The sequence below is a fragment of the Virgibacillus senegalensis genome, assembly GCF_000821245.2.
In the GTDB taxonomy this organism is placed as follows: domain Bacteria; phylum Bacillota; class Bacilli; order Bacillales; family Amphibacillaceae; genus Sediminibacillus; species Sediminibacillus senegalensis.
Map to the genome: position 1 here is coordinate 113,372 of NZ_LN611423.1, position 57,671 is coordinate 171,042.

The 57,671-nt window shown below is 42.1% G+C and carries 59 protein-coding genes and 2 pseudogenes (2 of these 61 running past the window's edge); 14 read left to right on the plus strand and 47 right to left on the minus strand.

All coding sequences use genetic code 11. The features are described 5' to 3' along the window. On the minus strand, positions 1-548 hold the 5' portion of the coding sequence (locus BN1067_RS01950) for an SDR family oxidoreductase (protein WP_053217248.1). 214 nt of this gene lie to the left of the window's left edge; 548 of the gene's 762 nt are visible here — the first part of the coding sequence; its start codon is at positions 546-548; its stop codon lies beyond the left edge, outside the window. 188 nt (positions 549-736) lie between these two features. On the opposite strand from BN1067_RS01950, the gene BN1067_RS01955 reads away from it, so the two are divergent. After that, positions 737-1,336: a TetR/AcrR family transcriptional regulator gene (locus BN1067_RS01955; protein ID WP_053217249.1), complete on the plus strand. Its 600-nt coding sequence runs from the start codon at positions 737-739 to the stop codon at positions 1,334-1,336. 74 nt (positions 1,337-1,410) lie between these two features. Here BN1067_RS01955 and BN1067_RS01960 read toward each other — a convergent pair whose 3' ends face one another. Beyond that, positions 1,411-2,529 (minus strand): YheC/YheD family endospore coat-associated protein, encoded by a 1,119-nt coding sequence (locus tag BN1067_RS01960; RefSeq protein ID WP_053217250.1) that lies wholly within the window; start codon positions 2,527-2,529, stop codon positions 1,411-1,413. A gap of 256 nt (positions 2,530-2,785) precedes the next feature. Between BN1067_RS01960 and BN1067_RS01965 the strand changes: the two genes are divergently transcribed. Both BN1067_RS01965 and BN1067_RS01975 read left to right on the plus strand, forming a co-directional pair. After that, complete coding sequence (locus BN1067_RS01965) at positions 2,786-3,913, plus strand: YheC/YheD family protein (RefSeq protein WP_053217251.1); 1,128 nt, start codon at positions 2,786-2,788, stop codon at positions 3,911-3,913. A 561-nt stretch (positions 3,914-4,474) separates the two neighbouring features. Next, positions 4,475-5,143: an Ltp family lipoprotein gene (locus tag BN1067_RS01975; protein WP_234400603.1), complete on the plus strand. Its 669-nt coding sequence runs from the start codon at positions 4,475-4,477 to the stop codon at positions 5,141-5,143. A gap of 141 nt (positions 5,144-5,284) precedes the next feature. On the opposite strand, the gene rlmD (BN1067_RS01980) is transcribed toward BN1067_RS01975, so the two are convergent. Beyond that, positions 5,285-6,694, minus strand: coding sequence for a 23S rRNA (uracil(1939)-C(5))-methyltransferase RlmD (rlmD, locus tag BN1067_RS01980; protein WP_053217253.1), 1,410 nt, complete (start codon positions 6,692-6,694; stop codon positions 5,285-5,287). Positions 6,695-7,100: 406 nt separating this feature from the next. Here rlmD (BN1067_RS01980) and BN1067_RS01985 point away from each other — a divergent pair, with 406 nt between their 5' ends. Both BN1067_RS01985 and panF read left to right on the plus strand, forming a co-directional pair. After that, positions 7,101-7,385: a YhdT family protein gene (locus tag BN1067_RS01985; protein WP_053217254.1), complete on the plus strand. Its 285-nt coding sequence runs from the start codon at positions 7,101-7,103 to the stop codon at positions 7,383-7,385. Further along, the gene (gene panF, locus BN1067_RS01990) at positions 7,385-8,818 is read left to right on the plus strand and encodes a sodium/pantothenate symporter (protein ID WP_053217255.1); all 1,434 of its coding nucleotides are present in this window, start codon (positions 7,385-7,387) and stop codon (positions 8,816-8,818) included. Before BN1067_RS01985 ends, panF begins: the two co-directional genes overlap by 1 nt. Before the next feature lie 53 nt (positions 8,819-8,871). Here the strand turns inward: panF and BN1067_RS01995 are convergent, their stop codons facing one another. Together BN1067_RS01995 and BN1067_RS02000 are read right to left on the minus strand one after the other, a co-directional pair. Next, the gene (locus BN1067_RS01995; protein ID WP_053217256.1) at positions 8,872-9,378 is read right to left on the minus strand and encodes a hypothetical protein; all 507 of its coding nucleotides are present in this window, start codon (positions 9,376-9,378) and stop codon (positions 8,872-8,874) included. Between the two features lie 102 nt (positions 9,379-9,480). Continuing rightward, the gene (locus BN1067_RS02000) at positions 9,481-10,002 is read right to left on the minus strand and encodes a GNAT family N-acetyltransferase (protein WP_053217257.1); all 522 of its coding nucleotides are present in this window, start codon (positions 10,000-10,002) and stop codon (positions 9,481-9,483) included. 523 nt (positions 10,003-10,525) lie between these two features. Between BN1067_RS02000 and BN1067_RS02005 the strand changes: the two genes are divergently transcribed. Next, positions 10,526-11,443 carry a class I SAM-dependent methyltransferase gene (locus BN1067_RS02005; protein WP_053217258.1) on the plus strand — a complete coding sequence of 306 codons (918 nt, stop codon included), beginning with the start codon at positions 10,526-10,528 and terminating at the stop codon, positions 11,441-11,443. Between the two features lie 77 nt (positions 11,444-11,520). On the opposite strand, the gene BN1067_RS02010 is transcribed toward BN1067_RS02005, so the two are convergent. The 5 genes from BN1067_RS02010 to BN1067_RS02025 all read right to left on the minus strand — a co-directional run bounded on the left by BN1067_RS02010 (position 11,521) and on the right by BN1067_RS02025 (position 13,891). Then, positions 11,521-11,700 (minus strand): hypothetical protein, encoded by a 180-nt coding sequence (locus BN1067_RS02010; protein WP_053217259.1) that lies wholly within the window; start codon positions 11,698-11,700, stop codon positions 11,521-11,523. A 38-nt stretch (positions 11,701-11,738) separates the two neighbouring features. Then, positions 11,739-12,572 carry a M3 family metallopeptidase gene (locus BN1067_RS19725; RefSeq protein WP_053217260.1) on the minus strand — a complete coding sequence of 278 codons (834 nt, stop codon included), beginning with the start codon at positions 12,570-12,572 and terminating at the stop codon, positions 11,739-11,741. A 323-nt stretch (positions 12,573-12,895) separates the two neighbouring features. Beyond that, complete coding sequence (locus BN1067_RS19730) at positions 12,896-13,057, minus strand: hypothetical protein (RefSeq protein WP_199868452.1); 162 nt, start codon at positions 13,055-13,057, stop codon at positions 12,896-12,898. Positions 13,058-13,097: 40 nt separating this feature from the next. After that, positions 13,098-13,427, minus strand: coding sequence for an HIT domain-containing protein (locus BN1067_RS02020; RefSeq protein ID WP_053217262.1), 330 nt, complete (start codon positions 13,425-13,427; stop codon positions 13,098-13,100). 26 nt (positions 13,428-13,453) lie between these two features. Next, positions 13,454-13,891 carry an RDD family protein gene (locus BN1067_RS02025; RefSeq protein ID WP_053217263.1) on the minus strand — a complete coding sequence of 146 codons (438 nt, stop codon included), beginning with the start codon at positions 13,889-13,891 and terminating at the stop codon, positions 13,454-13,456. A 170-nt stretch (positions 13,892-14,061) separates the two neighbouring features. Here BN1067_RS02025 and BN1067_RS02030 point away from each other — a divergent pair, with 170 nt between their 5' ends. Beyond that, positions 14,062-14,583: a hypothetical protein gene (locus tag BN1067_RS02030; RefSeq protein ID WP_053217264.1), complete on the plus strand. Its 522-nt coding sequence runs from the start codon at positions 14,062-14,064 to the stop codon at positions 14,581-14,583. A gap of 131 nt (positions 14,584-14,714) precedes the next feature. Here BN1067_RS02030 and BN1067_RS02035 read toward each other — a convergent pair whose 3' ends face one another. The 6 genes from BN1067_RS02035 to BN1067_RS02060 form a co-directional block, all read right to left on the minus strand. Then, positions 14,715-15,269: a cysteine hydrolase family protein gene (locus BN1067_RS02035; protein WP_053217265.1), complete on the minus strand. Its 555-nt coding sequence runs from the start codon at positions 15,267-15,269 to the stop codon at positions 14,715-14,717. A gap of 160 nt (positions 15,270-15,429) precedes the next feature. After that, a complete protein-coding gene (locus tag BN1067_RS02040; RefSeq protein WP_053217266.1) occupies positions 15,430-16,119 on the minus strand; it encodes an aspartate/glutamate racemase family protein in 690 nt (229 codons plus the stop codon). A 308-nt stretch (positions 16,120-16,427) separates the two neighbouring features. After that, on the minus strand, positions 16,428-16,901 hold the full coding sequence (locus BN1067_RS02045; protein WP_053217267.1) for an 8-oxo-dGTP diphosphatase: 474 nt from the start codon (positions 16,899-16,901) through the stop codon (positions 16,428-16,430). A 237-nt stretch (positions 16,902-17,138) separates the two neighbouring features. Further along, the gene (locus BN1067_RS02050; RefSeq protein ID WP_234400604.1) at positions 17,139-18,023 is read right to left on the minus strand and encodes an ion transporter; all 885 of its coding nucleotides are present in this window, start codon (positions 18,021-18,023) and stop codon (positions 17,139-17,141) included. Positions 18,024-18,169: 146 nt separating this feature from the next. Continuing rightward, positions 18,170-18,490: a hypothetical protein gene (locus BN1067_RS02055; protein ID WP_110943264.1), complete on the minus strand. Its 321-nt coding sequence runs from the start codon at positions 18,488-18,490 to the stop codon at positions 18,170-18,172. A gap of 30 nt (positions 18,491-18,520) precedes the next feature. Next, positions 18,521-19,915, minus strand: a complete 1,395-nt coding sequence (locus BN1067_RS02060) for an alpha/beta fold hydrolase (RefSeq protein WP_053217269.1) — start codon at positions 19,913-19,915, stop codon at positions 18,521-18,523. Positions 19,916-20,024: 109 nt separating this feature from the next. Here BN1067_RS02060 and BN1067_RS02065 point away from each other — a divergent pair, with 109 nt between their 5' ends. The 3 genes from BN1067_RS02065 to BN1067_RS02075 are packed head-to-tail and all read left to right on the plus strand — an operon-like array spanning position 20,025 to position 21,019. Continuing rightward, positions 20,025-20,303, plus strand: a complete 279-nt coding sequence (locus tag BN1067_RS02065) for a DUF1433 domain-containing protein (protein WP_175486824.1) — start codon at positions 20,025-20,027, stop codon at positions 20,301-20,303. An 18-nt stretch (positions 20,304-20,321) separates the two neighbouring features. Continuing rightward, complete coding sequence (locus BN1067_RS02070; RefSeq protein ID WP_053217271.1) at positions 20,322-20,663, plus strand: DUF1433 domain-containing protein; 342 nt, start codon at positions 20,322-20,324, stop codon at positions 20,661-20,663. 23 nt (positions 20,664-20,686) lie between these two features. Then, on the plus strand, positions 20,687-21,019 hold the full coding sequence (locus BN1067_RS02075) for a DUF1433 domain-containing protein (RefSeq protein ID WP_053217272.1): 333 nt from the start codon (positions 20,687-20,689) through the stop codon (positions 21,017-21,019). 149 nt (positions 21,020-21,168) lie between these two features. Here BN1067_RS02075 and BN1067_RS02080 read toward each other — a convergent pair. The 3 genes and pseudogenes from BN1067_RS02080 to BN1067_RS02090 form a co-directional block, all read right to left on the minus strand. Next, positions 21,169-22,254 (minus strand): annotated as a pseudogene (locus BN1067_RS02080) (ISL3 family transposase); the annotation flags it as partial. Positions 22,255-22,283: 29 nt separating this feature from the next. Beyond that, positions 22,284-23,333, minus strand: a pseudogene (locus BN1067_RS02085) (ISL3 family transposase); the annotation flags it as partial. 264 nt (positions 23,334-23,597) lie between these two features. Beyond that, positions 23,598-24,593 carry a tRNA dihydrouridine synthase gene (locus tag BN1067_RS02090; protein ID WP_110943302.1) on the minus strand — a complete coding sequence of 332 codons (996 nt, stop codon included), beginning with the start codon at positions 24,591-24,593 and terminating at the stop codon, positions 23,598-23,600. Positions 24,594-25,329: 736 nt separating this feature from the next. On the opposite strand from BN1067_RS02090, the gene BN1067_RS02095 reads away from it, so the two are divergent. After that, positions 25,330-25,671: a hypothetical protein gene (locus tag BN1067_RS02095; protein ID WP_053217275.1), complete on the plus strand. Its 342-nt coding sequence runs from the start codon at positions 25,330-25,332 to the stop codon at positions 25,669-25,671. Between the two features lie 721 nt (positions 25,672-26,392). On the opposite strand, the gene BN1067_RS02105 is transcribed toward BN1067_RS02095, so the two are convergent. After that, on the minus strand, positions 26,393-26,962 hold the full coding sequence (locus BN1067_RS02105; RefSeq protein ID WP_053217277.1) for a dihydrofolate reductase family protein: 570 nt from the start codon (positions 26,960-26,962) through the stop codon (positions 26,393-26,395). A gap of 118 nt (positions 26,963-27,080) precedes the next feature. Between BN1067_RS02105 and BN1067_RS02110 the strand changes: the two genes are divergently transcribed. Next, positions 27,081-28,016 carry a helix-turn-helix transcriptional regulator gene (locus tag BN1067_RS02110; RefSeq protein ID WP_053217278.1) on the plus strand — a complete coding sequence of 312 codons (936 nt, stop codon included), beginning with the start codon at positions 27,081-27,083 and terminating at the stop codon, positions 28,014-28,016. Positions 28,017-28,371: 355 nt separating this feature from the next. On the opposite strand, the gene rlmD (BN1067_RS02115) is transcribed toward BN1067_RS02110, so the two are convergent. The 5 genes from rlmD (BN1067_RS02115) to gatC all read right to left on the minus strand — a co-directional run bounded on the left by rlmD (BN1067_RS02115) (position 28,372) and on the right by gatC (position 34,394). Continuing rightward, positions 28,372-29,751: a 23S rRNA (uracil(1939)-C(5))-methyltransferase RlmD gene (rlmD, locus tag BN1067_RS02115; RefSeq protein WP_053217279.1), complete on the minus strand. Its 1,380-nt coding sequence runs from the start codon at positions 29,749-29,751 to the stop codon at positions 28,372-28,374. A gap of 247 nt (positions 29,752-29,998) precedes the next feature. Next, positions 29,999-30,934, minus strand: coding sequence for a diacylglycerol kinase (locus tag BN1067_RS02120; protein ID WP_053217280.1), 936 nt, complete (start codon positions 30,932-30,934; stop codon positions 29,999-30,001). Positions 30,935-31,188: 254 nt separating this feature from the next. After that, the gene (gatB, locus tag BN1067_RS02125; protein WP_053217281.1) at positions 31,189-32,619 is read right to left on the minus strand and encodes an Asp-tRNA(Asn)/Glu-tRNA(Gln) amidotransferase subunit GatB; all 1,431 of its coding nucleotides are present in this window, start codon (positions 32,617-32,619) and stop codon (positions 31,189-31,191) included. After that, entirely contained in the window at positions 32,619-34,088 is a 1,470-nt protein-coding gene (gatA, locus tag BN1067_RS02130) for an Asp-tRNA(Asn)/Glu-tRNA(Gln) amidotransferase subunit GatA (RefSeq protein ID WP_053217282.1), read from the minus strand. Before gatA ends, gatB begins: the two co-directional genes overlap by 1 nt. A 15-nt stretch (positions 34,089-34,103) precedes the next feature. Further along, positions 34,104-34,394: an Asp-tRNA(Asn)/Glu-tRNA(Gln) amidotransferase subunit GatC gene (gene gatC, locus BN1067_RS02135; RefSeq protein WP_053217283.1), complete on the minus strand. Its 291-nt coding sequence runs from the start codon at positions 34,392-34,394 to the stop codon at positions 34,104-34,106. 93 nt (positions 34,395-34,487) lie between these two features. Between gatC and BN1067_RS20370 the strand changes: the two genes are divergently transcribed. Next, a complete protein-coding gene (locus tag BN1067_RS20370) occupies positions 34,488-34,619 on the plus strand; it encodes a hypothetical protein (RefSeq protein ID WP_267893594.1) in 132 nt (43 codons plus the stop codon). 124 nt (positions 34,620-34,743) lie between these two features. Here BN1067_RS20370 and putP read toward each other — a convergent pair whose 3' ends face one another. The 8 genes from putP to pcrB form a co-directional block, all read right to left on the minus strand. Then, positions 34,744-36,258, minus strand: a complete 1,515-nt coding sequence (putP, locus tag BN1067_RS02140; RefSeq protein ID WP_053217284.1) for a sodium/proline symporter PutP — start codon at positions 36,256-36,258, stop codon at positions 34,744-34,746. Between the two features lie 526 nt (positions 36,259-36,784). Next, a complete protein-coding gene (locus BN1067_RS02145; RefSeq protein ID WP_053217285.1) occupies positions 36,785-37,111 on the minus strand; it encodes a hypothetical protein in 327 nt (108 codons plus the stop codon). Positions 37,112-37,123: 12 nt separating this feature from the next. Beyond that, positions 37,124-38,389, minus strand: coding sequence for a helix-turn-helix domain-containing protein (locus tag BN1067_RS02150; protein ID WP_053217286.1), 1,266 nt, complete (start codon positions 38,387-38,389; stop codon positions 37,124-37,126). 243 nt (positions 38,390-38,632) lie between these two features. Beyond that, entirely contained in the window at positions 38,633-40,180 is a 1,548-nt protein-coding gene (gene pruA / locus BN1067_RS02155) for an L-glutamate gamma-semialdehyde dehydrogenase (RefSeq protein ID WP_053217287.1), read from the minus strand. Positions 40,181-40,300: 120 nt separating this feature from the next. Then, entirely contained in the window at positions 40,301-41,416 is a 1,116-nt protein-coding gene (locus tag BN1067_RS02160) for a CamS family sex pheromone protein (RefSeq protein ID WP_053217362.1), read from the minus strand. Positions 41,417-41,427: 11 nt separating this feature from the next. After that, the gene (gene ligA, locus BN1067_RS02165; RefSeq protein WP_053217288.1) at positions 41,428-43,431 is read right to left on the minus strand and encodes an NAD-dependent DNA ligase LigA; all 2,004 of its coding nucleotides are present in this window, start codon (positions 43,429-43,431) and stop codon (positions 41,428-41,430) included. Positions 43,432-43,446: 15 nt separating this feature from the next. After that, entirely contained in the window at positions 43,447-45,660 is a 2,214-nt protein-coding gene (pcrA, locus tag BN1067_RS02170) for a DNA helicase PcrA (RefSeq protein ID WP_407701345.1), read from the minus strand. Between the two features lie 26 nt (positions 45,661-45,686). After that, on the minus strand, positions 45,687-46,376 hold the full coding sequence (gene pcrB, locus BN1067_RS02175; protein ID WP_053217290.1) for a heptaprenylglyceryl phosphate synthase: 690 nt from the start codon (positions 46,374-46,376) through the stop codon (positions 45,687-45,689). Between the two features lie 350 nt (positions 46,377-46,726). Here pcrB and BN1067_RS02180 point away from each other — a divergent pair, with 350 nt between their 5' ends. Then, the gene (locus tag BN1067_RS02180; protein ID WP_199868453.1) at positions 46,727-47,575 is read left to right on the plus strand and encodes a DinB family protein; all 849 of its coding nucleotides are present in this window, start codon (positions 46,727-46,729) and stop codon (positions 47,573-47,575) included. A gap of 105 nt (positions 47,576-47,680) precedes the next feature. Here BN1067_RS02180 and BN1067_RS02185 read toward each other — a convergent pair whose 3' ends face one another. The 14 genes from BN1067_RS02185 to BN1067_RS02250 form a co-directional block, all read right to left on the minus strand. Then, positions 47,681-48,268 carry a class I SAM-dependent methyltransferase gene (locus tag BN1067_RS02185; RefSeq protein WP_053217292.1) on the minus strand — a complete coding sequence of 196 codons (588 nt, stop codon included), beginning with the start codon at positions 48,266-48,268 and terminating at the stop codon, positions 47,681-47,683. A 40-nt stretch (positions 48,269-48,308) separates the two neighbouring features. Beyond that, the gene (locus BN1067_RS02190; protein ID WP_053217293.1) at positions 48,309-49,208 is read right to left on the minus strand and encodes an NAD(P)/FAD-dependent oxidoreductase; all 900 of its coding nucleotides are present in this window, start codon (positions 49,206-49,208) and stop codon (positions 48,309-48,311) included. Between the two features lie 64 nt (positions 49,209-49,272). Continuing rightward, complete coding sequence (locus BN1067_RS02195; protein WP_053217294.1) at positions 49,273-49,716, minus strand: RrF2 family transcriptional regulator; 444 nt, start codon at positions 49,714-49,716, stop codon at positions 49,273-49,275. Between the two features lie 121 nt (positions 49,717-49,837). Beyond that, entirely contained in the window at positions 49,838-50,266 is a 429-nt protein-coding gene (locus BN1067_RS02200) for an RDD family protein (protein ID WP_110943265.1), read from the minus strand. Further along, positions 50,267-50,698, minus strand: a complete 432-nt coding sequence (locus BN1067_RS02205; protein WP_053217296.1) for an NUDIX hydrolase — start codon at positions 50,696-50,698, stop codon at positions 50,267-50,269. Positions 50,699-51,181: 483 nt separating this feature from the next. Then, positions 51,182-51,433 (minus strand): hypothetical protein, encoded by a 252-nt coding sequence (locus BN1067_RS02210; protein WP_053217297.1) that lies wholly within the window; start codon positions 51,431-51,433, stop codon positions 51,182-51,184. 81 nt (positions 51,434-51,514) lie between these two features. Beyond that, the gene (locus BN1067_RS02215; RefSeq protein WP_053217298.1) at positions 51,515-52,129 is read right to left on the minus strand and encodes an HAD-IA family hydrolase; all 615 of its coding nucleotides are present in this window, start codon (positions 52,127-52,129) and stop codon (positions 51,515-51,517) included. Between the two features lie 53 nt (positions 52,130-52,182). Next, entirely contained in the window at positions 52,183-53,025 is an 843-nt protein-coding gene (locus BN1067_RS02220; RefSeq protein ID WP_053217299.1) for a DUF4037 domain-containing protein, read from the minus strand. 31 nt (positions 53,026-53,056) lie between these two features. Further along, positions 53,057-53,740 (minus strand): VOC family protein, encoded by a 684-nt coding sequence (locus BN1067_RS02225; protein WP_053217300.1) that lies wholly within the window; start codon positions 53,738-53,740, stop codon positions 53,057-53,059. 12 nt (positions 53,741-53,752) lie between these two features. After that, a complete protein-coding gene (locus tag BN1067_RS02230) occupies positions 53,753-54,157 on the minus strand; it encodes a VOC family protein (protein ID WP_053217301.1) in 405 nt (134 codons plus the stop codon). Between the two features lie 214 nt (positions 54,158-54,371). Further along, positions 54,372-55,358 carry a Gfo/Idh/MocA family protein gene (locus BN1067_RS02235; protein WP_053217302.1) on the minus strand — a complete coding sequence of 329 codons (987 nt, stop codon included), beginning with the start codon at positions 55,356-55,358 and terminating at the stop codon, positions 54,372-54,374. A 71-nt stretch (positions 55,359-55,429) separates the two neighbouring features. Beyond that, positions 55,430-55,744 (minus strand): YerC/YecD family TrpR-related protein, encoded by a 315-nt coding sequence (locus tag BN1067_RS02240; RefSeq protein WP_053217303.1) that lies wholly within the window; start codon positions 55,742-55,744, stop codon positions 55,430-55,432. Between the two features lie 40 nt (positions 55,745-55,784). Beyond that, the gene (locus BN1067_RS02245; protein ID WP_053217304.1) at positions 55,785-56,852 is read right to left on the minus strand and encodes a DUF3048 domain-containing protein; all 1,068 of its coding nucleotides are present in this window, start codon (positions 56,850-56,852) and stop codon (positions 55,785-55,787) included. A 47-nt stretch (positions 56,853-56,899) separates the two neighbouring features. After that, on the minus strand, positions 56,900-57,671 hold the 3' portion of the coding sequence (locus BN1067_RS02250; RefSeq protein ID WP_053217305.1) for an adenine deaminase C-terminal domain-containing protein. The gene runs 971 nt beyond the window's last position; 772 of the gene's 1,743 nt are visible here — the last part of the coding sequence; its start codon lies off the right edge, out of view; its stop codon occupies positions 56,900-56,902.

A 57,671-nucleotide genomic window follows, 5' to 3' on the forward strand; every position in this document is an offset into this window, starting at 1 on the left:
ATGGCATTACAACGGATGCCTTTTTCCGCATACATGAAACCAGTATTTTTGGTCAGCCCGATTACTGCATGCTTCGAAGCACCGTAAGCAGCCCCAGCATGAGCACCATTCAGCCCTCCAGTAGAAGCGGTATTGATAATAACACCTGCTTGCTTTTCCAGGAAAATCGGAATCGCTTTGCGTATTGCCCTCATGACACCTTTTGAATTGACATCGAAAATGAGATCCCACTGATTATCTTCAATATCACCGACAGGTTGAAATCCGTCCATGATACCTGCGTTGTTCACCAGGATATCCAGTGTACCGAATTCACTTACTGCTGTATCGATCATGTTGTCTACATCTTCTTGTTTGATTACATTCACGGAAATGGCTTTTGCTGTGCCGCCATTGCGGGTGATTTCCTCTACTACAGCTTCTGCACCATCCAGATTGATGTCAGCGACCACCACTTTGGCCCCCTCCGCTGCATACAATTGGGCAATGGCTTTTCCCATCCCTGACGCTGCGCCTGTTACAATTGCAACTTTGTCTTTCAGTTTCATGCTTACCTCTCCTTTAATCGCTTACATCCTACTTTATTAAACAGGTGTTCACTAACGAACATCTATCTATAGTATAATAAGTAGGAATCAAGAAACCAATAACCAATGGCTCCTGCTAATGTTAACTAAGCAACAAATATCTTTATTTTGTTGAAAAAACCATCAAAAATACACATAGGAGGGTCACATTGTCTTCTAACCAAAAGATTGATAAACGAATCAAACGAACAAAAAAAGCGCTGCAAAACGCGCTGATTATCCTGATGCAGAATCAGGACTTTAAAGCTATCACCAACACGGATATTGTCGGGCTTGCTGATTATAATCGGGGCACGTTTTACAAGCATTATAAATTTAAGGAAGAGTTGTTGGAAGAAATCATCGAGGAAGTCATCGCCGACTTGATAGAATCCTATCGCCAGCCTTATCAACATACCGATTCCTTCACATTCAACAGCTTAACAGCTTCTGCTGTGAAGATTTTTGAGCATGTTTACGCTCATGCCAATTTTTATCAATTGATTATCCAGTCCAATGCACTGCCCGGGTTTCATAAACGAATCACCAATGAATTAAAAAAACTGCAACTGCATGATTTGGCTGATAAAGAACCAAGCCCCGACATTGATCCGGAATTACACGCCAGCTACCAAGCCTATGCAATTTTCGGCATGATCATGGAATGGGTGGAAGGCGGTTTTAAATTGACTCCAACTTATATGGCAGATCAGTTATTGAAAATGTTGAAGTTCAGTTCAGAAAATAGGAAGGTTAATATTAAAAAATAGACGAATTGCTAAGATTCTGTAGAGATGATGATATTCAAGGAATCAGGAAGTAACGGTAGGATGAAAGAAAAGAATTAATTCCTTGATTTTAATAGATACTTCGCGTATTCTAATGGATTTAAATAGGCTCGATTAATCGTTTTCTTATCATATACCCACATGGAATTCTTCCCTGGCTTCATGTTACATTCAATAAGCCATAAATGTTGGTTTTTATCTATACCGATATCAATGCCAATTTCCCCGAAACTACCATGAGTGATTTCAACTTTTTCAAAAACATCGCATAGCAGTTTTTCTAACCTGGCTTTTAATTTGTTAAATTCTTCAGGTGTGTATCCTAAATTTTTTTGAAAGAACGCTTCAAACCGATGGATCTCGGGCTTTGATCTTGTATTGGTAATATGCGAATTAGCCGCGCCGACACGAACTGAATGAGCGACACACTCTAATTCACCTTTACCATTTCGTTGGACATCACACCTTAAATCCAACGGTTTATTATTATACTGTAATAAGTCTATAGACTTTTGAATGATAAATCCTTTCCCTTGATAGAATAAACGAATAACCGTCAACAACTCTTCAAAAGTGTCTAAGCTGCCTGTTTCGATCTTTTTGTTTTTATAATACTTATATTCATATCCAGCTTCTTTCTTTGTTACGCGCATTATCCCTGCGCCATTATTTTGTCTGAACGATTTTAAATAAAGGGTTGAACTATCCCTAAACATATCTTGCAAGTTCTTTGCCTTCCTAAAATATACGGTTTGGGGAAGATGAGGTCGTAACTCTTCAAACTTATTTAGTTGTTCATATGAGTGCCATTTATGGTAATACCGTTCCGAATTTATTTTCGGAATATCCATTTCATCTATCAAACTCTTCACTCTCTGCGCACTCTTATTAGCCTTCTTTTCACCCCTCCGGCTATAATAAACATCGGGTAAAGGAAAAGTTTCAGCGCTCCATTTTTTTGTATTTCCATTATAAAACATTCCATTAATCAATTTCTTTTTAAAATCGACATCTCTTTCTGAAAAATAAAAGATTTTTACTTTGGCAATTTTACTCATCTTTTGCAATCTATTTATTTTTTTCCCTGCTTTTTGATTTGTTAATTTATCTATCCTTTTCGGACTTACATGTACACCTATATAAGGTTCATTTGGTTCACCCGTGTTAAAATCCACCCTTCATCCTCCTAAAATAATTTTCTGTTCATTTTATGCTCTTCCCAATAAACAGAGAACGGCATATATCTAAAAATCTTTTAAACTTATTCGTTTATACCTCGACCCCAAGGCATGATTTTCTTCCTTCGGCACGATCATGCTTCTTTTCAAACGGGACAATAGCACTTTTCCGGAACAACTACACAAATACCGTTTCCATCTAATCACTACAACATATTATGGGTAACAACTTTCAAAAGGAGATGACATAACCTTGACAGATTCAACACAAGAATATTCTCCGAATTCATGGATCGGGATACTCAGTTCACCTGTTCAAATTAAGAAATACAAGTCGAAACAATTGTTAAGATCATTTTCTGAGGCAAATAAGGACATTAATGCCCCTATCTTTTTTTTCACTTTAAATGATGTCGATATAGAAAATAAATCTATCAAAGGATATCACTTTGACACAGACAAAGGATTGTCTAAAAAGACATTTCCTTACCCTGCTGTCCTCTACAACAGAGTAATAAATTTATTCATGAAAAAACGTTATAAGCCTATTCTTGAAAGCTTTCGAAATGAAAAGGTGATATTGTTCAATCCAGTTGGGCGGTTTAATAAATGGAGGCTTAATATACTGCTAAGCGAAAATGAGTATATTAAGGAATTCATACCGCACACCGTCTACTTTACAGAAAACAAGTTAATAAAGATGTTAAATTTATATCAGAAAGTTTATATAAAAGGAACGTTAAGCGGACAAGGTAAACATGTTGTCCAAGTGGTTAGAACACCGAAAAATGAATATATATGTCGTTATTACAAAAATGAACTTGTTGAGTTTAAGACTAAATCTTTTAAACAGTTATATCGAAAATTAAGGCAATTATTACGCCGTCAAAAAGCAGTAATTCAGCAAATGATTGACTCAACAGACAAAAAAATAGATTTAAGAGTGGAGGCACAAAGAAATAAATTTAATGAAATAGAGATTGTTGGCAGAATTATCCGTGTTGGAGACAAAGAGACTCCTATTCTAAACACCAGGTCTAATCCTAAGTTTTATGATCTAGACGAGTTCTTTTTAAATCAAGTAGGCTACACTGAGAGTGAATTATATAGTTATAAAGAGAAACTAAGTACGTTGGTTGAAGAAATATATACAACGATTGAGGGAGAGTATGGAACCTTTGCTCAAATGGGAATAGATTTTATTCTCGATGAAAATTATAACTTTTGGCTAATTGAAAGTAATGCTACACCTGGACGGAAATCATTAAGAGCAGCAAGTGAACGGGAAGCTTATTTAAAGGCCTATATTAATGTACTGGAATTTGCAAAATGGATGATCGATAATAATAAAACGGTTAATGATCAATCGCTTGAGTTATAAACTATATGATTATTGTTCATAAATGCCAACTTTCGATTTTATTACTGGAAGCAATATAGCAATGTTAAATAAGAATTCATGTATTTTTTCTTAGATCACTTTCGGATAGCTGCACTATCCTTTAACCAAATAATATCCATCAATATTAAAGCCCTTTCGACACTACGACAGGGCTTTAATCAGTTAACTTATATACCACGATTAATTTTTTCTACAAGTGGTTTCACCAAATATAACAGGTCCCGCTTGCCAGCACCTCCCCCTCATAACTTCAAATAAGAAGAAAGTTTTGTTGATTGTTCTCTTCCTTTCAAGTTCCTTCATCTCTTTTCCGCCTAACCTATAGTCATACTTCACCATACTAATCACTTTTACTATGAAAGGCAGCTGCTGTTTATAAGCATAGTTGTAACCAATAACCAAACAATTCCCTGCATTCAGCTATTTGGAAATGCCTTCGATCTTTTTTGTAACTTTTTTGTAATTTATTAGAGCATTTTTGTAAATTATTTGCTATACTGGTAAATGCTTTTTAAATTTATAAATCAAGGAGATATTTAATTGGATATATTATCATTTTTAGGTCTTATCGTTTTCTTGGTCATGGGCATTGTTTCATTGTTCAGAAAGTCTGGCAAAGCAAAGAGGAATTTTGGTATTGCAGGAGTACTGTTCGTCGTATGGATGGTCTTGGTTGTAAACTCCTCTCCGGATGTAACAGAAAAAGCCGAAGCCGAAGATGAAAACAGGACTGAAGAAGTTGTTTCGGATGAAGAGGAGAAAGAGAAAAAATCAGATGAAGAAGCGTCAGCCAAGGAAGATAACGTAGAGGAAGAGCCTAAAGAAGTTTCGACTAAGGAAGAAGATGTCATAGAGGAAGAACCAGAAGATGAACCGGCTGAGGAAAAGAAAGAAGAGCCGAAAGAAGAAGAACCAGAATTGACTCTATCTCAAGAAAATGTATTGCGACAAGCTGATAGTTACCTTGCATATACGGCTTTTTCGAAACAGGGACTTATTGAGCAATTAGAGTATGAAGGTTTCAGCAATGAGGATGCAACTTTTGCAGTTGAGAACATTGAAGTTGATTGGAATGAGCAGGCTGTTCTAGCTGGAGAAAATTATCTTGATTATACTGGATTTTCAAGAACCGGATTAATCGAGCAATTAGAATATGAAGGTTTCAGTACAGAACAAGCGACATATGCAGTCGACCAAATTGGGTTGTAAGCTATAAAGTGAGAGTAGTAGAATTCGCCACTTATTTTACACTGTTAAAAAGAAGAGTAGTCTTAAAACTACTCTTCTTTTTTTGATGCTTTGAGCTAATGTTCAATATAGCTCTCTTAATCCAATAAAAAAGGCAACTACCTAGGGGGTCGTTGCCTTTTTTCTAACCAGCACCGATACACATTCCACGTGCACCGTATGCGGAAACAAGTCGACTGGCTGTACTTCCTTCAATGTATAACCGAATTGTTCCAGTTCCTTCACGTCAACTGCAAAAGACTCTGGATTGCAGGAAACATAAATGATTCGCTGCGGTTGTGCCCTGCCGATTTTGCGCATCACTTTACCTCCCGCACCTGCACGCGGAGGATCCAACAGCAGGATATCCGGAGTTCCTAGTCTCTCAAGCACCTGGTCGATTCCTTTTCTGGCATTCTCCGCTAAGAATTCCGTGTTGGAGAGGCCGTTATCGTCTGCGTTACGTTTTGCCGATTCGATTGAACTTTCTACGATTTCTATCCCGGCAAGTTTACCTACTTTGCTTGCGAACGGAAGGGAGAAAGTTCCGACTCCACAAAAAAGCTCCAGCATTTTTTCTGTTTCCTTAGGCTGCCCCATTTCCAGGGCTAGGTCGATCAGCTTCTGTGCCTGCACCGGATTGGTTTGGAAAAAGGTGTCGAACCAAAGCCGGTAGCGATAACCTCCAATTTCATCATAAATGAAATCCCGGCCCGATAGAAGATGGGTTTCCTCTGCTTGTGTACGGTCGGCCCAATCGGTATTTACAAGCCATAACAAGCTTTTAACCTGTGGATAACTCTGTTCAATTCGCGCTTTTAATTGCTCTGCAGCTTCTGCCAGATGACCGTCAGGTGCTTCCGTGGCAAACAGGCCGAGCATGATTTCTCCTGTCACAAACGACTGTCTTACCATCAAATGACGGAGCAGCCCCTGGTGTGTTTCCTTTTCATAACCGCTCAACGCATGCTCTTTCACCCAATCGGCAACTTCCATGACAGCCGCTGCCATCTCTTCACCAGCAATCAGGCATGTTTCCAGCGGAATGATATTGCGGAAGTTTCCTTGCTCGTGCAAGCCCATTGATCCGTCCGGAGCAAAAGTGAATTCCATTTTATTGCGGTAATGCCAGGGCTCGTCCATGCCAATGGTGTCCCGGACCAATTCCGGATCGAATCCCTGGGATACTAAAGCATCTTTTACGTGGGCAGTTTTCTGCTTTAGTTGTCCTTCATATTGCCAATGCTGCCATACGCACCCGCCACATTTGTCAAAATGCGGGCATGGCGCCGTAGTTCTTTCTGGATGGACTTCCAGTAATTCTTCCAATGTACCCTTTGTCCGCTTTGCTTCCGGCTTCTCAACAGAAACGCGGACCCTTTCTCCCGGTAGTGTTCGGGGTATCATCAATTTCAGTTTTCTCGGATTTTCTTGTCCGGTATCCCGCCAGACGACCGCACGGCCGGATCCTTTTTTATCTAAATGGTTGATTTCCGTATCCATGATTTCCGCTTTTAAATTTGAATTCGGCATCTATTTTTCCTCCCTCCTTGTACGGAATCTATTATTCTATCACTTCTATAAGGATCATTTTCAAATCGATTCCTATCCTTTTTTAACATGTTTTTGTTCTTCGTGCCAGTTTAATTTTTAAAGAGATTACAGACTTCTAATCTAAACGAGAGCGAAAGCATTTGCACTCCATTACCGTTCAACATTTTTCTTGCTTTTCCACCTTTACTCCACAACCTTAACCTAGACTCCTCTTTCTGTGAAGCTAGTTAGTTGAATTAAACAGAAATTCGAGCTAAGGTCTATAATGGTAAAAAAGACTTAACAAGATTCTCGCAATTAAGTAGCAAGAAGCATTAAAATAGAAGAGAACAAGTAAAAATTTTTCTTTTAAATATAGTAAAAAGAATTCGAGGAGTGATGAACCTTGAACAAAAAAACTTCGGCAGAGAAAGATGTACGATTCAAAATCGCTAACAGGGAAGCACTCATTGGAATTGGTTTGGCTTTATTCAATTTCATCTGGTGGTTTGCCTTTGCCTACGGACTAGGAGGTAAAGATCCTTCTGACTATACATATGTTTTCGGATTGCCAGCATGGTTTTTCTACAGCTGTGTGGTAGGAGTCGTAGTGATGGCGGTACTGGTGTTTGTAGTCGTAAAGCGTTTCTTTACGGATGTATCCTTTGATGATGAGGTGTTTAAAGACTAATGAACTGGGAAGCAGCAATTACGTTATTTGGCTCCGTTGCCCTGATCTTTTTTATCGGGCTGACGGCGAGCCGAAAAGATGCAGTCGGTAAATCATTTGTTCAGGATTATTATCTGGGAGGTCGGAGTTTGGGTGGTTTCGTCCTTGCCATGACCATGACAGCTACCTACGGCAGTGCAAGCAGCTTCATTGGCGGCCCCGGCGTGGCTTATAACGAGGGATTGGGCTGGGTATTGTTGTCTGTTACCCAGGTGGCAACCGGATATTTCACGTTAATGATCTTAGGGAAGAAGTTTGCGATTGTTACACGCCAATACAAAGCGACGACCTTAGTTGACTTTTTAAAGGAGCGCTATCAGTCAAAAGTTGTTGTCATCCTGTCCGCTGTCAGTATCGTCGTTTTCCTATTTTCGGCAATGGCAGCACAGTGGATCGGCGGCGGACGCCTTATTGAATCCCTGACAGGTCTGTCTTATACATCGGCTTTATTCATTTTTGTCGTGACCGTTTTGATTTATGTGACATTCGGCGGTTTTCGTGCCGTCACGTTGACCGATGCCATCCAGGGAAGCATCATGTTTATCGGAACGCTGGTGCTATTAATAGCCGTTATCATTGCCGGCGGCGGCATTTCGGAAATCATGGCAGACCTGCAGGCGGAAAATCCCAATTTGGTTACTCCATTTGGTTCTGATGGGACATTAACCGCTCCTTACGTTTCCTCTTATTGGATTTTGGTCGGAGTCGGAGTGGTTGCTTTGCCGCAGATTGCCGTCCGGGCCATGTCTTACAAAAATACGAGGTCGTACCATCTGGCCTTGATGATCGGGACAATCGTCGTCGGGGTCATCATGCTGAACATGCACTTGATCGGAGTATTTGCCAGACCTATTTTGCCTGGCATTGAAGTTGGCGACAGAGTCATGCCGCTCATTGCCCTGGAAGTACTGCCTCCTTGGCTGGCAGGTATCGTCCTGGCCGCACCGTTGGCAGCAATCATGTCGACCGTAGACTCGCTGCTGTTGATTGTCAGCTCCACGATTGTCAAGGACGTCTATATCAATTACATAAAACCGGAAGCGTCCAGAAAAAAAGTACAACGAATGAGCATGGGCATTACTGCTTTGCTTGGCATCCTGGTTTTCCTGATGGCGGTAAATCCACCAGATTTGATCATTTGGCTGAACCTGTTTGCCATCGGCGGATTGGAAGCAGCATTCATTTGGCCAATCGTGATGGGGCTGTATTGGGAAAAGGGAAACAAATATGGGGCCATTGCTTCGATGCTGGCCGGTATCATTTCTTATATATTATTCCAGTCTTTTTATCCCGAGCCATTCGGAATGCATGCGGTGGTGACATCGATTTTACTGGCACTACTGGCCTATGTCGGATTTAGCTTGAGTATGAGACAGAGGCTTCTGGAACAATAAGTTTCACACATTTAGCCCCGGGTTACTCGACATTCCCCGGGGCTTTTTCTCTGTCATTCGATTTCCGATACGATGATGCCTGTGACCACTTTATCGATTGTAAATTCGATATTTGTTTTATTCTGCTTGTCAAAATAGCCAATCACATCGGCACCTGTATCGGTCCGTTCGTAATAATCACTCCCGAACATCTGAAAAACAGCTTGTTTAGACTTTCCAATCAAATCTCCAAGTTCTGAATGAAAATTGTTATTCGCCAGGAAAAACCGTTTTACTTTTCCATCAACCAGCTTGATATCCAAATCATAAAATTTCTCGTCTTCCCCGTATATGTAGTACGTGGATGGAGGCTCCTCCACTGTTTCTGTAAAATCAGGCTCTCCAAATACCTCTTCCACCTGCTTATCCGTCGAATTCAAAGTCAGTGAATGGATGGTGACGTCTGATAAATCGGTGCTTTTTGTTTCCTCGTAAAAATCCTTTTTCTCATTTGAGCCACATCCACTAACCAGGATGGAGCCGATCATTATAATCAATAAGAGCATGTTTACTTTTCGCATCTGTATGGCCTCTCGCTTTCGTCCTATTTATTTGACTCGTCAATCTTTTACTTCAAAAGAGATGCTGAGCTGACAAAAAAATCAGTTGTTTTCCTCCTCAAGTCACACTCCCCACCCTAAAGCAAAAACCCGGTGATCCGCTGTATCTAAGTCTGGCCTTCGCATTAACCCGCTTCTTTCTGCGACTTTTTGAGAAGCAGTATTAATCGGGCGAATTCTTGCCAGTACAGGTATGTCTGAAAGCTTCGTACGAGCCATATCCACTGCACACGCCGCTGTTTCTGACGCATAGCCTTTGCCCCATGCTTTAGGAGAAAAACGATAGTACAGATTTATAACATCCTCTCCCCGCCAGCTAATCCGTCGAACACCTGCGATGCCAATGACTTCCTTTTCATCTGGTAAAACCACTATCCAATAACCATAGCCATCTTCCAACCAATTACCCCGCCACTCTTCTATCATTTTAATTGCTTCTTTCTTTGACTTCATCGGCCCGGCTGGTCTATAGCGATTGGTTTCCGGATCACTTTCAATCGCGAATACATCCTCGGCATCTTCCAATCTTGGCTTTCGGAGCAGTAAGCGGTCTGTTTTCACCTGTTCTGGGAATGCGTATTTCACTCTATTTCTCCTCCCCTGTTTAGTGGATAAAACAATGTTGAACCCCAGCTTTTTTTATACAAAGGCATACCTTGTTGGGATGCTCCCAAGATACAACGACTATTGGACTTTTCCGTCATTCTGGTGAGCTAGTGAGAACAAAGCATTTTTGTCAGACTTTTTCTTGATAATGGGGATTTTGGAAGCTATAAATATATTATCAAGACAGCAGAGATTTCTTCCTTCCAGAAACGAAACCCTCCCGCGTCCCACCATTTGACCTTTTGATATAAGACATTGTACTCGTGTCCAGCCACTCTCCCCGTCCGCAAAGTCTTTATCAATATTTTATCTACAAGAAAAGCAGAGGACAAGAAGAGGCAATTCAAACGGTGGCGGAAAAGCTTCTGTGTAAAAAACGGCAAACCAAATATTTGACAAAAAATTCTATTTATGCTATAATTTACTTCTATATGACTTGAATGTATAATAAGATTCTCCTGGCCAGGGGAATCTTATTTTGTTTAAGGGAGACGGTCAATAAATGAACAAAGAAAAGTCCAGTCTAACTTCTCTTGTTTCTACATTCGCCCGTGTTTATCACAGTGAATACGACCAGCCAAAAGTATTTGATGACTTTGTCGCAAAGAACCTGATCACCCAAAAAGAATTCGCCGACATCCGGGAAAACATGATCAACGGGGTTCCTTTTTTCAATGAAAAAATAGCCCGACAGTTTCAAGACCAACCAGATGAAATATTAAAATGGATTACGCAAGTTCAACTTTCCCCTACTCCGCTCGCACGTGCAGCATATTGTGAAAGTGTATTGCTTCATGAAATCCGCTTAGGTGTTAAGCAGTATGTCATTCTTGGCGCCGGCATGGATACCTTTAGTTTACGACATCCCGAATTAAGGGAGCAGTTAAAAATATTCGAAGTGGACCACCCAGCAACACAAGCATTCAAAAGGGAACGGATGACACAGTCGGACGATGAAGTGCCGGCCAACCTTTCTTTTATCCCGATGGATTTCACCAGAGGATTTACGGAGCAGCCGCTAGTGGAAGCAGGTTTTTCTCCCAGCAACAAAACATTCTTCAGTCTTTTAGGTGTGTCCTATTATTTGACGAAAGAAGAAAATGCCAATTTATTGAAGAAACTTTTTGCCAAAGTGCCTTCGGGCAGTTCGATTGTTTTTGATTACCCAGACGATACACTTTTTGATGAAAAAGGAATATCGAACAGGGTGCAACATATGGTGCAAATGGCAGCAGCAAGCGGTGAACCAATGAAATCCAGTTTCTCTTTTAACGAAATGGAGAAAATGTTAGAGGATGCAGGATTACTTATTTATGAACATTTATCACCGGAGACAATCCAGAAGCGATTTTTCTTGAACCGTTCCGACTATTTAACTGCGTTTGAGACGGTACACTACATTCATGCGGTCAAAAAATAAGCAATTCTGTCAAACGAACATCCCGAGGGGGGGATGTTCGTTTTCTTGGTTGGTTAGGTACTCCAGGCAGTATTACATCACCAAAATATGGAAGCCTTTGTAAGTGGTTTTTCATTTCCTCTATAGGAAACAACAGCAGGAAGAAAAAACGCTATACCTGCAGCAATCATTTGGATTGGTCCGCCGAAAAAGAAAATGGTATGAACGTCGAATACATCCAAGAGCCAGCCGCTCAGCGCCTGCGTCAATGGCGTCACGCCTTGGGCAACCACCAAGATGATGCTATATACTCTGCCTAGAAGAGCAGTGCCGACAAGCGGGAAAATTCCTCCACATCTTTCCTGCACATTTCCAGTCCTTTTTCCCAAAAAGTCTCAGATGTAATATCTTCTCCAAGATGTTTCGCTGCTAATTGTTCTGCAGACATTTTGCCTGAATCGCGCAATAATGCTAGATAAGCTTGCTCGAATGCCTCCCCATTTTCCTTTGCTTTAGCATAGATGCCAAGGGAAAACAAATAACCGAATGTATATGGAAAGTTATAAAACGGCGAATTCGTAATATAAAAATGCGGTGTCCAAATCCATGAATGGACAGAACCGCCTTCAAGAGAGCCCTGATAGCCTTTATCCATCGCTTCTTCCATCAGCTCATTTAGACGGCTAGCTGGAACGGTCCCCTTTTTTCGCTCTTGATAGAATTTTTTCTCAAATAAAAAACGGGAATGAACATTCATAAAGTTCATGGCACTTCGTTTTAACTTTTCATCTAGTAAAAATAGCTTCTCTTCTCTTGAATCAGCAGCTTCAATGGCTGCATCCAATATAACCATTTCGGCAAAAGTCGAAGCAGTTTCCGCAACACTCATCGGGTATTGTTTATTCATCCCTTGAACCTGTTTCATGGCATGGTTATGGAAAGCATGACCTAATTCATGGGTGAGTGTCAAAACATCCTTGAAGGTTCCACCATAAGTCATGAAGACTCTGGATTCTCCTGTAAGCGGGAAGCCGGCACAAAATACAACAATGGACTTGCTTGGACGGTTTTCTGCTTCTACCCACCCTTTTTCAAATGCTCCGTGTACAAAGCGTTCTAATTCAGGGCCGGATTTTCCAAAATGCTTCATAATAAAATCAACGGCCTCTTGATAGGAGACCTTCTTCTTGCTTTCTGATATAGGAGCCCAGAAATCAGATACTTCTAGTTGCTAAGCTCTTTTTGATGTATGATTTTCAGCCAAAATTTATCCTCTATTGCTGCCAGGTTATTTTGCATCTTTAGCTTGATAGATTCGAAACGTACGTTTTATGTACTCTATATCCCCTTGAAGAGAATTGGCGGTCTGTTCTTTCGGATTTTGAGCCAATATGCATGTGATAAAGGATTTGGCTTGTGACAAATATTCCCATACATGACTAACCTGATCCATCAGCTCTAGAATCCGGCCACTCATGTATCTGGTTCTGAAGGAGTGAAACCCTCCAAGTCGTTTTCAAGTATCGCTAGTTTATTTCTTAACTTTTCTATGTGATCTTGAAACGGACGTGAATGACTTCCGCCCTTGAACAGGGTATCTATGTTCCATACTTCCCGGTACTTCACGTCTTCCATTTCTCCACCTCCTACTTATTTTTTATCCAGAATAAAATCCCTACCGGAATGCTTCTCCTGAAACGATATGCCAATGAAGGTGTTTGGAATCCTGGTATTCTCCCAAATTGGTAATTACTCTACAGGCACCATGTTCTTCTGTCACTATCGCAGCTACTTTCCTGATGACATGAAGGAGTTCCAGCAATAATTCATTATCCTCTTCCTCCAAGGTAATCAATGAGGAAACATGTTTCTTCGGTATGGCAACAATATGTACTGGCCAAAATGGCTTGGTATGATAATAAGCTAACACGTTATTCGTTTCCAGCACCTTTTCAACTTCTGTTTTTCCACTTAGAACCTCGTCACAATAAAAATCCTCTGTCATGGCATCCCTCTCCTTTTCGCTTCGATTTAAGAAACGTCCTCGTCTTTCTCAGGTGGCCGTTTTGTCACATAGGTTCCAGCTATAAAATCATGAATCGCACGTTTGTCCTCCCTAATCCCCACCATAAAGACACTGACAATCAATCCAATTCCAAATGTCAGCGCATAGAAAACACCAGCAACGATATCACGTAATAACATGGTGCCGATTCCGATTTTTCTTTCATCGATTCTTACAATACGGTTTCCTGTCATCCTTCTTCCCAAGGTGTATCCATGCCAGACCACAGGTAAGATCAAACCATAAAAAAGTCCTGCTAAATCAATAAGCTGTATTCCATTCCCATTGATAAATTCTCCGTACAAGAGATAGAAGATAAGCCCGGTCCCTAAGGAAATAATAACGGAATCCAATATTCTTGCTAAAATTCTATTTCCCAGTCCTGCTGGTTCTCTGATGTCCATAAGAAATTCTCCCTTTTTAATACAAAAGTCTTCTTCCTTTCCTTATTTTATCATTTTCCAAACATTTCTAAAATTCTCTTTTTTGATTGGAAGGAACATGATACTTTTATAGCAGAGAGAATTATAACCAAAATATGTTAAAATGGTTAAAAGTTAAAGGAGGGTACTAGATGAAAAAAATAGTTGCACTTTTTATTTTGATAGCAGTCCTGTCTACTGTAGTTCTTTCCTGGCCCACGATAAGAAAAAATTACTTTCCCGAAAAAGAAGCAGAACATATGATAAATAAATACTATCAATCCCTTATCAACGAAGAATATAAAGAAGCATTTGATGTTTTATTTTTATACGATGGCGAAAATAACCATAACGAAAATTTTTCGTTTGAGACAACGTTAACTAAGTCGCAAGCAAAAGAGTTTTACATGGAAAAGATAGCGTTTTTAAAAGACCAGGATTACACGATAAAGGATTATGATATTACAGATGTAGAGTATTCAGATGGGCATACGTTTTGGCACCATTTGATGTTGGAAGTAGAGGTGAATGGAGCGAAGCAGAAATTTCACGAAACCGCTCACTTACGGGAAGAAAAGTTATTGATTGGAGAAAAGGAGGATCCATACGCTCAGTTTAGAAACGGGAAGATGAAAGTAAGGCTCGAAAAGCCTGAAGAATATGCAGGATTTTAATTCCCAAAAAACCCTTATCTTCTAGCGGAAGAGGACTAGACGTCCCTCGCTTATCGGCTTTCATCCTAATTAATTATCAACATACTCTTTTCCTTCCACTGTCTGGGGTTGCAAATTAAGGATTACAATCCCTATTTGATTTTATCCAGGAGCTGTGCTGTTGAAAGGACTGTTGCAAATTCATTATGTAAGGTAGCAAGCGAGACATTGTAAATAGTCTCCGCATCATAATAGACATTATTTTGATCTGTTAACCCAAAGGCTGCTGTTGCATCTGAGACAAGGTAGGTATCGAAACCTAAATTACCACTCATCCTTGTAGTAGTGGAAACACAATGCGGAGTGGTAAGTCCTGTTATGATAACGGTAGAAATGTCATTCCGTTTCAGCGTCTCTTCCAGATCCGTACCAATAAAGCTGCTGTTTACTTTCTTTGTGATGACCTTTTCCCCATTCTCCGGCTGCACGGACTCTTTTATGGCAAACCCTTTGTTGCCAGGATAAAATAGCGAATCGGGATTATCTGAGGTGTGTTGAACGTGGATGACCTTCCATCCCTTTTCTCTCCATACACTTAGGATTCTGCGAATATTTTCTTCGGCTTGCGGATTGTTCCTCACTCCCCATTTTTTATCTTCAAATGCTTCTTGAACATCTATGATGATTAATGCTGTGTTTTTATTCATCTGTTTTTCCTTTACTCCCTTTTTTGTCCAGGTACACTTTTGCTATGCCAATGAACAAAAAGCACACTATAGACATCATTAAAAACGTTGTTGTCAAAAAACCTGATAGATCCACGGCACCCGCCCCCTTTCATTGATCTTCGCCGGTTCACTAGTCTGGTCAGTCCAAAGCCTTCCTTACCGCTTCCCTTGCATGAATAATTGTCGTGTCAAATAACGGAACATCTGCATCTTCGGGTTTAACTAATAAGCCTATTTCGGTACATCCTAAAATGATTCCTTCTGCGCCATTTTTCACTAAATGGCGAATAACCTGTTTGTAATATTCCTTTGAGGAAGAGGCAATCTCACCCAAACATAACTCTTCATATATAATACTGTTCACCTTAGTCCGTTCGTCTTCATCCGGAACTACAACGTTGATACCGTTCGATTCCAATCTCGCCTTATAAAAATCCTGTTCCATCGTATACTTTGTTCCGAGCAGTCCGACTGTTTTCATACGGGCAGTGTGAATTTGGGCTGCCGTGGCATCAGCGATATGCAAAATAGGTATTTCCACTTTGTCTTCTATGTAATCAATCACTTTGTGCATCGTGTTGGTGCAAATCACGATAAAGTCCGTGCCCGCTTTCTCAAGAGAAAATCCGACTTCACCTAAATGCTTTCCAGCACTTTCCCAATCGCCTTCCGCTTGATAACGTTCAATCTCCTCAAAGTCCACACTATACAACAGACATTTAGCCGAATGTAAACCGCCTAACTTGTTTTTCACTTCTTCATTGATAATTCGGTAATACTCTACGGAAGATTCCCAGCTCATGCCACCTATAAGTCCGATCGTTTTCAAATTTTATCCCTCCATGTCTGGATTGCGATTTTACAAATCCCTCTTTTTAAGCAGGGAAATAATTTCTTCATTTTGTTTAACTTGAATATCACTATTTACTTTTATCAGGCGTACCCATCTAATTAAAAAGGCTAATATGATAATCGGTAAAAATGTAAATAATCCAGAGAGAAACAGTTCCATTATTACTCACCCCAATATCCTTGATATTTTGGCTAAATATTCTTTTAGCAAGTAAGCTTTTTATGTATAGCAACAACTCTAGTAATGAAACTACTACTTCACTGTGTGGATTTTTCAAATGAATGTCAAGTCCGTTTAACAATTACTTCTCCTTCTCGGTCTTGTTCATTATCCCAATGGATTTGCATTTCAAAAGTACCTTCTTCAAACAGATAAGGAAAACTCAACTTCGTTGCGACCTGCATGGGAAGTTTCAGGGCCTTGTCTATTTGTATCCAAGTCGGTTCTCCCTCTGGTGGATTTTCTAACAGTTCGCCGCTGAAGTCTTCCGTTATGTAATTAAAAATAATATAACGATCGCTATTTTCTTCATTCACAAATTCATAGAGACCTTTGTAGACCAGATTTCTCACCGTTAGTCCAGTCTCCTCCTTCACCTCACGAATGGCGCCTTCCACAAAACTTTCCGGAAACTCCACTTTTCCACCAGGAGGAATATATCCTTTTAATTCATCATGCTGCCTATTTAGCAGCAATACTCTGTTTTTATCTTTTATCAAACAGGTGGTCCAAAATTTATAATTAATATTTCCGTTCACTTATTATCCCCTCCCCCTTTAGATGGTCAGATACTTCTATCATTTATTATTCTATTTATCGTTTTCTATTATTTTACATATCCACTAGTCTAATCATTGCAAAATCATCAACTTTTGGCAATACTTTTATGAGAAGTAGCAGAACCGACTTCAATAGTTCCTTTAAATTTAATCATTCCTAATTAAAAACCACTAACTTGCCAGTATGTTAGTGGTTTTGTTGTATATTCTTTTTTCCTATTCCTTACTATTCCCGCTCTTCTTCCCAGTCGGCCTCTGGGTTCTTTCGCTTAGAAGCAGTTGCTTGATCTCCCGCATTTCCGCTTTCAGTTCCTGGTTATCTTTCGATAGCATTGCCAGCTGATCCTGATGCAAATTCTCACCTTCCTGACTGAGGAAGTCTACAATCACTGCTACTACCAGGTTGAGGATTACCAAGGCGCCAATCACGATAAAGGATATAAAGTAGACCCAGGCCCAGGGGATTTCGTTGATTACCGGCCGTGCAACCTGGCTTGCCCACGATTCAAATGTGACCACTTGCGTCAGGGTGAACAGGGAAGCATGGAAACTGCCAAAGTATTCAGCCGGCAAGACATCCCTGAAACAGGTGGTTCCGATAATCGCGTAGATGGAAAAAATCAATACCGTCAAACCCAGTATTCCTGTTAAAGCGGGGATTGACCGCATCAAAGAGTCGACGATTTTTCGTAACGCAGGAACGGCCGGTATCATTCTTAACAGACGCAGGACTCGTACCAGCCGTACAACCGTGACAAACGGGGCTGTATAAAAAATCAAGCTTGCAGCCACGATTAAAAAGTCGAAGACATTCCAATTATCCGAGAAATATCTTTTAACACCGAGTCCAACCAATTTGATCACCATTTCCGCCACAAATATCCAAATAATAATCCGATCCAACAGTTGGAGCATTCGATTGCCCACAAAGTAGGTTTCGCCAATGATTACCAATCCATTTAATACGATGATCGCAATGATAATTGCTTGAAAATATTTATTTTCTACTATCTCCCCGAGTTTATTTCGGGGAATGTGCTGCTGATCTGTGTTTGCTGACATGCTGCCTCCCTCACATACCTCTGTTTTTGTCTTGTTCATCGGTTGTTTCTTCTTCGCATTATATCAGAATTGTGTGTTCCATATTACCTGGAAGGGCTTGAGCTGATGAATTTTATGGAATCAGCAGAAAAGAGACGCTCCATCAGAATTCCATTGAATTACGGAAACTCGAACGAGCGCTTTTTTTACCAAAACCATGATTTCAGCTTTATATTTTCATAGATATCCTTGTAAAGATTGTTGATTTCCGTAAGATCGGATTGATTCTTCTCAAATCGCCGGATCAGTGCCTGGTTCGCTTTCCCGTCAAAATTATGTTCTAGTTTACCAATGATATCCCTGTGTTTTTCAGAAAGAGGCTGGACCTTATAACATCGGGCAAGGTATTGCTTGTAGAACTCCACTTTTGCTTCCAAATCGCTTTTGATGCGGTTCTTCAACTCATTCTCTTGCCTTTTCGTTTCTAAATAATTTTCCCACCAGTCCGCTATATTCGTTTCTTTCATTGCATCCACCACTTTTCTTCTTGTATTGCATTATTGGATTTTTAACCATTGGGCTAGCAGCTGATCCACCTGGGTAAAATCCTTGCTCATTTTTTCCATGTTATAAGCAATATCCCCTTTGTCCAAATGGGACCTTTGAAGTTTTGCCAGCAGGTCTTCCAATTCATCGATTTCAAGTAACATCGGTATTCCTTCTGGTCCAATCTCTGTCAAATCACGAAAGGCTTCTTCCACGTGGGAAGAGTTCAACTTATCATATTCACCATAGCCAACCATATTTATGTACTTACTCTTCAACTCTGTCATGGTTGCCAGGTAGTCGTCGAGAAAATGTGTCACAGCCTTTCTTGTCACTGCTATTTGGTGCTCACTGTCCTTCAGCTCTGTCACGTAACTATCCATTAAACTCGCCTGGATACGGATAGGAAAGTCCGAAACACCACTATTTTTCAGAGCTAAAGGCGACATCGTTAATTGGTCTTGAATCTTTTCATCATATAAGAGACTTGGCAGAAAATAGCCGTTTTCATCATACATGCTGTTGTCCATATAATTCTTGATGCCATGGCTAGATAACCCCCAGACGCCAGGCGCAGGATCCCCCATATAATAAACGGAACCAACGGAATTTTTATAATAGGTCCCTACAGAATCATCAGGGTAGGTGTAAGAAATGATGTTATCTTTAAATTCTCCATTTAGTGCTCGTTTTTGATTTTCATCGGACAGTAAATCAAAAACATCCGCAGCAGCGAAGGTAATGGCATGGGAATCATACTTCACCGCATAGTATTGAGCAAGCCCGCCGCCTAACGAGTGGCCGACAAAGGTAATGTTGTTGGCACCAAATTGCTTTACATACTTATTTACGATGGTGTCCGCTTCGGTAAATTGGTTTTTGTTGGTGTATGTGATGGATTTATCATGGGGATTTAACTTAGCTGTACCAGCAAGAAGCGCAGCATCTTGTGAGGGGCTTGCTATATAAGGTGTTTTTCGATATTCCTTTTTGCTATAATTGGAATTACCAAGGACGATACCTTCCACATCTTCTTTCACATCTTTTGCGAATTCAGAAAAGTCCGTGTCTTTCGTTTCATAAACCAGGTTGCCATCTTTTAACTTCGCCCCTCCGCCAGCTCCTGCCAACCTTGCATCCTGTGAGGGGGAACCAACATATTTTTGTTCGACTTGTTTCGTGGTAGTGGTCGGAAGTTCTGTTCCACGGAAACTGATAACTACCTCTTCTGTCTCGGGATTTTGCAGGACGTAACCGTGAAGGCCGGTGTCTTTGTCAGTGATGGTTTCGATGGTTTTCCATTTAACTTTTTTTCCATTGACTATGTGTTTGATTTCTTCCTTGTTATCTTTGTATGTTTCGTTTGAAATAAAACTTGCTTCTAAATCGGAGATATGTAGAACCATAGAAGTTCTCCTTTCTCTATTATTCTCCTTATAAAGAGGTGGTATTATGAAAATTTTCCATAGATTTATAATTTTTTCCACTATTATTATACTATTGGGGGGGTGCAATGTGAACTTAAACGAGAATAATTTTGACGAGAAAACAATTTTAAAAATGGAAGAAACCGCTAAAAGTTATATTGTAAACAACTATAAAGGTGTTGAATCAATAACATTTGAAGAACCCTATCAGAGCCCCATGGGAGCTTTTACGATTGATGGTAAGGTAAATAGTAAAGGTGGTTTTTCCATAACATTTAATGATGATTTTACAGTAGCCGGAATTAGTTTAGAAGAAGGCTTCCCCGAAGAAAAAGAAGAGTGCGTAAAAAAAGTTTGTGATTATTAAAACAGGTAGGTTTTAAAAGTGTGGAAGTTTCTGTTTACTGTAATGTTGATCATTTCCATTATTCTTACTGGTTGCAATGTTGATTCAACCAACCAACTATATAATGAGGAAACAAAGGAAAAAGCTATAGAAGCTGTCGAGAAGTATTTACAAAATAATTTCGTGGGAATCACCTCTGTGCAAGTCACTGACATTTATCAAAGTCCGATGGGTGGATTAACCGTTGATGGCAATGTTAACGATGGAGAGGCAGATTTTTCTGCAGGGGTTGAAAGTGACTATACTATAGGGAGTATAGGAGTAAGTAAAGAGTTTCCTGAAAGGAAAGAAGAATGTAAAGAAAATACTTGTGGTGATTAATTGAAAAAGGATTGGTATTCCTTATGCGTGAAATTACTTTCATCATTTTGTTGATACTCCTAACCCTGGCAGGTTGTAATGTGAATACGAATACCTTTGATGAGCAAACGATTATTCAAGCAAAGGAAACAGCTGAAAGCTACCTTAGAAATAATTTTGAAAGCATTCATACGATAATGTTTAGCGAGGATTATAGTAACCCGATGGGGGGCTTAATGATTCGCGGCACTGTCAATGGAAAAGCGGGTTTCTCTGCAAGTGTCGACCCAAAAGAATTTACGGTGAATAGCCTTGGGGAAAAAGAAGGCTTTCCTAAAGTAAAAGATGAATGCAAAGAAAAGGTTTGTGATTATTAATTAGAACTAGCGTTTTATCCCTTCCACGTTAATTCCTCACTTATGTTAGCACTCCATTCCCCTGCATGTATTTTATAATATTTGAAGTCTTAAGCAATATAAAAGGTTCTACGTCAAATGTTGGGGTGGGAGAAATTTGCTCCTACTCCTTAACCCACTTGAAAGCCCCTGAATTCCTTCAGTTGATGATGTAATAACACTTTCGTTCTTAAGCGATCGTAACGACGAAACCCAAAAGCATTCCGTTTGATGACTTTCGTTTGGTTGTTCAATCCTTCAATAAACCCATTGCTATAATCGAGCGCAAAGCTATTCAGAATCTCTGTCTGCCAATTCTTCAAGGTGCCAATCGCTTGTAGATATTCTTCCATACCACTTTGCTTCACTCGGTCATAATACTGATACAATCGTTGTTTTACATAGCCAATATCGGTTTTCCCCATTGCTTTTGCCTCTTCAAACCAGCTGCGAAAAGCCTCTTTCAGCTTATAGGCGACTCGTAGTTCATCCGATAGATCGAGGTATCGGTTCAGATACCAGCGCTGCTTCTCGGTTAGTTCCTCCTGCTTCTTGTAAAAGATATGTTTCATCCGTTTACACTTTTTCCGGTCGTATTCATGGAAGTTCTTTTGGACTCGCCTGCGCACCTTTTCCAAAGCCCAATAAATATACCGACAAAAATGGAAACGATCGGCCACAATGATGGGGCTTCCCACCGCCTTCCGGACAGCTGACTTAAAACTATAGCTCATGTCCATGATGACCTTCCGGACATTACCCCCTTTTTCCCGAAGGTACTGCTTGACGGTTTTGACGGATCGATCAGGCAGGATATCTATTGGATTTCCGGTCTCTCCATCGCCAATGATGACCTGGTATTTCCCCGCATTGGTATCGCCTTTATATTCATCAATCGCAATCACTTCTGGAAGCTCTTCCACCTCTTGAAGTTCTGGTGTGGCCACCTGATCGAACCGGCGAATGGCTGTAGCTTGTGAGGTACGGAACTGCGCAGCGGTATCCTTGAAGTTCATCCCCTGGATCACCCGAAGGCCAAGTGCCTGGTTCCACTCTCTTGAATGACGCTGATAACGGTCCACCATCGGATTGGCTTCTGCGAATCGTTTACCACAGGAACAGGCATAGCGTCGTTTGCGGTAAAACAAATAGGTGGTTCGTTCAAATACCTTCAAGTGCTGGATTTTCTGTATTCGGTAATCATGAACGCGGGAAGTCTGGTTACCACACGCCGGACAGGTTTGNCTGTCTGCCAATTCTTCAAGGTGCCAATCGCTTGTAGATATTCTTCCATACCACTTTGCTTCACTCGGTCATAATACTGATACAATCGTTGTTTTACATAGCCAATATCGGTTTTCCCCATTGCTTTTGCCTCTTCAAACCAGCTGCGAAAAGCCTCTTTCAGCTTATAGGCGACTCGTAGTTCATCCGATAGATCGAGGTATCGGTTCAGATACCAGCGCTGCTTCTCGGTTAGTTCCTCCTGCTTCTTGTAAAAGATATGTTTCATCCGTTTACACTTTTTCCGGTCGTATTCATGGAAGTTCTTTTGGACTCGCCTGCGCACCTTTTCCAAAGCCCAATAAATATACCGACAAAAATGGAAACGATCGGCCACAATGATGGGGCTTCCCACCGCCTTCCGGACAGCTGACTTAAAACTATAGCTCATGTCCATGATGACCTTCCGGACATTACCCCCTTTTTCCCGAAGGTACTGCTTGACGGTTTTGACGGATCGATCAGGCAGGATATCTATTGGATTTCCGGTCTCTCCATCGCCAATGATGACCTGGTATTTCCCCGCATTGGTATCGCCTTTATATTCATCAATCGCAATCACTTCTGGAAGCTCTTCCACCTCTTGAAGTTCTGGTGTGGCCACCTGATCGAACCGGCGAATGGCTGTAGCTTGTGAGGTACGGAACTGCGCAGCGGTATCCTTGAAGTTCATCCCCTGGATCACCCGAAGGCCAAGTGCCTGGTTCCACTCTCTTGAATGACGCTGATAACGGTCCACCATCGGATTGGCTTCTGCGAATCGTTTACCACAGGAACAGGCATAGCGTCGTTTGCGGTAAAACAAATAGGTGGTTCGTTCAAATACCTTTAAGTGCTGGATTTTCTGTATTCGGTAATCATGAACGCGGGAAGTCTGGTTACCACACGCCGGACAGGTTTGCGCCTGCCTGGGCATCTCCACCTCCATGTGGTAAGCTCCCTCCACCTCTTCTACTTTCTTGATAGAAACACTTTCTAATCCGGGTAATGTCATGTTAGAATGCATGTACACACAACTCCTATTTGCTTGTTTCTTGGTCAATTCAAGTGTAGTAGAGATAGGAGCTTGTGTGTATTTTTTATGCGGAATTTTTCTAAAACCCCAACAAATATTGTAGAGCCATATAAAAAGACCCCGAATTTCGGAAAAAAACTTTTTAACGAAATCAGGGTCGTGGCTGCTTTTCTTAATTAGGCATTGAATAACGTACTTATAGAGTGAAAGCTGGTAGATATATTCCAGAATCAGTAACGAATTAAAGTAGGTAATCCCACGTCATGCTTCGCTTTTTTCCACCATTCCATTAGAATTCTTACCTTCGAAGTCATCAAGCACTGCCCGCACATCATCTGTTGACTTAGTACTCATCAATTGATTTCTTAATTCACTCGCCCCCCGGAATCCTTTTACATAAATCTTGAAAAAGCGAAGAAGCGGTTTGAAAGGACGCGGCTCGAATTCTTGCGAATATTTGTCATGGAGATCAAGGTGCAGTCTTAACAGATCTAGCAATTCCTTACTGCTATGATCTTGGGGTTCCTTTTCAAAGGCAAATGGATTGTTGAAAATACCGCGCCCGATCATGACCCCATCCACATCATATTCTTGTGCGAGCTTCAACCCGGTTTGACGGTCGGGAATATCCCCATTGATTGTCAACAGGGTATCTGGTGCCACTTCGTCGCGAAGTTTCTTGATCTCTGGGATCAGCTCCCAATGGGCATCTACTTTGCTCATTTCCTTCCTCGTACGCAGATGGATGGAAAGATTGACAATGTCCTGTTTGAGCAAGTGTCCTAACCATTCTTTCCACTCGTCTACCTCTGTGTAGCCGAGCCTTGTTTTCACACTTACTGGCAAACCTCCTGCCTTCGCTGCTTGTATGATTTCAGCTGCCACGTCGGGACGGCGGATAAGGCCGCTGCCCTTCCCTTTTGGTGCAACATTTGCTACCGGGCAGCCCATGTTGATATCTATCCCCTTAAACCCTTGCTTCGCCACACCGATACTCGTTTGCCGGAACAATTCGGGCTTATCTCCCCATATATGGGCAACCATTGGCTGTTCATCTTCTGTAAACGTCAAACGCCCGCGCACACTTTGGTTTCCCTCTGGGTGACAATAACTCTCTGTATTTGTAAACTCTGTGAAAAACACATCAGGTCTTGCTGCTTCACTCACCACATGACGAAAAACAACGTCCGTCACATCTTCCATTGGTGCCAGTACAAAAAATGGCCGTGGTAAATCGCGCCAAAAATTATCTGTCATTTTTAATTCCATTCCTCTCATCACGGGATACCAAAATACATCCTTATCCCCAAAATAAAAAAGCAAAATGGCTTTGCTCCCTTTACACTTATACCATGGTTAAGCACACTTTATCAAACAGTAAAAGCTAAGTAGTTAAATATTCCCAATCTTTCAGATAATTAGATAAACCTTCCTATTTTTCAGAAGATTATTGTTTTTCGTAAAGGGGTCGTTTAGGATAGTATTTAAGGGATTTATTACCAAAAAAGGAGGACGAAGGATGAAATAGTTGTTAGAAGTCTTATTGCTTTCTTGGCAGTTCTTTTATTGCCGGCCGATAAAGTATCAGCAGCACCTGCGCCGGAATTAACAGATGTCCAAATATTCAGGGTTACTTCGGACGCAGCCAATTATGTATGGGAAGATATTAACTTTAACCAGCAAAGTCTGTGAACCCAATAGGGGAGAAGCGGGATCTTAGCCGTCTTTGTAGAAGGCACGATTCAACCAGGTACACTCCGAATTTATAATAATGGAAATAATATCACCTCCCAAACCTTTAAAGCCTTAGATGATGAATACGTTACTGACAGCGGTAATAATGTGATAGGCACAATTAAGTATATTGGCTTTGGCTTTCCGTTATCCACTGTTTCAAGTGGAAGATTCACCATTTCCGCGAACAATTACTACCCGCCAAATAATACAATATATGAAAACTTATATATTGAAGTAGAATAGGAGTTTTAAGGATATGAGAATTAGCCCCGATAATACACAATTCGCCGCTTACAGCCGTCTTACGGTTTCCGCTCATTTACGGAACCAATTAAAAGATGGTACAAGCATGCGCGAACAACAGGAAAATCTCTCTTTTTCTAAGTTTCAGGAACTTCTGGAAGAAGAAAAAGTTGTGAATCAAAAAAATGTTAGAGAGATGTCTAACTTTCATCGGAATGCTTTAGAAACACAAATGAATTACACAGACAATCTAAAACGTACCCAGGAAGTGAAAGGTATCATGGAAAAAGCATTCGCTTTAGGATTGGTGGATGAAGATAATACCCTGATTAATAAGTTTGATCAAAAAGCCTGATACCAGGAACAAACTACGAAACAGCCTTTTCCTTAGAAGAAGGCTGTATTTTTTTGTTACTTATTATGCATAAAACGACCCCGAATCCGCAATGAATCATCTCAACGAAATCAGGGTCGACTATAAAAATTTACTTTTTCTGTACAATTGCAATACATATCTGATTTCTACCCAACCCTCCAACCCACATTCCACCGTCGGTGTCATAATAAAGTTTTGCTACGGAACCCTCATTTTTACACTTTTTTGGTTCAAAATTGACCGTTTTTCGGGCCTTTTGGGCTGTTTTTTCTTGGTTTTTGGCGCTTGGAATAAAGATTTGCGAAATATAACAGAAGAAAGAGTGGAGAAAAGAGGTGAAGAATAAAGATAAAAACATTGGATGAGTATTGTTTCTTATTGAGATTGTATGGAGGTGGGATATTGGATAAACCCAGTAAAAACAAGGTTTTAGGAACATAACTGTATTGAAAAGATATTGGAAAAGACATGAAAAACTCGGGCTCCTGATGAGTGAAGCCCGAGATATTATTGGGTTTTATATTGAAAAAGCAATTGTTTATTATTACAGAATTGGTATTGGGATTAGCAAGAGTATATTATGGTTGTCAAGTGTTTAATATTGATCTATATAGTAGATAAAAGAGCTATAGAGTTAAGCATATCTTATATAAGTGATAATTAATACTTTTAGTTAAACCAGTACAATTATACCTAACAATTACTCCTCATTAAGTTGATAGCAAAGTTGAACAACACCGGAGGAAAATCTTTTTGTATCAACCAAGCGAAGATTTACTCTTTCCTTTATGTCAATAAACAAAGGTTTTCCTTCCCCTAAAATAACAGGATGAACAGATAACCTAAATTCGTCTACTAGCCCTAACTTAATAAAAGTTGTAATAAGACTTGATCCACCATATAGCCATATGTCTTTACCAGGCATTTTCTTTAATTTATTTACTTCTTCAACAATATTATCATTTATAAATATTGCTCGATTATCAGTCTCTCTTTGTGTTCTGGAAAACACAAATTTGTCTTTACTATGAACGAGTCTCCAAATTTCTTTTTCGATATCCGAATCTTCAGTTGTTGGATTATATCGTCCCCATAAATCATAGCTTTTTCTACCATACAGAATCGTATCAATTTGATTCAGGAATTCAGCGAAATTCATATCAGGGTCCATAATACACCAGTCAATTTCTCCATTCGGTCCTTCAATATATCCATCTAAAGTAACTGCTAAATCTAAAATCACTTTTCTTGTTCTCTCGTTAATGTCCATACTTTTATCTCCTTTCTTCTTTTACAATTTCCTTTGTTGATAAAACCATAAGGTAGTAACTATAATATACGTAAAACATGACAAGTAATGACATGATTAAATAAAAAAGGTGAGGAAAATGTCAAAAGCCAAGCGTCTATTAGATATTCTTCTGTTTGTTACTAATAGAAAAAAGTTTACTGCACAAGAAATAGCGGATGAATTTAATATATCTATTCGTACTGTACATAGATACATATTAGATTTATCTGATATGGGATTACCAATATACTCTGAACAAGGACGAAATGGGGGCTATACAGTATTAACAAGTAGACTTCTTCCTCCAATTTTATTCACAGAAGAGGAAGCTGTTTCTATCTTCTTTGCTTTTCAATCTTTAAACTACTATCGTAATCTGCCTTTTGACACTGAAATTTCTTCGGTTGAACATAAATTATATAGTTCACTTCAAAGTGAAGCCAAAATCAAAGTAGATAAAATTCGTTCTTATATTGCTTTTTGGAACCCGAAAAGAACTATCGATACTCCATTGTTAAATGATATTTTAGAGCATTCTATTGAGAATAAAAGTATATACATTCAATATGAATCAAAATCCGGTATAAGAAAAAAATACATCCGTCCAATCGGTGTATATGCCCATGATGGATTATGGTATTTACCTGCTTACGATTATCATAAGGAAAAAATATTACTGTATCGTGTAGATCGAATCCTTTCCATCTTATCAACTGAAATAAATAAAGATGAATTTATGAATTTAAAAGAATGGTTCAACTTTCGGGAAGTAAAAAAACCAACTCGATTGCATGTGCATTTAACTATGGAAGGTGTCCGACAATGTAAAAGCGCACCTTATTTGGAAGGTTCTGTAGAAACGAATGAAGATGGAACTGGATACATAGATACGATCATTGATAAAGGAGAACTTAATTTTATTACATCACTCTTTTTAAGACTTGGAAGTCATGCACGTATTTTGGAACCAAACGAATTAATCGATGGTTTACGAAAACAAGCTGAGGAAATATTAACTATGTATGAAAGATAAAGTTTTATATTTCCTGTGGCTATACTATATTATTTTGCGTACATTAGTGTAGAAAAGAAGTTTAAAGAAAGGATAAAGTATTCTAACAGTATTTATTTCTTAATGAGATAATATTGAATAGGGTTCTTAACAAACCCAGTAATTACAAGGATTTAGGTACATAACCATATTGATAATATGTTGAAAAGACTTTGAAAAAACTCGGGCTCCTGATCAGGAAAACCCGAGTAATTATTGAGTTTTGTATTGAGAAATCAAATGTTTATTATTACACAATTGGTGTTGGGATTAGTCAGAGTATATTATGGTTGTCAAGTGTTTAATATTGATCTACATCAGGGTCGAGTATAAAAAATTATTTTTTCAACTGGATTTCCGCCACAGCCTCAATATGCCCTGTTTGTGGGAACATGTCGACTGGCTGTACCTGCTTGGTTTCATAGCCACCGTCTTCCAAAATGCGCAGGTCTCTTGCGAGTGTAGACGGGTTACAGGATACATAGACGATTCGCTCCGGCTTCATCGTGATCATTGCTTCCAGCAAATCCTCATCACAGCCTTTTCGCGGCGGGTCTACCACGATGACATCCGGACGCAGTCCTTGCGCTGTCCACCATGGCATCACTTTTTCTGCTTCTCCAACATAGAATTCCGCATTCTCGATATGGTTGAGCTTTGCGTTTTTCTTGGCATCGGAAATAGCTTCAGGAACAATTTCCACACCGTAAACCTTCTTGGCTTTCTGGGCGAGAAACAAGGAAATCGTGCCAATTCCGCAATACGCATCAACGACTGTTTCGCCACCGGTTAACGCTGCGTACTCCAAGGCAGTGTCATAAAGTCTCTTCGTTTGCGGTGGGTTCACCTGGTAAAAGGAACGAGCAGAGATAGCGAATTGAATATCGCCGATATTGTCGTAAATGTACTCATTTCCCCATAATACCTTGGTGTCTTTTCCAAAAATGACATTGGTCTTCTTTTTGTTCACGTTATGGACGATGGACTTAACGTGCGGGTAAGTCTCATGAATTTCCTTGACCAGCTCCTCCTGATGGGGGAGTTTTTCTGTCCTCGTAATCAGGACGATCATTGTCTCGCCTGTTTCTTGTCCAGTCCGCACCATGATGTGGCGCAGCACTCCTCTATCGTGCTCCTCATCATATGCAGAGATGCCAAGACGGTCGGCCATACGGCGGACGACTTCCACCATCCGGTCGTTGACCTCATCCTGGATTACACAACGATCCATCCCTTCAATGATTTTATGGCTGCGTTTCTGATAAAACCCGGTAATCAGCTCTCCATCACGTTCTCCGACAGGAATCTGCACCTTGTTACGATAGCGCCAAGGATCCTCCATGCCGAGAACCGGATGAACCGGTACATCTTCCAGATGGGCAATTTTGCGCAAGGCATTCTTTACTTGATTCTGCTTCATTTCCAGCTGCATTGCATAACTCATATGCTGTAACTGGCATCCGCCACACTGGACGTACACATCACATGGGGGCTCAACCCTTTCCGGGCTGACTTCTTTTATATCCAACAACTTACCGAATCCGAAATTTTTATTTACTTTGACAACCTTCACTTCAGCGGTTTCGCCAGGCAAGGCGTATGGAACGAACAACGGATAGCCTTCTATTTTTCCGACTCCTGCCCCTTCATGGGTCAAATCGTGAAAAGAAAGCTCGATCGTTTGATTCTTTTTTACTGGTGGCTTTTGTTTAGCCATATCTATCATCGTCCTTCTTGTCAATTGCTGACAAAAGTTTATCACATATAGGGAAAGAAGGGAAATATCTATTCATAAACTGACATTTGCGGTGATTTCCCGGGAAATATATGCCTTTTCGACATTTCCTTTTTCCATCTTGTTACCTCTTTCTGTAAAGCTTTTTTAAGCGATTTCTCCTAGTATAGTCAGTTGACTAAAAGAAAACAAAAGACGCACCGGCAGGAATACCGTGCGTCTTGTTATATTAGGACTTTTCCAGTCTTGCTGCTTTTTTTGCTTCTTCTTTTTCCACAAAGCTTTCCGGTACAAAATACTCTATGTGGCGGTAAAGGTTGACGAATTCTCCCGGCAAATCGCCACCGTATTCCCCGTCAACATTCAGCTGCATCTTTTCTTCCGTGTGTACTTTAATCCGGTTTGCCCTTGTATGGAATAAGAGTGGATCATCCAAATGAGCTCCTCTTAATGCCAAGGTGGCAATACGGATAAACTCAGCTATGTTGGCTTTTTTCAATATTAGCAGATCGAACAGGCCGTCATCCATGGTCGCGCCTGGTGCCAATTTTTCAAAGCCGCCTACAGAATTGGTGTTTGCAACCAAAAACAGCATGATTTCGTCCGTGAATACTTTGCCGTCATACTCGATGGTTACTTTGGTCGGGCGTAACGATGGCAGCATTTCGACTCCCTTCAAATAATACGCCAGTTGACCAAGCACGGTTTTAAGCTTGCTTGGCACTTCGTAAGAAAGCTCTGTCAGCTTCCCACCGCCGGCTATGTTCATGAAATATTGGTCGTTTACCTGTCCGATATCAAGTGCTTTGACCCGATCTTCCAGGATGACATCCACCGCTTTTGCAATATTACGCGGAATGTGCAGCGCACGAGCCAAGTCATTGGTCGTCCCGACAGGAATGATGCCTAGCTTCGGCCGGTATTCATTGCCGGCAATGCCATTGATGACTTCGTTGATTGTTCCGTCTCCGCCAGCTGCGACTACGATATCAAATTTTCGATCCACCGCTGTCTGAGCAGCCTTCGTAGCGTCTCCCGCACAGGTAGTAGCATGGGCCGATGTTTCGTACCCTGCTTGTTCTAACGATTGAAGAACGCCGGGAAGTTCTTTTTTAAAGGCTTCTCGACCTGATGTTGGATTGTAAATAATACGGGCCCTTTTCATAAGGTCTCCCCCTGTTCCATCTATCATTGCAGGCAGCTGCCAAAAACAGTCTGCCTAATACAAAAAACAAAGACAAGCACCGTTTGCTAGTCCATCTTCCATCATAGCCCTTTTCTGTTGGTTTGAAAAGTTTTTTTACCATAATTTGAATCAAGAATCACATCAAACCTGCAACAAAGCTTGATATTGTTGGATTTTCGCATGTTTAAAAAGAGGATCGCTCCATGATGGAAGCCATCCCCCTTTTCGCTATATTAGCGTTTATCCATTTCCTCTTTCAAAATCTTGTTGACCATTGGCGGATTTGCCTGGCCTTTTGTAGCCTTCATCACTTGACCGACCAAGAATCCTAGTGCGCGGTCTTTTCCATTTTTATAGTCGATGATTGACTGTTCATTTTCGTCGAGGATGCCGGTCACAATTTCCTTTAACTGTCCTTCATCGGAAATTTGTACGAGCCCTTTGTCCTTGACGATTTGTTCTGGATCTCCGCCTTTTTCCACTAGCTCAGCGAATACCTTCTTCGCGATTTTAGAAGAAATTGTTCCATCCTCGATCAGCTTGATCATTTTCGCCAATCCTTCTGGTGTCAAAGCAAGATCATGCAGTTCGACCTGCTGTTTATTCATGTAGGCAGACACTTCCCCCATGAGCCAGTTGGAAGCCTGCTTGATGTCTGCACCCTTTTGAATGGCTTCTTCGAAGAAGTCCGACATTTCCTTCGTACTCGTTAGGACCATTGCATCGTAGGCAGGAAGCTCCAATTCGTTTATATAACGCTGCTTACGGGCATCCGGCAGCTCCGGAATTTCCGAGCGAATACGCTCTTTCCAAGCTTCATCGATATACAACGGCACCAAGTCCGGTTCCGGGAAGTAGCGGTAATCGTCCGAGCCCTCTTTCACGCGCATCAAAATCGTTTCCTTTGTTTGTTCATCATAACGGCGTGTTTCCTGCAGGATTTCTCCTCCAGAAAGCAGCACTTTCTGCTGGCGCTTTTCTTCGAACTCGAGCCCTTTTTGGACAAACGAGAAGGAGTTCAAGTTTTTCAGTTCCGTTTTCGTACCGAATTCCTCCTGTCCGATTGGACGAATGGACAAGTTGGCGTCACAACGTAACGAGCCTTCTTCCATCTTACAATCGGATACGCCGGTGTACTGAATGATGTTTTTCAGTTTCTCCAAATAAGCATACGCCTCTTCCGGAGAGCGCAAATCCGGCTCCGAGACGATTTCGATCAGTGGCGTGCCCTGACGGTTATAATCAACCAGCGAGTATCCGTCGTCACTGTGCGTAAGCTTACCGGCATCTTCCTCCAAATGGAGTCGGGTAATTCCGATTTTTTTCTTCTGCCCGTCTACCTCGATTTCAATCCAACCGTTTTCTCCGATCGGCTGGTCAAACTGGGAGATTTGATACGCTTTCGGATTGTCCGGATAGAAATAGTTTTTCCGGTCAAATTTTGTGTCGGTGGCAATCTCACAATTCAGCGCCATTGCCGCCTTCATCGCAAAGTTGACTGCCTCCTCGTTAAGTACCGGCAGTACTCCCGGATAACCTAAATCAATCGGGTTGACGTTGCTATTCGGTTCAGCGCCGAAGTGGTTGAAGCTAGGGCTGAATATTTTGGAATCTGTTTTCAATTCGACGTGGACTTCCAAGCCGATGATTGTTTCAAAGTTCATTAGTTGGCACCTCCCAATTCAGGCTGTTTTTTATGGTGGTCGGTTGCCTGTTCAAACGCATAAGCGGTCCGCAGCATCGTTGCTTCGTCAAAATGCTTGCTGATGATTTGCAGTCCGATCGGCAATCCCTCACTGGAGAAGCCGCACGGTACGGACATACCCGGGACGCCTGCAAGGTTTACCGGGATCGTCAAAATGTCGTTCGTGTACATAGTAAGCGGATCATCGATGATTTCCCCGACCTTGAATGCAGGAGTCGGAGTCGTCGGTCCGACGATGACATCGTAATCTTCAAATACTTTTTCAAAGTCATTTTTGATTAATGTCCTTACCTTTTGTGCTTTCTTGTAGTAAGCATCATAGTAACCGGAGCTCAATGCGAACGTTCCGAGCATAATCCGGCGCTTCACTTCATCGCCAAATCCTTCGCTGCGAGAGCGTTTGAACATGTCCAGCATGTTATCTGCCTGCTGGGAGCGAACACCGTAACGGACACCGTCAAAACGAGCCAGGTTTGCCGAAGCCTCGGAAGAAGAAAGCAGATAGTACGCTGCTACTGCATAGCGTGAATGTGGCAGAGATACTTCTTCCCAGGTAGCACCTAAATCTTCATATACTTTTAAAGCATCAAGCACTGCCTGTTTCACTTCAGGATTAACCCCCTCGGATAAGTACTCGGAAGGTACAGCTATCTTTAATCCTTTCACACCCTGGGCGAGAGTCTCTGTATAGTTAGGAATTTCGACATTTGCAGAGGTAGCATCCATCGGATCATGCCCGACGATTGCCTGCAGCAAATGAGCATTGTCTTCCACCGTACGAGTGATCGGTCCGATTTGATCCAGGGAAGAAGCAAATGCGACTAATCCGAATCGGGAAACAAGTCCATAGGTTGGTTTTGAACCGACGACGCCACAAAAAGCGGCTGGCTGACGGATCGATCCGCCTGTATCGGAACCTAGTGAAAAGAACACTTCCTTTGCTGCAACTGCTGCAGCAGAACCACCGCTTGAACCACCTGGAACATAATCGGTATTCCACGGATTACGTGTCGCAAAGTAACTGGAGTTTTCATTGGAGGATCCCATGGCAAACTCGTCCATGTTCAACTTTCCAATTGTCACGGTATTTTCTTTCTGCAGTTTTTCGATTACGGTTGCATCATACAAAGGATCGGTAAAGTTATCGAGAAACTGACTGGCACATGTGGTGCGCAAGCCCTTGGTTACAATATTGTCCTTAATCCCGATTGGCAGACCAAACAACAGGGAATTGGCGTCTCCTGCCTGTTGATCAAGCTCTTCTGCCTTGGCCTTTGCCTTTTCCTCATCCAGCGTCAGAAACGCTTTGACTTGATCATCGACCTCATGGATGCGATTGTATGACTCAGCAACCAAATCGCTGACGGTTATTTCTTTGTTATGTAGCTTGTCCTGTAACTGTTTTAACGTATAATCAAAAAGCGACATGCTTTGTAAGCCTCCCTATTCAAGTATTGATGGCACACGGAACTGACCATCTTGTTTGTCTGGCGCATTCTTCAGCGCGTCTTCTTTCTCAATCCACTTTCTAGGCTCATCCTTGCGCATGACATTTTTCAAGTCCAAGACGTGAGTAGTCGGTTCTACATCATCGGTGTTCAATTCGTTCAAGCTTTCCGCATAATGGATAATAGCATCCAACTGTTTTGTCATTTTTTCGGCTTCTTCCTCGCTGATCGCCAAACGGGCCAAATGGGCCACATGTTTTACCTGTTCCTTCGAGATGTTGGACATCTCAGTCACCTCCGCTTATTTTATTCGTCTATAAAAAGGCTCTCCGCTTTTAACGGTTTGACAAGCCACTTGTTACGAATAGAAGCAATATTTATGATAATAGCAAAAAAACCGGACGATTGGCAACTTGTACAACAGTCCGCTATCTGCTATTTTACCACGTTTCGACAGCTTGCTGAAACGGAATACCTTAATGAAGAAAAAGGCTTGCCCATTAATCATTAACCCTCAAACGGACAGCCCTTTCCTCTTCAAGGAATATAAAGAAAAAAAATCACCAGTGCACCTATTTGCACTGGTGATCTTCTTAGACTTCAGAGCCTTTCCCTTTCGAACAGCTCCCAACAATTTAATATTGAGATTTTGCTTCTTCAAACTCCGCTTCAGCCTCTGGATGCGGCTTGCCTGCCATACTGACAAGCACTGCGACGATTAGGTTAAGCACAAAGCCTGGGACGATTTCGTAAAGGTCGAAAATGCCGCCCGATAAAAAGTCTCCCCAGATAACAACCGTGATAGCCCCGACGATGATTCCAGCAAGGGCACCGTTTCTGGTGATGCCTTTCCAGAACAAGGACAGTAAGATAATCGGACCGAATGCGGCACCGAACCCTGCCCATGCATAACTAACCAAATCCAATACGGAACTCTCTGGGTTGGAAGCAACAACTGTGGCAATCAAAGCAATAACAATAACAGCTGCACGGCCAACCCATACCAATTCACGCTCGCTTGCGTTTTTGCGTAAAATCGCTTTGTAAAAGTCTTCTGCTACAGCAGAAGAAGAAACAAGCAGTTGCGAGTCAATGGTACTCATGATAGCAGAAAGGATTGCTGCCAACAGGATACCGGCGATAATTGGATCGAACAAGATCTGTGAGAATGCAATAAAGATTTTTTCCGAGTCTGCCAGCATTTGTACACCGTTCTCATTGACTACTTCAATACCGAATTGAGACAGCATGCCCACGTCCTGGGTATTGATAAACGCAAGACCGGCAAAACCGGTAAACACGGCTCCATACAAGCCAAGAATCATCCACGAGGTACCGATGAATTTAGCCATCGGAACATCCTTCGGTGAACGCAGCGCCATAAAACGCGTGATGATGTGTGGCTGTCCAAAGTAACCTAGCCCCCATGCAAAGGATGAAAGGATAGAAATGACACCAACACCTGCCACCATATTCAGATGGGAAGGGTCGATTTGACCAACTGCATCAACTGTAGCATCCCAGCCACCGATCACAAAAATGGCACGAACTGGAACGACAATCAATGCGACAAACATTAAGATCCCTTGAATAAAGTCAGTCCAGCTTACTGCCAGGAAACCGCCAAGGAATGTATAAGAAACAATAACGATAGCACCGATCCACAGTGCCTGATTGTAGGATAAGCCAAATGATGCTTCAAACAGCTTGGCGCCACCTACCATACCGGATGATGTGTAAAAAGTGAAGAAAACTAAAATGACAATAGCTGAAATTACACGCAGTATGTGGGATGAATCGCGGAAACGATTTTCCAGGAAATCTGGAATCGTGATAGAGTTGTTAGAAACTTCGGTGTATACACGTAAACGCTTAGCGACAAATTGCCAGTTAAGATAAGCCCCGATTGAAAGTCCAACTGCCATCCAGCCTTCTGCAAGACCAGTTGCATAAATGGCTCCAGGTAAACCGAGTAATAACCAACTACTCATATCCGAAGCACCGGCACTTAAAGCGGCAACACCAGGTCCGAGCCTTCTGCCTCCAAGTACGTAATCTGATAAATCATTCGTTAAACGATATGAAATTACTCCGATTAATAGCATACCGATCAGGTACACAATAAAAGTTATTAATGTAGCTGTTCCCATGTTTTCCTATTCTCTCCTCTCAGTAAATAACGTGATAATGGACAAGATAATCAAAATTGGCATAGGTACAAATAGCCAAAACCAGGTGGAACCAGTGAGTGCGAAATCCTCCATTTTTCCCCCTCCTTTTTTTATACATTATGTATGCATTTTCGTTTTTATCATTGCGTGAAGGGTAAAAGCGAAAATACAGACAGAACTACTTAACTATATCATATATCATTTTTCAGAACATTAAAATATTTATTGAAACAACATTCCTATTAATAATTATGCAATATTTTATCGTTTTTTGTTTATATTTTGGGTTTAGGATAATATCTATTCACTAAAACTAATAAAATTAAGTGCGTATTTTCCTGGGAAGCATTTTGATTCATCCGTTAATTCCAGCCTTTTAAAGGATCATCTTTCCCTTTGAACCTTTGGCAAAAAAAGACCCGGAACAACGTTTATGAAACGCCATTCCGGGCAAGTAAGGTTTAGTAGGTAGTAGTATAATTAAAGCAATTTGGAAATTGCTTTATTAATAAAATAATTTTGTTGAGAAAATGCTTGGTTCTGCATCTTTAGATAAATCAAAGGAGAAAATACTTGGTTCTGCATCCTTCGCTAAGTTAAAAGAAAAAATACTTGGTTCTGCGTCTTTGGATAAATCAAAGGAGAAAATACTTGGTTCTGCATCCTTCGCTAAGTTAAAAGAAAAAATACTTGGTTCTGCGTCTTTGGATAAGTCAAAAGAAAAGATACTTGGTTCCGCATCCTTCACCAAACTATCATAATTCTCACCTGCTAAATATACACCACTTAACAATAATACTCCTAAAATTAACTTTACTATGTTCCTTTTCAAATTAAACCCCTCCTAAATTTTTATTAATTGCTCATATGAAAAATTTGCAAGCTTGTAGTACTTTGAAGCCAATTTGTACTTACTTTGCCCTTCGTAATGCTTTCCTACCATGTTAGTATAAACGATTAAAGACGCATAGTCCTTCTGTTTTTGTAAGTAGGGTATAAATTCTCCAACAACTAGTTCTTCAAACTTTTCATCTTCATTATTCAAAGCATAGTTGTATGTTCTTAATTCATAATCATAGATTTTAAATCGGGAACGATCTAAATCTTTCATGATTTTATTACCTTCATCTACCATTTCTTTACACATGTCATAGTTTTTATTAACATAATACTCTCTCATTAACGAGGTTATTGCTATAAGTATTTCTTTAAGTTTTAAAAACTCCTTCTTCTTTAATACTTCTCTATAACATTTTATTGAATTAGCATTATCTCCTTTAGATGCATATAAGTTAGCTAAATTAATATTAGTTAATTGAATCAATTCATCATGTTTATTTAGCTTCGCAAGGTGCTGAGCAAGATTATAATTCTTAATAGCTTTGTCGTAAATCCGTATTCTTCTATAAGAAATTCCAAGAAGAATATGACATTGGGCACAGCGTATAAAGTTGTAATTTTTGCTGTATGCCTCTAGAGCCTTGTTTGCATAATCAATTACTTCCAATGTGTTACGGAGTTTACTGTATGTAACAGCTAGGGTGTACTTTAAATCAGCGACTTCCGCTTCGGAAAGCTCGATCTGATTCGCTTTCTCTTCAGCCAATTTGTAGAACCTAATAGCTTGATTGAATTCTTCAATGACCGAATTGTAATTGCCCTTGAATTTCATCCAGAAATACAGCTGGTAGTTATCAAAGGTGTTGGATACTTCCTTCAAGTTGTTAATCTGCTTCAGAGCTAAATTGACTTCATCCATAATTAGGTAATATCGAATCTTGTGAATTTCAAATAATACCTGGGTGTGGGAATAATTGTTGTCGATGATCTCCTGCAATTCGTTGAATTTTTTCGTGATCTCTTCCTTGTCGTTGACCTCGAACAACATATCGAACCATTCTTGACACTTCTCTTTCAGCAGCGTGTCTTCTTCGCTCTTGATCTCCACCCCGAGCTTGGTGCACAACATGTTGATAACGTCCGTACTTGGCTCTGTTCGGCGATTCTCAATCTTGGATAAGTAGGACTCTGAAACAATTCCTTCTGCCAGCTCTTCCTGTGTCATGTTTTGTTTGATTCTATGCAGTTTAATAAAAGGGCCAATTTCCATAGATTGTCCACCTCGTACATTTAGGGTAAATAACCTATGTTTATAGATGCTTCGTTAGACCAATGGGACTATCTATAAATATGGGTTTTTCCTGTAATTCCATAATAACACATTTCATAAAAATTCATATTGGGAAAGTTACAGCGTTTTTATACGTTTAAACACACAAAAAACTTTCCTACTTTCCTAAAAAAAGAAACCCAGACCTTTTATATGGAAAAGGTCTGGGTTTTCTCGGTTTTATTATAGCATTTCCGAAGTCGTTTTCGGCTGCATCAAATGAGACAAATAGTCTGGTCCTCCGGCTTTTGAATCAGTTCCCGACATGTTGAAACCGCCGAATGGATGGTAACCGACGATAGCTGCGGTACATCCTCTGTTGAAGTACAGATTGCCGACATGGAAGTCTTCACGAGCCTGTTCGATGTGGGCCCGGTTATTGGTAATTACTGCACCTGTCAAGCCATATTCGGTATTGTTGGCAATTTCGATTGCTTCGTCGAAGTCTTTTGCTTTTGTGAAACCGACTACTGGACCGAAGATTTCTTCTTGCATAATACGGGATTCAGGAGCCAAGTCAGCAAAAACAGTCGGTTGGATGAACCAGCCTTGGGAATTGTCCCCTGTTCCGCCGGCCATCAGCTTGCCTTCCTGTTTACCGACTTCAATGTAGTCAAGAATTTTATTGTATGCACCTTCATCGATAACCGGCCCCATGTACGTATCATGACGGCTTGGATCCTGGACGTTCACTTCCTTCGTCTTTTCGACTACGCGGGCCAGGAGATCATCATAAATATCTTGATGCGCTACGACTCGGGAGCAAGCCGAACATTTTTGGCCTGAGAAACCGAATGCGGAATAAGTAATGGCATCGGCAGCAAGCTCAAGATCAGAATTGTCATCGACAACAATGGTGTCCTTTCCTCCCATTTCGATAATGGAGCGTTTCAACCATTTTTGTCCTGGCTGTACAACTGCTGCACGCTCGTAAATGCGGGTTCCGACTTCACGGGAGCCGGTAAAATTGATGAATCTAGTGCGAGGATGATCTACTAAATAGTCCCCTACTTCTGAACCGCTACCCGGAACGAAGTTTACAACACCAGCCGGCATCCCCGCCTCTTCAAGCACTTCCATTAGCTTGTAGGCAATGATCGGTGTCGCACTTGCAGGCTTTAGCAATACCGTATTGCCGGCTACCATAGGTGCAACGGTTGTTCCAGCCATAATGGCGAATAAGAAGTTCCATGGAGAAATGGTGATTCCCACACCGAGCGGGATATAGTGAAGCCGGTTGTTTTCAATTTCGCGGCTGTTCACCTCAACGCCATTTTTCATATCAAGCATTTGGCGGCCGTAATATTCCATGAAATCGATCGCTTCTGCCGTATCGGCGTCTGCTTCTTTCCACGGTTTTCCGCCTTCTTTTACGAGGTGGGCCGTAAATTCGTGCTTGCGTCTGCGCACGATGGCTGCAGCGCGGAACAGAATATCAGCACGCATTTCCGGATTGGTCTTCCTCCACCATTCAAATGTTTCATCTGCTACTTTCATTGCTTTTTCAGCAAGCTCCTGGTTAGCTTTCGAAACATAACCAATCACTTCAGATTTATTCGCAGGATTGTAAGAAACGATTTTTTCTTCGGTAGTAATACGCTCTCCACCAATAATCAACGGATACTCTTTGCCGAAGTTTTCTTCAGCTTTTTTCAGCTCCGCTTCCAATGCTTTACGATTCTCTTCAATCGTAAAATCTGTAAAAGGTTCGTGCTTGTAAGGTGTTACCATGAACATGACCTCCTTATTCTATCAAACATTCAGGCCTGAGCTTGCTTTACTAGATTGTCAGGCACAACCATTTTCCATTTTAACCGAAAATGTCGCACAATTCAAACGCTTTCGAAAAGGCTATTGATAGATATGGACTTTTGGTTCGTCTTCACCTGCATCTCTTGTGATCAGGCTTTCCTGTCGCTGATTGGACTTAATATTGATTTCCAGGTCGTAGTAATTTTCAAACGTTTCCATGGCCACCCCGTATACATATTGGGTAAATCCAACCACTTCCGCTTTTCCTTGAAATTCAATTGGTATTTCAATTCTGAGTTTTTTCAATTCGTCATCGATGTAAAAGCCTTTTCCGATCACTCCTGTGTAATTCGGGAAGTATTCCCCTACATCCTGTTCAAATGTCTTCATCCGATCGCTTTCTTCAGAGTAATTCTCTTTAGCCTCGCCAGAAGGAAACAACACGTTTTCTTCGTCAATTGACTCCCATTCCCCGATAGAAGAGGAATTGGCAGAAACGGACGTTGTGGCAACAAATTCTCCCGGAACAAGCGCGCTCCGTTCTTCCTCCCGGTAAAGGGCAATCATAATCGGTACATCGGGCATGTCTTCCATTCCTCTGACACGCTCCAATATTTGCTGGGCTATTTTCTTCCCTTCACGAAGCATTTCTTTCTGACTAATATCTTCATAATAGTACGGGCCGCCTTCTTCTGTCTGGAACCGATAGTTAGACTTCAGCGCGATCCCGATCGACATACCGCCCAGCTCCACTGTATTTTCTCCAGTTTTTTGCAAGTAGTCCTGTTCGAGGATGTGCGATAAATACCTCGGATTGTCCCTGAAAACTTCTTCTTTCGATCCTTTTTCCACTTTCGGGTTCAAATCGTCAATCCAGGTAAGCACCGTTTCTTCATCGATTTTCTGGCCTTCCTGAAAGTAGTACTTGTCTGGGTCAAAGGCTTGCTTCGAGTGCCTGCGCAAGCCTTCTTCAAATTCCCCAATATCCAACCGGTTGGCGATCTGATCTACGATTACCCCCCGGGCTTTGCTAACCTTGTAAGGGAGGATTACCTTGTACTCTTCTTCCGTCACATTGTAGCTGGGAATGATGGCCGTTTCCTGGCTGGTATCATCCTGATTCTCTTCGATGATTTCCTCATCATTGTTAAAGGAAGGCGCACACCCGGAAACTGCCAGGAGTACACACAACCAAATGACTGCTTTTCTTTTCATCCTGTTCACCCCTACTCCTCCAAGGCTGTTTTCAATTGTTCTTCATCCCAGATTTCAATATCCAGCTCTTTTGCTTTGTCATACTTCGATCCAGCATCTTCTCCGGCAATTAATAAATCGGTTTTCTTGCTAACGCTTCCGGTTACCTTTCCGCCAAGCATTTCGATTTTTTCTTTTGCTTCCGGCCTCGTATAGATTTCCATTTTACCGGTCAGAACGACTGTTTTTCCGGCAAATATCGAGTCCATGGTTCTTTCCGATTTTTTCACACCTTTATATTCCATGTTCACGCCAAGCTGTTTCAATTCTTCTATCAATTCCATTACTTGTGGTTTTTGGAAGTAACGGACAACGGAATCAGCCATTTTATCGCCGATTTCATACACTGCCGTCAAATCCTCGTAGGTTGCAGCTTTCAGCCGGTCCATGTTTTCAAATTCTTCAGCAAGTGTTCGGGCAGCCTTGGATCCAACAAAGCGGATCCCGAGACCAAATAAAAGGTGCTCCAGAGAGTTCTGCTTGGAAACTTCGATTGCTTTTAGTAAATTATCTACCGATTTTTCACCCATTCGTTCCAGCTTCAACAGTTCCTCACGTTCCAGCTTATAGATGTCGGAAATGTGATGTACGAGCTTTTCGTCAAATAACTGCTCGATCACCTTTTCCCCCAATCCGTCGATGTTCATGGCATTGCGGGAAACGAAGTGAATCAGTCCTTCTTTTAATTGGGCGGGGCAGTTTGGATTGAAACAACGCAGGGCAACCTCTTCCTCAAGACGGACGAGCTCGCTTCCGCAAGCAGGGCAATGCTCCGGCATATGGAATTCCTGCTCTTCTCCGGTCCGCTGCTCCTCAACCACGCGGACGACTTCCGGAATAATATCGCCGGCTTTTTTGATCACGACCGTATCACCGATTCGAATATCTTTTTCGCGAATCAGGTCTTCATTGTGCAAGGAAGCACGCTGCACCGTGGTACCGGCAACCTTTACAGCGTCCAACAGCGCTGTCGGAGTCACGACACCGGTCCTGCCGACGCTTAACTCAATATCGTACAGCTTGGTGATCACTTCCTCAGCGGGAAACTTATAGGCAATTGCCCAGCGCGGGCTTTTCGCAGTATAACCAAGCTCCTCCTGCTGATCGAGACGATCGACCTTGATGACGATTCCGTCTATATCATAATCAAGTGCGCTTCGTTTTTCGACCCACTCGTTGACATAGCTGATCACTTCGTCGATATTAGCACACTTGCGCCATTCCGGATTGGTTTTTAACCCGAGCTTTTGCATGTATTCCAGCCGTTCGCTATGGGAGGTTAACGTACCAGCTTCCCATTGTCCTACACCATATAAAAAGATGCTCAGATTACGTGTGGCAGCGATCCTCGGGTCCAGCTGTCGTAACGAGCCTGCTGCCGCGTTGCGCGGATTGGCAAACGGTTCTTCACCATTTTGTTCTTTCGCTTCATTCAAAGCGAGAAAAGACTTTTGTGGCATGTATGCTTCTCCGCGGACTTCGATTGGTTCCTTCTCACTGATTTTCAATGGAATACTGCCAATCGTACGCAAATTGGTCGTTATATCTTCTCCAACGGTTCCGTTTCCGCGTGTTGCCCCTTGGACGAACTTGCCATCTTCATATTTCAACGATACTGCCAGCCCGTCGATTTTCAATTCGCACACATACGAGACGCCTTCTCCGACGCCTTCCCGGACTCTGCGGTCAAAAGCACGAAGATCCTCTTCATTAAAGGCATTGGCCAAGCTGAGCATCGGCACGGCGTGTTGAACCTTCTTGAACTCATCGATTGGTTCTCCCCCGACACGCTGGGAAGGCGAATCCGGCGTAACCAATTCGGGAAACTGACCTTCCAGCTCGAGTAATTCGTGGAGTCGCTTATCGTATTCGGCATCCGGCACACTCGGTTTATCCAATACATGATATTCGTAACCATACTGGTTTAATTTGTCTCTTAATTCCTCAACTTTTGCTTTGGCTTGTTCCAGATTCATTTCATACACCTCAATTTATTCTTTAGTGATTGGTGCGAACTTTGCCAGAAGCCGCTTGATGCCTGTCGGTGCAGGAAATGCAATATCCAGTTCCATCGCTTCCCCTTCGCCATGGACCTTGACCACCGTTCCCTGTCCCCACTTTTTGTGATTGGCTTTATCACCCGGCTGCCAGCCGATACTTTCTCCTCCAGTTGTCGCAGGCCGGTTGATTTTCTTCGCAGACCTTTTCGGTGCGGCGAACGGATCTGGTTTCGACTGGGTCGGCCCGAATCCGAACGGTGCTTGCTTGGCCTCTTCCAATCCTTCCACCAGCTCTTCGGGAATTTCATTGATAAAACGGCTGACCGGATTCATATTGGTACGGCCGAACAATGTCCGCATTTTGGCATGGGTGAGGAACAATTGCTTTTCTGCCCGCGTGATCCCTACATAGGCAAGGCGGCGCTCCTCTTCCATTTCTTCTTCATCCATAATCGAGCGGCTGTGCGGAAAGACATTTTCCTCCATGCCGATCAGGAAGACGACTGGGAACTCCAGCCCTTTGGCAGCGTGCAGCGTCATAAGGACGATTTTATTATCGCCCATTGGATCGTCGTCGACCCTGTCGATATCGGCAATAAGCGCCAAATCTGTCAGGAAGGCAATCAACGTTTTGTCTTCACTGTTTTCTTCAAAATGCTTGGTAACTGTCTTGAATTCCTCGAGGTTTTCCAGGCGACTCTGCGCTTCAATGCTGCGCTCATTCCTTAGCATCTCTTCATAGCCTGTCCCTTTTAAAACTTGTTCAACCATGTCGGTTGCGGACAGGAATTCCTGCTGTTGTGTCCAATTGCGGATCAAGCCGCCGAATTCAGCAAGCGATTTGGCGGCTTTCGCGCTTACTCCGGTGAAGTCGACCTCCTGGACAGCTGTGTAAAGGGAAATACCGTGTTCGGCTGCGTACGCCTGCAGCTTCTCGAGTGATGTCTTTCCTACACCGCGTTTCGGTTCGTTGACGACACGCGCGAAGCTCAAATCATCATCCGGATTGGCAATCAAACGAAGATAGGCCAGCATGTCTTTGATTTCTTTTCTGTCATAGAACTTGGTACCGCCGACGATTTGATAAGGAATATTCGCTTTCACAAACGTTTCCTCGATCGAACGCGATTGGGCGTTGGTCCGGTACAAAACGGCAATGTCCTTGTACGTATAGTCGCCAGACGCAATGAATTCTTCCACTTTATCGGCAACGAACAGTCCTTCATCCTGCTCGGTAGCTGCCTGATAATAACGGATTTTGCTGCCTTCATTATTTTCCGTCCACAGGTTTTTCGGTTTTCTGCCGGAGTTGTTTTTGATGACCGTATTAGCTGCATCCAGAATCGATTTAGTGGAGCGGTAGTTTTGCTCGAGCATCACGGTCGTCGCATTCGGATAATCTTTTTCAAAGGACAGGATGTTTTGAATGTCCGCTCCCCGCCAACGGTAAATCGACTGATCGGAATCGCCGACAACGCACAGATTCTGATAGCGGTCCGCCAATTGTTTTACCAGGTAATATTGTGCATGGTTCGTATCCTGGTACTCATCGACATGGATGTATTGAAAACGGCGTTGATAATATTCCAACACTTCCGGCACGCGGTCGAACAGGTTGATCGTCTGCATGATCAAATCGTCAAAGTCGAGCGACTGGTTCTTTCTCAAAGTCTTCTGGTAGCGCTCATAGACCTCGGCAGTCTGTTTTTCATAGAAGTTTCCAACCGTTTTGCTGTACTCCTCCGGGGTGATCAGCTCATTTTTCGCCGAACTGATTGCGCCGAGCATGGCTCGAGGCTCGAATTTTTTCGGATCGATATTCAGGTCTTTTAAGATTTGCTTGATGACAGACAATTGATCACTGCTGTCGAGTATCGAGAAATTGCTGTTAATGCCAATCCGATCGATATCCCTGCGCAATATCCTCACACACATCGAGTGGAACGTCGAAACCCAAATATTTGCTCCTTCCGGTCCGACAAGCTGGTATACTCTTTCTTTCATTTCCCTTGCTGCTTTGTTGGTGAACGTAATCGCCAAAATGCTTCGCGGCGAAACTTCTTTTTCCCCAAGCAAGTAAGCAATTCGGTGGGTTAGCGCACGGGTCTTCCCACTTCCTGCTCCGGCCATAATCAAAAGCGGACCTTCTGTATGGGTTACCGCTCTACGTTGTTCTTTATTTAATCCTTTCAGCAAGTCATCCATCGTTTGACTCACATGTGACACCACCTTTATTTATTTCCCTTGACTGCTTTGACGGTTTTCAATGCACTTTTCAAATCATCGTACACACTGTTGCCGACGATAACCACATCTGCATATTGCTTCATTTCCTTTGCCTGCTCAGGAGCCGAAATACCTCCGCCGTAAAACAACAATGTCTGCTCGAGTTCCCTGCTTACTTTTTCAACAAGCCGGGGATCCCCATACGTACCGCTGTATTCCAGGTAAAAAATCGGCAAACGGAACATCTTCTCTGCCATTTGAGCATAAGCGACAACGTCTTCCTCGGAAGGCTTGAAGCAGTCGGTAACCTGGAATGCCTTTGCTTCATCATTTAAGATGCAATAGCCTTCGACGAACAATTCATTCCAGTCGATAACATCTCCATATGCTTTTACCGCCTGGTGCTGCAGGTCGAGCATCCATCTCTTATCGCGGCTGTTTAACACCATCGGTATATAGTAAAAATCAAAGCCCGGAGTGATTGCTTCCAAGTTAGATACCTCCAACACGACAGGTACTGTGAAGCGACGGATCCTTCCCAACAGATTCAGAACGTTATCCAAGGTGACATTGTCGGTTCCCCCGACGATCACTGCGTCAGTGCCCGATTCACACACCTGTTCCAACGCTTCATCGGAAATTTCCTTATCGGGATCCAGCTTGAAAACATGCTCCCACTGCTTCATATCATACATTCAATAACTACCTCCATCCGGAGCCGGCCACGGCCCGGCTGCTAAAGTGAAGCCCCTGAATCCACAGAGGTTCTATTCTATATCCATCTAATCATTATACCAAAAAACAATCAATGAATAGAGTGAAAAAAGCGTGAAGTTTTAGGAAAACCAAGACCAGGGACTGACCCCCACCACATTAGCGTGTTAGCGCGACGCAGTGTTAGACCGGTGGGGGACTGTCCCCGGCTTGAGCGGCGGACGATAATACGATCCTTCATTGGACTTTTCTTATGAAATGGAAGGATTCTATGTTCTTCTAATGGAATAAGTAAAATAAATGACCAAAAGAAAAGGGGGAATATTACTTGGTGAAGAGAAAACCAAGATTAGTCTTACGTGTAGAAGATTTAGAAAGGTCGATTGCTTTCTATACCTCTGTCTTAAAATGGGCGAGGGAAGCAGAGTTTTTGGATGGGGAGATCCTCCAGCTGCGCATTCCAAGCGGAGATGCTGCCATTCTAACCAGTAACTCAAAGGTAGATATCACCGAATATACAGATGTAGCTTTCGTCGAACCGAAGCCCGGCAACCGTTTTTACCTCATGGGGGAAAAGGTAGCTGTTCTTCAAAAAAGGCTGGAGCAAATGGGATTGAATAATTATGAAACGGAAATAGATCCTGGCTTTGGACAAACGATATTCATTTCCGATCCGGATGGCTATATTGCGTCCTACTGGGAAGAATTGCACATGCCCGATGAAGAAATAATTGATTTGTATAAAAATGGACCGGATAAGCTTGAACAGTCATTGGCTGGTTTGACAGAACAATCCCTTGACCTACGTCGAGCCCAAGGAAAGTGGTCTATCAGGCAAACCGTCCTTCACCTTATCGATTCCGATTTAACCACATTCAATCGAATGAAATATGCCTTGGCCGAGTCTGGCAGGGACTATACCGTTAATCCCTATGATCCAAACCAGTGGGTATCCGGTACGGAATATGGTAAAAGACCGATTGATACAGAAGTAAAACTGTTTCGGTATTTAAGAGAACACATTATAAGTCTTTGCGAGTTACTTCCAGATGCCCTGGACCGTTCCGTCCGAACAGAACAAGGAGAACTGACTGTCCGAACCATGGTTAAAATGGTCGCCGGTCATGCCAAGGGACACATCAAGCAAATAGAGGAAACACGACAAGTACACAACATTTAACTAAGACCGACTCCTTAATATCGTGTGTAACGGTAATCTCTTCGAAAAAACCGCCTGGTTCGGTTCCAAGCGGTTTCCCTATTTCTTCTTCTCTTGAACAGATGGTTATTTTTGTGCAAGGAGAATGTACACCTTATCGGTAGGTTTCAGCTTCTTGACGACACGGAAACCCTCCTTTACCATTTCCTGTTCCATATCTTCGGCGGCAATTCTAGGATGATGGTTGCTATCCTCCTCGTGCTTTTCCAACTCGACACAGACAAAATATCCTTCCGGTTTCAGTACTTGCCTGATTTGCTGCAAAGATTTGGATAAGGGGTCGATTTCATGAAGAACCAGCGACGCAATTGCAATATCTACCGAATCACCAGGTAATGGTATATCATCAATCCGTCCGTTTAATGTCCGGACATTCATCAGCTTGTGTTTTTTCACCTTGGATTGGATGACCTCCAACATGTCAGGGTCTACATCCAATGCATAAACCGGTCCACCAGACGCCTTTGCGGCAGGAATCGTTAGATAACCCGTCCCGGCTCCTAAGTCCAAAAACGTGTTTCCTTGCTTGACCGGAATCATACTGAAAAGCTGGTCCGGTGGTATATCGCCTCTTTTATCCGGATTCTCTAGGAATTCCATTTTTCTCGCCAACCGTTCCTTTTTCATCTGTTCATCATGCTTATGTTTTTCCATATAGTTTACTCCTCCTCTTTTTCACTACTTGAGATCGTTTTTAAAAGTCTTCATTCACTAAATCTGCTACTACGCCAATCGCTGTTCTACACCCCTCGCTTGCAGCGATTACCAACTGGGCAGGGGCAACAAGGGCATTATCCCCACATGCATACACCCCTTCGACTTCCGTACGGCCGAAATCATCTGTTTCTACTCCGCCCATTGTATTCAATGAGCACCCTAAACTTTCTATTAATGAGGATGCCTGCCTGAGCTCGCTCGCAACAAAGCCGCCTTCTCTTTCCAATTCCTCCCCTCCCTTGAATCTGATTATTTTCAGCTGGCCCTTGTCACCTTGAAAGCTGTCTATTTCTTTGTCGATGATCCGGATATTTTTCTTCAATAACAATTCTTTTTGTTCTGCTGTGAAAGGAGCTTTTCCATTCGTAGAAACCACCAGGTCTTTACTCCAATTAGCTATCAATTTCACACCATGCATGGCACGCTCATCTTCTGCCACGACAACTAGTGGACGGTCTCTTAATTCCCATCCATCACAAAACGGACAACTGAACAAACTCGTCCCGTAAAATTCATGAATTCCCTCAATATCAGGCAACACGTCTGTAAGTCCTGTGGCTAAAATGACCTTTCTGGTTCGATAACGGTTACCACCACCTGTATGAACCAAGAGGGCTCCGTCTTCTTTTTGAATATCTGTCACACGTTGATTCTGGATTTCAATACTGGGATATTGCTTCAATTCTTCCTTGGCTAGTCGTTTGAATTCCGATGGTTTAATCCGATCTCTTGTAATAAATCCATGAGATTCATACGTGACCGCATTTCTTGGTTTGTCTTCATCGAATAGCACGATTTTCTTTTTTGCCCTAGCAAGAACGAGGGATGCATTCAATCCCGCCGGTCCTCCTCCGACAATTACACAATCTAACAACACATCTGTTTCCTCCTTCAATAAAGTATATTAAAGACTCTTAATATCTATAATTTGGGTAAAAAAATTAGTGAGAATGGTTTAATGTGTTTTTCTCATCCCGTGCAGCTTCCATTTGTTTGGCAATATCACTGATATATTTTTGGTCTAATTCCTGTCTCAATTTTTCTTCTGCATCGAACATCACGTTTTCAATCAAACATTCCCCACTCTTGGATTCTTCATGTTCCATGGAACAACTGAAAAGCGTTGTCTTCCCCTCAATCGCCTGTATTACATCCAAAAACGAGATTTCACTGGAACGCCTTGCAATACTGTATCCGCCTTTCACACCAGGTGTTGACTCAATCAATCCCGCCTTCACCAGCTTGGTTAAAATTTTGGACAAGTATGTCGAAGACAAGTCTTGAGCCTTCGCCAGCTGGTCTACACCAACTGATTTCCCCCTTGGCACTAACATTAAATGCACCATGGTGTGTAAGGCGTAATTGGTCGCTTTGGAATATTTCATTTAACGTTCCCACCTCTCAAAATATATTAAAGACCTTTAATATCCTTAATTAGTGTAAACGAAAGAAATCAAAATTGCAAATGGATTACCGGTATTTTCAAGAGACTTATTCATTTACCAGCTAAGTATAGGTAACATAGGTACCTCCGATAAAGTCGTGAATTCCCCGGTTATCTTTTAGAACAAGGACCATTGCAGCGCTAATAAGGGTAGTGATGCCGAATGTCGCTAATCCCAGCAGAAAATAGCCGACAAGTTCTCTCAATATCATATTGGACAGCTTTACCCTCTTTCCATCCACCCGTTTCAATTTGATTTTACAAATACGCTTACCTATAACATAACCACCCCATACTACCGGTGTAATGGTGAAATAATCAGTATACACCAGTTTCCAGGTTACTCCACTCAACGAGTCAATCGAAAAACCCCCCTTTGAAACGTACAATGTCAAACCGCTAAAGAAGATAAGAATTAGAGCATCCAGTAGCCTTGCAAGTAATCGGATTACAAACCCGGCGTATCCCGTTCCATTCTCATACCCCCTTATTTATTGGGACAGATGCTTTCTCTGGCACCTCGTCACCCAATCTATCAAAAAGTCCCGATCTTCCGGAAAACATAGCTCTAAATCCTTTAACTCATCGACACTTTTCCAAGAAATATCATATATCAAATCGTCAGGGTCTTGAATAACCCGCTCACCGCCGATAACTTCAGCTAAAAAGTAATGCACTTCAACAAATATATCGAGCGTTTTATCCCTATAGCTTTTCAGCTTTATTTCCTCCCCTATCTCCACCAGATAACCGGTCTCTTCCTCCATCTCCCTCATGCAGCATGCTTCGAACGTTTCATTTTGTTCCCATCCTCCAGATGGGACAGTCCATTTTTTAACCTCTTCCGGTTTTCCTTGTAAAACCATAAGCAATTCACCAAGCTGATTAACGCAAATACCTGCAGAACCAAACCATTTTTTCATTCTAGCTAACTCCTTTTCCATCTTTTACGTGACTTTTTCAATGAAAAAAACTTGCCTATTCCCTAATAAATTAAACAGAGATATCCTTGTAAACCTCTGTCAGTTTTTGTTTTTCCGATCACTATTCCTTTGTTGATATAATGTAGCATTAAACAGTAATATAGCCACTAAAAGAATGGTAAGCATTATAGTATCGATTAGCGGCTTTTTCGTGCTCAATACCATTGCAAGGAACGTATAAATCAGAACAAATAGGACAAACAGATTCCTTTGAATTCTAATCTTCCTCACCCACAATCTTATCCGTATTAAGATGCACTTCATCATTTAGAGCGACTTCAAAAAAAGTGATATACATCATAAAATAGTTCATGAAAGCCACATGAAGATTATGAAATTGACTTTTTTTATGTTTTCCTGGACCTAAAGCTACCAACATATTATCTAGATCTTCTTCACCTATTTACAGCATGTCCTTTCTCACTAGTCAATCTTCCTCAAACAATGGAAGGACCACGTTCTGTTCTCGGTCAAGTCAATCGGTTTTTCCGATTCCATTTCATCTAAGTCTTTTTCAAAAGTATCTTTGAATTGCTCTACGTCTTCGAGATATCCATCAACCATTACCGGATCTGGTTTGTAAGCGTACGTTTTATGGAGACTGAAGATAGAATAGGGATAAAACCAGGTCACTGCCAGGATAATAACCAGGACAAAACCAACCGCACCAACCATAATCTTTTTGTCATTCTTGCCACATGGGTTCCTCCATTTTATGAAGCGCGGCTATTGCTACCCCATAAGCTATAAACTCCTTCAAACTAAATTATACAATTGCTGAAAATCTCTAATAATGTACTCAGCATGAGGGTTTGTATCTTCCAGCTCTGTATAGTAACAAGCACTTATACCGGCGTTTTTTGCAGACAATAAATCCAGATTCCTGTCCCCTATCATGATTGCTTCAGTGGGTTTGATGCCATGTTTCTTTATTAGATGCCGAATGGCAGCGGGACTCGGTTTTCGTTCAAATCCATGTTGAGAGGTGATGAAATCCGAAAAATATTCATCCAACCCGAACTTCTTTAGTAATCTAATGGATGACTCTCCTCTATGGGTGTACAAGTAATTTTTTCGGTCGGTTGAATGAATGTACTTACAAACCTCCGTAATTCCTTCAAAAGGTTTGGAAGAATCAGCTTCCATTTCTTTTCTACGTATTTGATAATTTGTCTTAAATGCATTGTCTATTTGGTACTTCTTTTCATAATAATCAATGGCAGCTGACATCGAAATCTTCATTTGTTTCATTATGCTTTCAACTGGCTCTTCTACCCCTCGCTCTTGAAGCGCTGCTTGAAAGGTTTTGGCCATCACCGGGTAAGTATCAAAAAGGGTGCCGTCGAAATCCCATATGATGTGCTTGTACATATTCTGACTCCTCCTGTAAAATTCTTTTCTTCTTTTGAACCAGTCCCTTTGTTCTATAACGTCTTGTTACTTTGTGGTCTTACAAAACTGGTTCTTTCGATTACTTCTGATAAGTCGATTTCGGGATGTTCCTGCTGGACCAATCCATAGATTTCTTGAAGCAATCCTTCAAGTTTCCGAATGCTTTCCTCAGGAGGTGCCGTGAAGACAGACGGAAGGCTTCTCGAAATATTTTTTGGTGCTACTTTCATCCTTTCCAAGGTACGCTTTTGCCATTTAAAAGCAGGGTGATGCACATATACCCGATTTAACCCAAAAAGCATTCCCATGATGTTCGACTGGACAGAAGTGATCACCTTATAAAGCATCAACCAATCTTCTCTGGCAAGCAATGCTTCACGATTACTCCATCTGTTGCCTAAATCAAGATTTTCTCTAATCATGGCCGAGCCCAGTTCTTCAGGATATACTTCCACTTTCTTTTTTAGTTGATCAATGGTTCTCTCACCGGCAAGCGGAATCCCGTCATAAACAGTAGCCGTCAAGCATTGTTTATCGAAGTCTGTATCATAATTTAAGACTACCTCATCGAGAATCCGGTGGATGGTATTTGTCAAAAAGTTACTTATCTCTAACTTGACTCCTTGTGTTATGTACGTTTCCGACCACTCTTCTTCTTCAAAAGGGTAATAATCGATGATCCTTCCATTAACATCATTAATAGGACTTTTTCTATCCTCATCATTTGGACTTTCTTTCCAGAACACAAATAATTCGATGTCAGAGTAATCATCCTGCCAATTGCGCGCCACCGATCCGCCAAGCAAGACCCCTTCAACTTTATCGTTTTGCATGTATATTTCCGAAAGGTCCGTTGCCAATCGTAATAAATCCATCTAACTCTCCCCCTTTCAACGCCTTTCCCACTCAACCTGTATTATCGATCACGAATGGATGGTATTCATCAACCAAGATCTGCACATTATTTGCTAACGATAGACGGAGTGGATACACAGCTGCTGCTTTGCTCGAGAAAATCCATCTTCTCCCCGGCTGGGTCAACAATAGGAAGACCTCTGTCTCCCTCTCTCCTATAAAGTTAAGCGAGGAGCCATTTATTGGCTCGTTATCCCGTTCTTTTAACCCGAACTTCTTTAGCTGTTCACCCGCTGCAATGGCATCCTCTACTGTTAGACTGATTTCGCTGATGTTTACAATGTTTTTTGTCGAGAAGGGCCCCTCTTCCGATTCCGTGATAGAATGCCTGGCAATGAATTCTACAATATTACCTGCCGGATCATAAAAATAAAAGGAACGCGCAGATAAGTGGGGAAAGTCAGCTTCATCTTCTCCGTTCTCCAGATTTAAATCGACTTTCCGTTTCACCCATGCCTTTGCTTCATAGAACTTGTTTTCCGGAATAGAAAAGGCAAAATGATAGTAAGGTTCTCCTCGTGCATCTTTCCCAGTAAATACTAGTTTGCTGGAGCCCGCAGCTATTTGAAAGCTATCTCGACCTTCATCTGTTAATGGAAACCCTAGAACGTTTGTATAAAAATCTTTCATCTTCTCTACCTTACTGGTTTTCAAGGTAACTTGCTTTATTTGCATCGTTTTCCCCCTTTAAATACCGTGCGTATTCATTAGTACAATTCGCCAGCCATCGGGATCTTCGATTGTTTTCCCCTTTTCTTTCCAATAATGATTTTCCGGTTCCGCTTCACCATATCCCATATCGTTCAGCCGCTGAGCTACCTTCTCTTGTTCATCCTTATCCGGTATATAAAAAACCAACAGATTGTCTTTTGTTGGAGCGGGACAAGGACTTCCGTCTACATGACGGGTGAATTCTAAATGGTAAGGAAGATCAGGCAGTCCAAAAATAACACCTTCATACCCTCGGTGACCCGAGAATGTTGTAAGTATCTTGAGTCCCAGCCCTTGTTCATAAAAACGAATCACCTCATCAAACTTATCAGTGGGTCTCGCGATTCTAATTTGAGAGGCGGAAAAATCAGTAAACTTCATCGTCTTCCCCTTTCCTTAACAACAGATTTACGCATCATGCTTTGTATTTACCCTATTAGCTACCCTCATTTTAACATTCATTTCCATTGTTTATTAGAAAAATCTGAAAAAACAAGGAAATACGATAGCTATCAACCAGCATCGCTCCATCATAAAAAGCCTAAACCATCGTGTGATTTAGGCTTTTACTTGTCTTCTGTTTTACCATTTGTATCTATCGCTCGTCTGCCGGAAAATGAACACCCGTCTGGTTACGGATTTCTTCCAGCACCCTGGCCGTTTCCAGCGATCGCTCGAGCGTACAGATTTCCGATTCGGTCTTCCCTTGCTTGATCAGCTCAACAAACGCCTCTGCTTCATAAAACATTCCATTTTCCACTTGGGGTCTGCTAATATCCTCCGTGCTGCCATCTTTGTACTTGATTTCCACATGGGTCGGCGTGTTGATATTGTCTACAAGAATACTTCCTTTTTCCCCCTGGATTTCGGAAGGAAGATAGGAATTGGCTATTTTGGAATACATTACAGAACCGTTGAAGTCAGGGTAATCAAAAATGGCGCTACCTTGACCATCGACGCCGGAATCAAGCATCAGGCCGCTTGCCGTGATACGCTCCGGGCTGCCGAATAGCGTAACCATGGGATAGATGCAATACACGCCGATATCCATCAACGATCCGTTGGAAAAAGCCGGGTTGAATGCATTGAGCACGGTCCCTTCCTTATAGGCATCATAGCGGGAAGAGTATTGGCAGTAGCTGGCAAAATAGCGACGGACCGTCCCGATTTTCTCCAGGTTGTCCTGTATCGCTTGAAAGTTAGGAAGGAAGACAGTCTTCAACGCTTCCATCAGTAAAACACCGTTTCGTCTGGCAGTTTCAATCATGTGCTCTACTTCCTGACTATTCGAAGCAATCGACTTTTCCACCAACACATGCTTGCCATGCTCCATGCATAAAATCGCCTGCTCGGCATGTAACGAATTAGGACTGGCAATATAGACAGCATCAAAAGCATCGCTAGCCGCAAACTCCTTTAAATCTGTATATGTATGTTCGGCCCCGTGCTTTTCTGCAAAGGAACGGGCTTTCTCCGCTTTCCTGGAGTACACAGCTGTCAATTTAAAACCATCTACCTGTGCCGCTCCATCAAGAAATTTTTCCGTTATCCAGTTGGTACCGATTATTCCGAATCTCACCATTTTCTAACCCCCATATCTTTAATCCTTCAAAACAAACGCCGGTCTACGTTACCCGCAGTCCCGGCATCTGATCAATCTTCCTCTACTTCCTTATCTTTTTGTTCCAGGCGGTCAAGCACCATGGAATAAGCATCATTCCCGTAATTCAAGCAGCGTTTCACACGGGAGATTGTGGTGGTCGACGCATTTGATTCCTCGACGATGACACCATACGTGTCGCCTTCGCGGAGCATTTTTGCGACCAGCAGCCGCTGTGCAAGTGCCTGAATCTCACTGATCGTGGCGATGTCGTCGAAAAACCGGTAGCATTCTTCCCGATCCTTCAAGCTAAGGATGGCATCAAACAGTCGATCCAGCTGCTCGCCCCGTAATTTATCTATTTGCATTTTCCTACACTCCTTGTAAGAGGTTGTCCAAACACGTTTCTTAGTTGATGGTAACCGTTTCTTGGAGGCTTTTGCTGTCCGGTATTACGTTGATCCAAGTTTTACCCGGGACAAACCCGACTGGTTCACCATCTTTCACCGGCAGGATCCTCCCATCGAAGTTTTCCCACTGGACTTCCTGTACTTTCCCTTTTTGAAGCAAGTACGCCGGTCCGCCGGATTCCATATCGACTTCGCGTCGGCCAGCATCATCGATGACCTCATGATGGGTGGCCATAATGAGGATGTTATCTAATTGTACCGCTTCCTCACCATCCAGTTCAACTGTCTGGCTATCTCCATTATAACGCAAGTATTTGTCCAATTCCTCATCATAAACATATCGGACAGGAGTATCATTGTAAGAAAATGAAACTTCAGAGGCACTATCTCCAGGAACATCCGCTGTTTCTTCACCGTTTAAAAACGGAAGCGGCTCATAATCCGCCTGCATCTCATAGCCTTTTCCCTCGGCAACCTCTTTCACAGCCGCAAACTGTAAATAGGAATTGTGAGGAGCTACACGATCGGAAGACCTTTTGAACAAATGACCGTCGTTATCATAATATGCACCATTCAAATGATCGGCCGCTCCGTTTTTCAGCATATCCTCGATAAAGTTAGCAGCACCGTGATACACATAGAGCGCTCCATAATCATCTGCCAGATTGAAGTAATAAGGCCGGGCACTTCTCACCGGACCGATCACGTCTGGCTGTTCACTGTGAAACAGTGCCATGAATCTGGTAATTCTTCCTTCCGCCAGAATCTCAAAAACGATATCCGCTTTCGACAGCCCGGATTGCGGTCTCGCCTTATGATGATTGTTTACCATGACCGCGACAATCCGGTTATCAACCGGTTCGTTTGTGGCAATTCCAGTCAACGGATAGACATTCTCATACTCGGATTCTTCTGGTTCTTCCGGTTCAGCAGCCGGTTCCTCCTGTTCCTGTTCGTCCGCTGGTTCAGGTTCCGGTCCTTGAGACTGCTCGTCCTTCGAGCAAGCAGCTGCCAATACGACGATTAGCAGCAGGCCAAAAGCAAGCATCATCCATTTATTTTGCATTCCCCACACACCTTTGTCTTTTTTCTCTCTTTGTTTTATCCTCTATTCTACCGCATGATGGCCGGAAAAAGAACCTCCTTCTTCTTTACATCGATGATTCCCTGCGGCGTAATCCGTATAAACGGCAAGTGGGTCGACGATAAAAACAACAAATTATACACCGGATCATGGTAACGATACCCAAACGCCTTCAATGTTGATTTCAGTTCTCTTTCTTTCTCGATCAGCTCATCCACTTCCCCATCGAACATCATCCCAGCTAAAGGCAGAGGCATTTCATAAATGATTTCCCCTTGATGAGCGAGGACAATTCCGCCGCCAATCTCTTTCATTCTTTGGAATGCCAGCAACAAATCCCGTTTACTCTTCCCAATCAACACAATATCACCTGTATTGGAATAAGAGCTGACCAAGCCGCCTAGTTTATTGGTGAAGCCTTTGATGACAGTATTGACCCGCCATCCCCCCTCGCGGCTGGCCAGCATAAGAAATGCTTCCTCATACTTGTCCTCGATTTCATCCACAGTGACATCCAACGTCAAAGCAACTGGTTTGATGATGACATCGTTGACCATTTCCAAACCGATTGGAATCGAAAACTGTAAATCGCCGTCTTCCAACTCCCAATCCAGCTCCAGTGGTCCAATTCCATACTTGTTCCAATCAATAGAACGCTCATGCGGTACCTGGCTGCCATCACGCTTTATCCACTGACCTTTGGCAATTACCGACACAGGGTCCGGGTTGTCTTTTGTTTCGAGCAGGTTGATATGTGCCACCTGTCCTGGTGCGATACTGCCTAGTCTGTCGCGCATATTG

Excerpts from the sequence above, each read along its gene's own strand:
- rlmD (WP_053217253.1), bottom strand. The coding sequence starts at position 6,694 with ATGCCGAATTCAAATTTAAAAGCGGAAATCATGGATACGGAAATCAAC.
- panF (WP_053217255.1), top strand. The coding sequence starts at position 7,385 with ATGAACTGGGAAGCAGCAATTACGTTATTTGGCTCCGTTGCCCTGATC.
- BN1067_RS01995 (WP_053217256.1), bottom strand. The coding sequence starts at position 9,378 with ATGCGAAAAGTAAACATGCTCTTATTGATTATAATGATCGGCTCCATC.
- BN1067_RS02005 (WP_053217258.1), top strand. The coding sequence starts at position 10,526 with ATGAACAAAGAAAAGTCCAGTCTAACTTCTCTTGTTTCTACATTCGCC.
- BN1067_RS19725 (WP_053217260.1), bottom strand. The coding sequence starts at position 12,572 with ATGAAGCATTTTGGAAAATCCGGCCCTGAATTAGAACGCTTTGTACAC.
- BN1067_RS19730 (WP_199868452.1), bottom strand. The coding sequence starts at position 13,057 with ATGGAAGACGTGAAGTACCGGGAAGTATGGAACATAGATACCCTGTTC.
- BN1067_RS02020 (WP_053217262.1), bottom strand. The coding sequence starts at position 13,427 with ATGACAGAGGATTTTTATTGTGACGAGGTTCTAAGTGGAAAAACAGAA.
- BN1067_RS02025 (WP_053217263.1), bottom strand. The coding sequence starts at position 13,891 with ATGGACATCAGAGAACCAGCAGGACTGGGAAATAGAATTTTAGCAAGA.
- BN1067_RS02030 (WP_053217264.1), top strand. The coding sequence starts at position 14,062 with ATGAAAAAAATAGTTGCACTTTTTATTTTGATAGCAGTCCTGTCTACT.
- BN1067_RS02035 (WP_053217265.1), bottom strand. The coding sequence starts at position 15,269 with ATGAATAAAAACACAGCATTAATCATCATAGATGTTCAAGAAGCATTT.
- BN1067_RS02050 (WP_234400604.1), bottom strand. The coding sequence starts at position 18,023 with ATGAACAAGACAAAAACAGAGGTATGTGAGGGAGGCAGCATGTCAGCA.
- BN1067_RS02055 (WP_110943264.1), bottom strand. The coding sequence starts at position 18,490 with ATGAAAGAAACGAATATAGCGGACTGGTGGGAAAATTATTTAGAAACG.
- BN1067_RS02060 (WP_053217269.1), bottom strand. The coding sequence starts at position 19,915 with ATGGTTCTACATATCTCCGATTTAGAAGCAAGTTTTATTTCAAACGAA.
- BN1067_RS02075 (WP_053217272.1), top strand. The coding sequence starts at position 20,687 with ATGCGTGAAATTACTTTCATCATTTTGTTGATACTCCTAACCCTGGCA.
- BN1067_RS02090 (WP_110943302.1), bottom strand. The coding sequence starts at position 24,593 with ATGACAGATAATTTTTGGCGCGATTTACCACGGCCATTTTTTGTACTG.
- BN1067_RS02095 (WP_053217275.1), top strand. The coding sequence starts at position 25,330 with ATGAGAATTAGCCCCGATAATACACAATTCGCCGCTTACAGCCGTCTT.
- BN1067_RS02105 (WP_053217277.1), bottom strand. The coding sequence starts at position 26,962 with ATGGACATTAACGAGAGAACAAGAAAAGTGATTTTAGATTTAGCAGTT.
- BN1067_RS02110 (WP_053217278.1), top strand. The coding sequence starts at position 27,081 with ATGTCAAAAGCCAAGCGTCTATTAGATATTCTTCTGTTTGTTACTAAT.
- rlmD (WP_053217279.1), bottom strand. The coding sequence starts at position 29,751 with ATGGCTAAACAAAAGCCACCAGTAAAAAAGAATCAAACGATCGAGCTT.
- BN1067_RS02120 (WP_053217280.1), bottom strand. The coding sequence starts at position 30,934 with ATGAAAAGGGCCCGTATTATTTACAATCCAACATCAGGTCGAGAAGCC.
- gatB (WP_053217281.1), bottom strand. The coding sequence starts at position 32,619 with ATGAACTTTGAAACAATCATCGGCTTGGAAGTCCACGTCGAATTGAAA.
- gatA (WP_053217282.1), bottom strand. The coding sequence starts at position 34,088 with ATGTCGCTTTTTGATTATACGTTAAAACAGTTACAGGACAAGCTACAT.
- gatC (WP_053217283.1), bottom strand. The coding sequence starts at position 34,394 with ATGTCCAACATCTCGAAGGAACAGGTAAAACATGTGGCCCATTTGGCC.
- BN1067_RS20370 (WP_267893594.1), top strand. The coding sequence starts at position 34,488 with ATGATAATAGCAAAAAAACCGGACGATTGGCAACTTGTACAACAGTCC.
- putP (WP_053217284.1), bottom strand. The coding sequence starts at position 36,258 with ATGGGAACAGCTACATTAATAACTTTTATTGTGTACCTGATCGGTATG.
- BN1067_RS02150 (WP_053217286.1), bottom strand. The coding sequence starts at position 38,389 with ATGGAAATTGGCCCTTTTATTAAACTGCATAGAATCAAACAAAACATG.
- pruA (WP_053217287.1), bottom strand. The coding sequence starts at position 40,180 with ATGGTAACACCTTACAAGCACGAACCTTTTACAGATTTTACGATTGAA.
- BN1067_RS02160 (WP_053217362.1), bottom strand. The coding sequence starts at position 41,416 with ATGAAAAGAAAAGCAGTCATTTGGTTGTGTGTACTCCTGGCAGTTTCC.
- ligA (WP_053217288.1), bottom strand. The coding sequence starts at position 43,431 with ATGAATCTGGAACAAGCCAAAGCAAAAGTTGAGGAATTAAGAGACAAA.
- pcrA (WP_407701345.1), bottom strand. The coding sequence starts at position 45,660 with ATGGATGACTTGCTGAAAGGATTAAATAAAGAACAACGTAGAGCGGTA.
- pcrB (WP_053217290.1), bottom strand. The coding sequence starts at position 46,376 with ATGTATGATATGAAGCAGTGGGAGCATGTTTTCAAGCTGGATCCCGAT.
- BN1067_RS02185 (WP_053217292.1), bottom strand. The coding sequence starts at position 48,268 with ATGGAAAAACATAAGCATGATGAACAGATGAAAAAGGAACGGTTGGCG.
- BN1067_RS02195 (WP_053217294.1), bottom strand. The coding sequence starts at position 49,716 with ATGAAATATTCCAAAGCGACCAATTACGCCTTACACACCATGGTGCAT.
- BN1067_RS02205 (WP_053217296.1), bottom strand. The coding sequence starts at position 50,698 with ATGAAAAAATGGTTTGGTTCTGCAGGTATTTGCGTTAATCAGCTTGGT.
- BN1067_RS02210 (WP_053217297.1), bottom strand. The coding sequence starts at position 51,433 with ATGGTTGGTGCGGTTGGTTTTGTCCTGGTTATTATCCTGGCAGTGACC.
- BN1067_RS02215 (WP_053217298.1), bottom strand. The coding sequence starts at position 52,129 with ATGTACAAGCACATCATATGGGATTTCGACGGCACCCTTTTTGATACT.
- BN1067_RS02220 (WP_053217299.1), bottom strand. The coding sequence starts at position 53,025 with ATGGATTTATTACGATTGGCAACGGACCTTTCGGAAATATACATGCAA.
- BN1067_RS02225 (WP_053217300.1), bottom strand. The coding sequence starts at position 53,740 with ATGCAAATAAAGCAAGTTACCTTGAAAACCAGTAAGGTAGAGAAGATG.
- BN1067_RS02230 (WP_053217301.1), bottom strand. The coding sequence starts at position 54,157 with ATGAAGTTTACTGATTTTTCCGCCTCTCAAATTAGAATCGCGAGACCC.
- BN1067_RS02235 (WP_053217302.1), bottom strand. The coding sequence starts at position 55,358 with ATGGTGAGATTCGGAATAATCGGTACCAACTGGATAACGGAAAAATTT.
- BN1067_RS02240 (WP_053217303.1), bottom strand. The coding sequence starts at position 55,744 with ATGCAAATAGATAAATTACGGGGCGAGCAGCTGGATCGACTGTTTGAT.
- BN1067_RS02245 (WP_053217304.1), bottom strand. The coding sequence starts at position 56,852 with ATGCAAAATAAATGGATGATGCTTGCTTTTGGCCTGCTGCTAATCGTC.